This window comes from Halomonas sp. 11-S5 (assembly GCF_029889825.1).
Lineage (GTDB): Bacteria > Pseudomonadota > Gammaproteobacteria > Pseudomonadales > Halomonadaceae > Halomonas.
In genome coordinates this window covers 1-54,307 of the sequence record NZ_JARANW010000020.1, presented here as the reverse complement: position 1 = coordinate 54,307, position 54,307 = coordinate 1, and the positions used below count along the sequence as shown (strand labels likewise).

The 54,307-nt window shown below is 66.9% G+C and carries 57 protein-coding genes and 2 pseudogenes (1 of these 59 cut by a window edge); 27 read left to right on the top strand and 32 right to left on the bottom strand.

Annotated elements, in window-relative coordinates:
- Window positions 1–1,354, bottom strand: partial view of an MFS transporter gene (locus OP497_RS13350; RefSeq protein WP_280549174.1) — the 5' portion only. It extends 8 nt beyond the left edge of the window; 1,354 of the gene's 1,362 nt are visible here — the first part of the coding sequence; the start codon lies at window positions 1,352–1,354; the stop codon falls past the left edge of the window.
- A 374-nt stretch (window positions 1,355–1,728) separates the two neighbouring features.
- Here OP497_RS13350 and rfaH point away from each other — a divergent pair, with 374 nt between their 5' ends.
- From rfaH to ccoM, 3 genes are all read left to right on the top strand, one after another.
- Window positions 1,729–2,271 carry a transcription/translation regulatory transformer protein RfaH gene (gene rfaH, locus OP497_RS13345; protein WP_280549171.1) on the top strand — a complete coding sequence of 181 codons (543 nt, stop codon included), beginning with the start codon at window positions 1,729–1,731 and terminating at the stop codon, window positions 2,269–2,271.
- Between the two features lie 41 nt (window positions 2,272–2,312).
- The gene (locus tag OP497_RS13340) at window positions 2,313–2,819 is read left to right on the top strand and encodes a peptidylprolyl isomerase (RefSeq protein ID WP_280549170.1); all 507 of its coding nucleotides are present in this window, start codon (window positions 2,313–2,315) and stop codon (window positions 2,817–2,819) included.
- Window positions 2,820–2,947: 128 nt separating this feature from the next.
- Window positions 2,948–3,064: a cytochrome c oxidase subunit CcoM gene (ccoM, locus tag OP497_RS13335; protein WP_280549169.1), complete on the top strand. Its 117-nt coding sequence runs from the start codon at window positions 2,948–2,950 to the stop codon at window positions 3,062–3,064.
- 108 nt (window positions 3,065–3,172) lie between these two features.
- On the opposite strand, the gene OP497_RS13330 is transcribed toward ccoM, so the two are convergent.
- The 8 genes from OP497_RS13330 to OP497_RS13295 form a co-directional block, all read right to left on the bottom strand.
- Window positions 3,173–3,688, bottom strand: a complete 516-nt coding sequence (locus OP497_RS13330) for a lytic transglycosylase domain-containing protein (RefSeq protein WP_280549216.1) — start codon at window positions 3,686–3,688, stop codon at window positions 3,173–3,175.
- 154 nt (window positions 3,689–3,842) lie between these two features.
- A complete protein-coding gene (locus tag OP497_RS13325) occupies window positions 3,843–5,564 on the bottom strand; it encodes a proline--tRNA ligase (RefSeq protein ID WP_280549165.1) in 1,722 nt (573 codons plus the stop codon).
- Window positions 5,565–5,707: 143 nt separating this feature from the next.
- Window positions 5,708–6,463: a DUF3307 domain-containing protein gene (locus OP497_RS13320; RefSeq protein WP_280549164.1), complete on the bottom strand. Its 756-nt coding sequence runs from the start codon at window positions 6,461–6,463 to the stop codon at window positions 5,708–5,710.
- A complete protein-coding gene (locus tag OP497_RS13315) occupies window positions 6,460–7,095 on the bottom strand; it encodes a hypothetical protein (protein WP_280549163.1) in 636 nt (211 codons plus the stop codon). The genes OP497_RS13320 and OP497_RS13315 overlap by 4 nt, the downstream gene beginning before the upstream one ends.
- Window positions 7,096–7,207: 112 nt before the next feature.
- Window positions 7,208–8,386, bottom strand: a complete 1,179-nt coding sequence (locus OP497_RS13310) for a VWA domain-containing protein (RefSeq protein WP_280549161.1) — start codon at window positions 8,384–8,386, stop codon at window positions 7,208–7,210.
- A 3-nt stretch (window positions 8,387–8,389) separates the two neighbouring features.
- The gene (locus tag OP497_RS13305; RefSeq protein ID WP_280549159.1) at window positions 8,390–9,244 is read right to left on the bottom strand and encodes a MoxR family ATPase; all 855 of its coding nucleotides are present in this window, start codon (window positions 9,242–9,244) and stop codon (window positions 8,390–8,392) included.
- Between the two features lie 112 nt (window positions 9,245–9,356).
- Window positions 9,357–10,253, bottom strand: coding sequence for an NAD(P)-dependent oxidoreductase (locus OP497_RS13300; RefSeq protein ID WP_280549157.1), 897 nt, complete (start codon window positions 10,251–10,253; stop codon window positions 9,357–9,359).
- A 63-nt stretch (window positions 10,254–10,316) separates the two neighbouring features.
- Window positions 10,317–12,110: an ABC transporter transmembrane domain-containing protein gene (locus OP497_RS13295; RefSeq protein WP_280549155.1), complete on the bottom strand. Its 1,794-nt coding sequence runs from the start codon at window positions 12,108–12,110 to the stop codon at window positions 10,317–10,319.
- Window positions 12,111–12,268: 158 nt separating this feature from the next.
- On the opposite strand from OP497_RS13295, the gene trxC reads away from it, so the two are divergent.
- On the top strand, window positions 12,269–12,706 hold the full coding sequence (gene trxC, locus OP497_RS13290) for a thioredoxin TrxC (RefSeq protein WP_280549153.1): 438 nt from the start codon (window positions 12,269–12,271) through the stop codon (window positions 12,704–12,706).
- On the opposite strand, the gene OP497_RS13285 is transcribed toward trxC, so the two are convergent.
- The 3 genes from OP497_RS13285 to yejK all read right to left on the bottom strand — a co-directional run bounded on the left by OP497_RS13285 (window position 12,621) and on the right by yejK (window position 15,837).
- Window positions 12,621–13,934, bottom strand: coding sequence for a GGDEF domain-containing protein (locus OP497_RS13285; RefSeq protein ID WP_280549151.1), 1,314 nt, complete (start codon window positions 13,932–13,934; stop codon window positions 12,621–12,623). The genes trxC and OP497_RS13285 overlap by 86 nt on opposite strands.
- A 243-nt stretch (window positions 13,935–14,177) precedes the next feature.
- Window positions 14,178–14,762 carry an NAD(P)H-dependent oxidoreductase gene (locus tag OP497_RS13280; RefSeq protein WP_280549149.1) on the bottom strand — a complete coding sequence of 195 codons (585 nt, stop codon included), beginning with the start codon at window positions 14,760–14,762 and terminating at the stop codon, window positions 14,178–14,180.
- A gap of 67 nt (window positions 14,763–14,829) precedes the next feature.
- Entirely contained in the window at window positions 14,830–15,837 is a 1,008-nt protein-coding gene (gene yejK, locus OP497_RS13275; protein WP_280549147.1) for a nucleoid-associated protein YejK, read from the bottom strand.
- 207 nt (window positions 15,838–16,044) lie between these two features.
- Here yejK and OP497_RS13270 point away from each other — a divergent pair, with 207 nt between their 5' ends.
- Complete coding sequence (locus OP497_RS13270) at window positions 16,045–16,617, top strand: hypothetical protein (RefSeq protein WP_280549145.1); 573 nt, start codon at window positions 16,045–16,047, stop codon at window positions 16,615–16,617.
- Between the two features lie 11 nt (window positions 16,618–16,628).
- Here OP497_RS13270 and OP497_RS13265 read toward each other — a convergent pair whose 3' ends face one another.
- The 4 genes from OP497_RS13265 to OP497_RS13250 all read right to left on the bottom strand — a co-directional run bounded on the left by OP497_RS13265 (window position 16,629) and on the right by OP497_RS13250 (window position 18,946).
- Entirely contained in the window at window positions 16,629–17,390 is a 762-nt protein-coding gene (locus OP497_RS13265) for an ABC transporter permease (RefSeq protein ID WP_280549214.1), read from the bottom strand.
- An 11-nt stretch (window positions 17,391–17,401) separates the two neighbouring features.
- Window positions 17,402–18,325, bottom strand: a complete 924-nt coding sequence (locus tag OP497_RS13260; RefSeq protein WP_280549212.1) for an ABC transporter ATP-binding protein — start codon at window positions 18,323–18,325, stop codon at window positions 17,402–17,404.
- A 7-nt stretch (window positions 18,326–18,332) separates the two neighbouring features.
- On the bottom strand, window positions 18,333–18,539 hold the full coding sequence (locus tag OP497_RS13255; protein ID WP_280549143.1) for a DUF6494 family protein: 207 nt from the start codon (window positions 18,537–18,539) through the stop codon (window positions 18,333–18,335).
- A 128-nt stretch (window positions 18,540–18,667) separates the two neighbouring features.
- Window positions 18,668–18,946 carry a peptidylprolyl isomerase gene (locus OP497_RS13250; RefSeq protein ID WP_280549141.1) on the bottom strand — a complete coding sequence of 93 codons (279 nt, stop codon included), beginning with the start codon at window positions 18,944–18,946 and terminating at the stop codon, window positions 18,668–18,670.
- A 395-nt stretch (window positions 18,947–19,341) separates the two neighbouring features.
- Here OP497_RS13250 and OP497_RS13245 point away from each other — a divergent pair, with 395 nt between their 5' ends.
- The 5 genes from OP497_RS13245 (at window position 19,342) to OP497_RS13225 (ending at window position 25,709) form a co-directional block, all read left to right on the top strand.
- Window positions 19,342–20,814 (top strand): N-6 DNA methylase, encoded by a 1,473-nt coding sequence (locus OP497_RS13245; RefSeq protein ID WP_280549139.1) that lies wholly within the window; start codon window positions 19,342–19,344, stop codon window positions 20,812–20,814.
- Window positions 20,811–22,010 (top strand): restriction endonuclease subunit S, encoded by a 1,200-nt coding sequence (locus OP497_RS13240; protein ID WP_280549137.1) that lies wholly within the window; start codon window positions 20,811–20,813, stop codon window positions 22,008–22,010. Before OP497_RS13245 ends, OP497_RS13240 begins: the two co-directional genes overlap by 4 nt.
- A complete protein-coding gene (locus tag OP497_RS13235) occupies window positions 22,007–22,189 on the top strand; it encodes a hypothetical protein (protein WP_280549135.1) in 183 nt (60 codons plus the stop codon). Before OP497_RS13240 ends, OP497_RS13235 begins: the two co-directional genes overlap by 4 nt.
- The gene (rhuM, locus tag OP497_RS13230; RefSeq protein ID WP_280549133.1) at window positions 22,186–23,175 is read left to right on the top strand and encodes a RhuM family protein; all 990 of its coding nucleotides are present in this window, start codon (window positions 22,186–22,188) and stop codon (window positions 23,173–23,175) included. Before OP497_RS13235 ends, rhuM begins: the two co-directional genes overlap by 4 nt.
- 119 nt (window positions 23,176–23,294) lie before the next feature.
- Window positions 23,295–25,709, top strand: coding sequence for a DEAD/DEAH box helicase family protein (locus OP497_RS13225; protein WP_280549132.1), 2,415 nt, complete (start codon window positions 23,295–23,297; stop codon window positions 25,707–25,709).
- A 232-nt stretch (window positions 25,710–25,941) separates the two neighbouring features.
- Here OP497_RS13225 and OP497_RS13220 read toward each other — a convergent pair whose 3' ends face one another.
- The 3 genes from OP497_RS13220 to OP497_RS13210 form a co-directional block, all read right to left on the bottom strand.
- On the bottom strand, window positions 25,942–26,166 hold the full coding sequence (locus tag OP497_RS13220; RefSeq protein ID WP_280549210.1) for a Txe/YoeB family addiction module toxin: 225 nt from the start codon (window positions 26,164–26,166) through the stop codon (window positions 25,942–25,944).
- A gap of 28 nt (window positions 26,167–26,194) precedes the next feature.
- Window positions 26,195–26,467, bottom strand: coding sequence for a type II toxin-antitoxin system Phd/YefM family antitoxin (locus tag OP497_RS13215; protein WP_280549131.1), 273 nt, complete (start codon window positions 26,465–26,467; stop codon window positions 26,195–26,197).
- A gap of 139 nt (window positions 26,468–26,606) precedes the next feature.
- On the bottom strand, window positions 26,607–26,930 hold the full coding sequence (locus OP497_RS13210; protein ID WP_280549130.1) for a hypothetical protein: 324 nt from the start codon (window positions 26,928–26,930) through the stop codon (window positions 26,607–26,609).
- 39 nt (window positions 26,931–26,969) lie between these two features.
- Here OP497_RS13210 and OP497_RS13205 point away from each other — a divergent pair, with 39 nt between their 5' ends.
- The gene (locus OP497_RS13205; protein ID WP_280549128.1) at window positions 26,970–27,416 is read left to right on the top strand and encodes a pirin-like C-terminal cupin domain-containing protein; all 447 of its coding nucleotides are present in this window, start codon (window positions 26,970–26,972) and stop codon (window positions 27,414–27,416) included.
- A gap of 18 nt (window positions 27,417–27,434) precedes the next feature.
- On the opposite strand, the gene OP497_RS13200 is transcribed toward OP497_RS13205, so the two are convergent.
- On the bottom strand, window positions 27,435–28,100 hold the full coding sequence (locus OP497_RS13200; protein WP_280549126.1) for a glutathione S-transferase family protein: 666 nt from the start codon (window positions 28,098–28,100) through the stop codon (window positions 27,435–27,437).
- A gap of 137 nt (window positions 28,101–28,237) precedes the next feature.
- Here OP497_RS13200 and OP497_RS13195 point away from each other — a divergent pair, with 137 nt between their 5' ends.
- The gene (locus OP497_RS13195) at window positions 28,238–28,519 is read left to right on the top strand and encodes a DUF503 domain-containing protein (RefSeq protein ID WP_280549124.1); all 282 of its coding nucleotides are present in this window, start codon (window positions 28,238–28,240) and stop codon (window positions 28,517–28,519) included.
- Between the two features lie 26 nt (window positions 28,520–28,545).
- Here OP497_RS13195 and OP497_RS13190 read toward each other — a convergent pair whose 3' ends face one another.
- Complete coding sequence (locus OP497_RS13190; RefSeq protein ID WP_280549122.1) at window positions 28,546–28,893, bottom strand: putative quinol monooxygenase; 348 nt, start codon at window positions 28,891–28,893, stop codon at window positions 28,546–28,548.
- A 167-nt stretch (window positions 28,894–29,060) separates the two neighbouring features.
- On the opposite strand from OP497_RS13190, the gene OP497_RS13185 reads away from it, so the two are divergent.
- Window positions 29,061–29,531, top strand: a complete 471-nt coding sequence (locus OP497_RS13185; RefSeq protein WP_280549120.1) for a GFA family protein — start codon at window positions 29,061–29,063, stop codon at window positions 29,529–29,531.
- 115 nt (window positions 29,532–29,646) lie between these two features.
- Window positions 29,647–30,615 (top strand): DUF523 and DUF1722 domain-containing protein, encoded by a 969-nt coding sequence (locus OP497_RS13180; protein WP_280549118.1) that lies wholly within the window; start codon window positions 29,647–29,649, stop codon window positions 30,613–30,615.
- Window positions 30,616–30,854: 239 nt separating this feature from the next.
- Here OP497_RS13180 and OP497_RS13175 read toward each other — a convergent pair whose 3' ends face one another.
- Window positions 30,855–31,076: a hypothetical protein gene (locus tag OP497_RS13175; RefSeq protein WP_280549116.1), complete on the bottom strand. Its 222-nt coding sequence runs from the start codon at window positions 31,074–31,076 to the stop codon at window positions 30,855–30,857.
- 306 nt (window positions 31,077–31,382) lie between these two features.
- On the opposite strand from OP497_RS13175, the gene OP497_RS13170 reads away from it, so the two are divergent.
- Window positions 31,383–32,597 (top strand): methyltransferase, encoded by a 1,215-nt coding sequence (locus OP497_RS13170; protein WP_280549114.1) that lies wholly within the window; start codon window positions 31,383–31,385, stop codon window positions 32,595–32,597.
- A gap of 36 nt (window positions 32,598–32,633) precedes the next feature.
- Here the strand turns inward: OP497_RS13170 and OP497_RS13165 are convergent, their stop codons facing one another.
- The 4 genes from OP497_RS13165 to OP497_RS13150 form a co-directional block, all read right to left on the bottom strand.
- Window positions 32,634–33,758 (bottom strand): extracellular solute-binding protein, encoded by a 1,125-nt coding sequence (locus tag OP497_RS13165; protein WP_280549112.1) that lies wholly within the window; start codon window positions 33,756–33,758, stop codon window positions 32,634–32,636.
- Window positions 33,745–35,508, bottom strand: a complete 1,764-nt coding sequence (locus OP497_RS13160) for a chloride channel protein (protein ID WP_280549208.1) — start codon at window positions 35,506–35,508, stop codon at window positions 33,745–33,747. Before OP497_RS13160 ends, OP497_RS13165 begins: the two co-directional genes overlap by 14 nt.
- Window positions 35,509–35,589: 81 nt before the next feature.
- Window positions 35,590–35,997: a glutaredoxin gene (locus OP497_RS13155; RefSeq protein WP_280549111.1), complete on the bottom strand. Its 408-nt coding sequence runs from the start codon at window positions 35,995–35,997 to the stop codon at window positions 35,590–35,592.
- Window positions 35,998–36,124: 127 nt separating this feature from the next.
- Entirely contained in the window at window positions 36,125–37,276 is a 1,152-nt protein-coding gene (locus OP497_RS13150; protein ID WP_280549109.1) for a ChaN family lipoprotein, read from the bottom strand.
- Window positions 37,277–37,607: 331 nt separating this feature from the next.
- Between OP497_RS13150 and OP497_RS13145 the strand changes: the two genes are divergently transcribed.
- Complete coding sequence (locus OP497_RS13145) at window positions 37,608–38,663, top strand: L,D-transpeptidase family protein (RefSeq protein WP_280549107.1); 1,056 nt, start codon at window positions 37,608–37,610, stop codon at window positions 38,661–38,663.
- A gap of 6 nt (window positions 38,664–38,669) precedes the next feature.
- Here OP497_RS13145 and OP497_RS13140 read toward each other — a convergent pair whose 3' ends face one another.
- From OP497_RS13140 to OP497_RS13130, 3 genes and pseudogenes are all read right to left on the bottom strand, one after another.
- Window positions 38,670–39,086, bottom strand: a complete 417-nt coding sequence (locus OP497_RS13140; protein WP_280549105.1) for a RidA family protein — start codon at window positions 39,084–39,086, stop codon at window positions 38,670–38,672.
- A gap of 269 nt (window positions 39,087–39,355) precedes the next feature.
- The gene (locus OP497_RS13135) at window positions 39,356–40,261 is read right to left on the bottom strand and encodes a cation transporter (protein ID WP_280549206.1); all 906 of its coding nucleotides are present in this window, start codon (window positions 40,259–40,261) and stop codon (window positions 39,356–39,358) included.
- Window positions 40,262–40,324: 63 nt separating this feature from the next.
- Window positions 40,325–40,579, bottom strand: a pseudogene (locus OP497_RS13130) (BCCT family transporter); the annotation flags it as partial.
- 323 nt (window positions 40,580–40,902) lie between these two features.
- Between OP497_RS13130 and OP497_RS13125 the strand changes: the two are divergent.
- Window positions 40,903–41,580, top strand: coding sequence for a VTT domain-containing protein (locus OP497_RS13125; RefSeq protein ID WP_280549103.1), 678 nt, complete (start codon window positions 40,903–40,905; stop codon window positions 41,578–41,580).
- Between the two features lie 63 nt (window positions 41,581–41,643).
- Window positions 41,644–42,327 (top strand): class I SAM-dependent methyltransferase, encoded by a 684-nt coding sequence (locus OP497_RS13120; RefSeq protein ID WP_280549101.1) that lies wholly within the window; start codon window positions 41,644–41,646, stop codon window positions 42,325–42,327.
- Between the two features lie 224 nt (window positions 42,328–42,551).
- Here the strand turns inward: OP497_RS13120 and OP497_RS13115 are convergent, their stop codons facing one another.
- The gene (locus OP497_RS13115) at window positions 42,552–43,859 is read right to left on the bottom strand and encodes a peptidoglycan-binding protein (protein ID WP_280549099.1); all 1,308 of its coding nucleotides are present in this window, start codon (window positions 43,857–43,859) and stop codon (window positions 42,552–42,554) included.
- 389 nt (window positions 43,860–44,248) lie between these two features.
- Between OP497_RS13115 and OP497_RS13110 the strand changes: the two genes are divergently transcribed.
- The 8 genes from OP497_RS13110 (at window position 44,249) to OP497_RS13075 (ending at window position 52,118) form a co-directional block, all read left to right on the top strand.
- Complete coding sequence (locus tag OP497_RS13110) at window positions 44,249–44,422, top strand: hypothetical protein (RefSeq protein WP_280549098.1); 174 nt, start codon at window positions 44,249–44,251, stop codon at window positions 44,420–44,422.
- Window positions 44,419–44,616, top strand: coding sequence for a hypothetical protein (locus tag OP497_RS13105; RefSeq protein ID WP_280549097.1), 198 nt, complete (start codon window positions 44,419–44,421; stop codon window positions 44,614–44,616). Before OP497_RS13110 ends, OP497_RS13105 begins: the two co-directional genes overlap by 4 nt.
- Window positions 44,617–45,146: 530 nt before the next feature.
- Window positions 45,147–45,389 carry a tail fiber protein gene (locus tag OP497_RS13100; protein ID WP_280549096.1) on the top strand — a complete coding sequence of 81 codons (243 nt, stop codon included), beginning with the start codon at window positions 45,147–45,149 and terminating at the stop codon, window positions 45,387–45,389.
- Between the two features lie 296 nt (window positions 45,390–45,685).
- Complete coding sequence (locus OP497_RS13095) at window positions 45,686–47,923, top strand: OsmC domain/YcaO domain-containing protein (protein ID WP_280549095.1); 2,238 nt, start codon at window positions 45,686–45,688, stop codon at window positions 47,921–47,923.
- Between the two features lie 74 nt (window positions 47,924–47,997).
- Window positions 47,998–48,642, top strand: coding sequence for a GNAT family N-acetyltransferase (locus OP497_RS13090; RefSeq protein WP_348533119.1), 645 nt, complete (start codon window positions 47,998–48,000; stop codon window positions 48,640–48,642).
- Between the two features lie 54 nt (window positions 48,643–48,696).
- Complete coding sequence (locus tag OP497_RS13085; protein ID WP_280549093.1) at window positions 48,697–49,569, top strand: DMT family transporter; 873 nt, start codon at window positions 48,697–48,699, stop codon at window positions 49,567–49,569.
- Between the two features lie 192 nt (window positions 49,570–49,761).
- Window positions 49,762–49,998 (top strand): SHOCT domain-containing protein, encoded by a 237-nt coding sequence (locus OP497_RS13080; RefSeq protein ID WP_280549091.1) that lies wholly within the window; start codon window positions 49,762–49,764, stop codon window positions 49,996–49,998.
- Between the two features lie 206 nt (window positions 49,999–50,204).
- Window positions 50,205–52,118, top strand: coding sequence for an ABC transporter ATP-binding protein (locus tag OP497_RS13075; protein WP_280549088.1), 1,914 nt, complete (start codon window positions 50,205–50,207; stop codon window positions 52,116–52,118).
- 34 nt (window positions 52,119–52,152) lie between these two features.
- Here the strand turns inward: OP497_RS13075 and nfo are convergent, their stop codons facing one another.
- Together nfo and OP497_RS13065 are read right to left on the bottom strand one after the other, a co-directional pair.
- Window positions 52,153–53,001: a deoxyribonuclease IV gene (gene nfo, locus OP497_RS13070; protein ID WP_280549086.1), complete on the bottom strand. Its 849-nt coding sequence runs from the start codon at window positions 52,999–53,001 to the stop codon at window positions 52,153–52,155.
- Between the two features lie 245 nt (window positions 53,002–53,246).
- Entirely contained in the window at window positions 53,247–53,774 is a 528-nt protein-coding gene (locus tag OP497_RS13065; RefSeq protein WP_280549083.1) for a phage integrase N-terminal SAM-like domain-containing protein, read from the bottom strand.
- A gap of 384 nt (window positions 53,775–54,158) precedes the next feature.
- Between OP497_RS13065 and OP497_RS13060 the strand changes: the two are divergent.
- Window positions 54,159–54,307, top strand: a pseudogene (locus tag OP497_RS13060) (IS3 family transposase); the annotation flags it as partial.

Below are 54,307 nucleotides of genomic sequence, written 5' to 3'. Positions count from 1 at the left end.
CCCCGGGCGCCGGCACCAGCTCGCGGTCGCGGCTGATCCAGATCGCCAGCAGCACGGCCGGCAGCCCCAGCAGCGTGGAGATCAGGAAGAAGGTGGCATAGCCCTCGCCGCTGACCACCAGGCCGCCGAAGCCGCTGAGGAACTTGCCCGGCAGGGTCATCAGCGACGAGAAGAGCGCGTACTGGGTGGCCGTGTAGGCGCGCGAGGTGAGGCTCGAGAGGAAGGCGATGAAGACGGCGCTGGCCAGGCCGTTGGCCAGGTTGTCGCCGATGATCGCCATCACCAGCATCGGCAGGCTCTGGCCGGCCAGCGCCAGGGACACGAACAGCAGGTTGGTCAGCGCCGCGGCCGCCGCGCCCAGGACCAGGATCGGCCCGATGCCGTAGCGGGCCACCAGCAGCCCCCCGAGGATTCCACCGCCGATGCTCATGGCGATGCCGAAGACGTTGGTGACATTGGCGATGGTGGCCAGCGTGAAGCCGAGGTCGATATAGAGCGGGTTGGCCATGGAGGCCATGGCCAGATCGCTGATCCGGAATACCGCCACGAACGCCAGCAGCCACAGCGCCTTGCGCCGATGGCGGGTGAAGAAGTCGGTGAAGGGGCAGACGATCGCCCCGATCACCCAGGCCCCCAGCCGCCGCAGCGGCTTGGGCCGGCCGCGGGAGGCGCGCAGGAAGGCCCGTACCCGCGGCTCATGGATCAGCTGGGTGGTCAGCGAGAGTCGCTCGGGTTCCGGGCGCAGCAGCACCGTGATCACGCCGATGCCCACCAGCGCCGCCATGCTCAAGTAGGCCGCTTCCCAGGAGGCCAGCGAGGCCACGTAGAGGGCGCCGGCACCGGCCGCCAGCAGCCCGCCGCGATAGCCGATGATGTAGGTCGAGGCCATGGCGGCCTGGACATCGTCCGGGGCGGACTCGATGCGAAAGGCGTCGATGGCGATGTCCTGGGTCGCGCTGCCGAAGGCCACCAGCAGGGCGAAGGCGGCCACCAGCGGCAGGTGGCCCAGCGGGTCGACCCCGGCCAGCCCCACCAGGCCGGCGGCGATCATCGCCTGGGCCAGCAGCATCCAGCCGCGGCGCTGGCCGAAGGTGCGAGTCAGCAGCGGCAGGGCGAGCCGGTCCACCACCGGAGCCCAGAAGAACTTGATCGAGTAGAGCATGCCGATCCAGGCGAAGAAGCCGATGGCCGCCACCTCGACCCCGGTGCTGCGCAGCCAGGCCGAGAGGGTCGAGAACACCAGCAGGAACGGCAGCCCTGCGGAGAAGCCCAGGAACAGCATGGTGATGACCGGTGCACGCAGGTAGAGGGCCAGGGCGTCGCGCCAGCTGCGTCGGGCGGTGGGGGGCGGCATGTCGGGCAGGACTCCTTGCGCCGGGGCGTGCGTTGGGACTCGAGGGCGGTCACGCAGGTCCCCGCCATCGATGATAAAATTGTCACTCAGTCGCCGGGCCAGTGGCCGTTCGACCCATGTCGTCCGCGGGCCGTTTCTCGGGTCGACATGCGGTGGGATTGTTGCAGAGCCCCGGCAGTGATACTAGGAGCCTGTCGAACTTAACGCTGATCTACTGCGAGATCCGGTCTTTCGGCCAATTTCATTCGATCTGATTCGTTAAATAGCGCGCTATTCGCCTCACCAGATCGATAAACTTGTCTCGAAATCCGGCTCTCTCGCGACGATCGGTCAAATCCGACAGGCTCCTTGCAGGAACCCTTATCAGGAGCGACATGAGCGATTCAGAGATTCGTCACGACGAGGCCGATGATGCCGTCCCTCGCTGGTACGTGATCCAGTGCAAGGGCGGCGAGTCCTTCCGCGCCGCCGAGCACCTGGCCAACCAGGATTACGAGATCTTCCACCCCGTGCTGCAGGTGCAGAAGAAGCGCCGGGGCAAGCTCGAGTGGGTCAGCGAGCCGTTGTTCCCCTACTACCTGTTCATCCGGCTCGACCGCCTGGCCAGCAACTGGCGGCCCATCCGCTCCACCCGCGGCGTGCTGAAGATCGTCACCTTCGGCCTGGACATGCCGGTGCCGGTCAGCGATGCCCTGGTCGAGACGCTGCTCGCGCATGGCAGCGGGGAGGAGGACGCGACCTCGAACGTCTACTTCCGTGCCGGCGAGCCGGTGGAGATCACCGAGGGTCCCTTCAAGGACCTGCAGGCCGTGTTCGCCAGCCACAAGGGCGAGGAGCGCGCCATCGTGCTGCTCAACATGCTGCACAAGCAGCAGCGCCTGGAGATGCCCGTCGGCCAGCTGCGTCGCCGCGACTAGACACGCTTCCCCGCACTCATCCATTCGCCTGAGGAGACCCCATGACTATCGCCCCGCAACGGGTCGTGAGCCTGCACTATGTGCTCAGCGACCAGGACGGGAGTGTCCTCGACGACTCCCGTGCCCGCCGGCGGCCCCTCGAATACCTGCATGGCCACGGCAACATCATGGCCGGCCTGGAGCGCGCCCTGGCCGGCCAGGGCGCCGGCGCCCAGCTCTCCGTCACCCTGATGCCGGCCGAGGCCTATGGCCTGCGCGACGAGTCGCTGGTGCGCGAGGTCGGCCGCCATGCCTTCCCGGTGGAGGACATCGCGCCGGGCATGCGCTTCCAGACCCCGGGTGACGACGGTCCCGAGATCGTCACCGTGCTCGAGGTCCGCGATGACGCCGTGGTCATCGACACCAACCATCCGCTGGCCGGCCAGGTCCTGCGCTATCGCCTCGAGGTGCTGGAGGTGCGCGATGCCACGCGTGCCGAGCTCGCCAAGGGCCATCCGCTGCCCCCGGGCACCGATCCCGGCGAGGTCGAGGACAAGAAGATGCCGTGAAAACTGACCTGGATCAACGGATTTCCCGCGGCCCGGCGAGGTCGCGGGGAAACTTGATGCAAGTCAGCTTTCCTCTCCAACCGAGGGGCTACAGTGCTCCCAACACATCGGGACGGGAGGACATCACCATGTATCTGGATGACGCCGTAATTTTCGGACTTGTTACCGTCGCGATGATGATCGCTTTCATGGGGGGCTGGGTCGCGTTCATCGTCCGCGACCATCATCGCAAGAAGAAGCACTGAGCCAGCCGCGTCAAGAGTCGTCAGGGGAGGGGGGAGCTTTCCCCCCAGTAGCCGACCCGCTTGGGTCGGCTTTTTTTCGTCTGTCGGGATCGAACGGGCGCCCTGAGGTCAGCGCTCGGCGGTAGTGCGCACCGGGGCGGGGCTCGTCGGCGACCAGTGGCGGGTCAGGGCACGCATCACCCGTTCCGGGTACCAGGTCTTGCCCAGGCTGCCGTTGTAGCGTGCCAGTGCCCGGGTCAGGTCGCCGCCCTCCACGGCCAGGTAATGGGCCAGTATCGTGCAGCCATAGCGCAGGTTGCGGCGCGGGTCCTTGAGGTCGTCGGCCGGCAGGCCCAGCTCGCGGATCCAGAACGGCATGATCTGCATCAGGCCCACGGCGCCGGCCGAGGAGACGGCCTCGGCCTGGAAGGCGCTCTCCACCTGGATCACCGCCAGCACCAGCTCCGGTGCCAGGCCGGCCAGCCGTGCCTCATGGTGGATGCGGCCCAGCAGTTCACGACGCCTTGCCAGCTCCGGCAGGTAGCGGGCAAGGCGCGGCGCCATGTCATTGAGCCACTGGCGAGCGGCCCAGATCTCGGCGGGCGCCACGGGTGCTCCGCGGATGCTGTCGAGGGTACCGCGCAGGCTGGCGGGGGTCTCCGGCAGGGCCCGCACGAAAGGCGCGGGCTGGCCGGGTGACAGCGAGGCAGGCAGGGCGGCGATGAAGTCGTCGCCCTGGGCCAGCGCGTCGCTGGCCCAGAGGCAGCAGGCCGCCGCCAGGGCGGCGGCCCGGTAGCCCTCAGCGAGCGACCTTCTCGCCCAGGAAGTCGAGGATCTGCGCGGCCGGTACCATGGTAGCGTCACTGTCACGGCGTCCCTTGTACTCCAGTTCTCCCTTGTCCAGGCCGCGGTCGCCGACCACCAGGCGGTGGGGGATGCCCATCAGCTCGTGGTCGGCGAACCGCACGCCGGGGCGCAGGTCGCGGTCGTCCAGCAGCACCTCGAAGCCGGCGGCGATGAGGGCCTGATACAGCCGTTCGGACTCCTCGCGCACCCGCTGCGACTTGTGGGCGTTCATCGGCACCATCGCGATCTGGAAGGGGGCGATGGCATCGGGCCAGATGATCCCGGCGGCGTCGTGGTTCTGCTCGATGGCGGCGGCCACGACGCGGGTCACACCGATACCATAGCAGCCCATCCAGGGATGCACGGCACGACCTTCGTCGCCGAGCACGGTGGCGTTCATTGCCTCGCTGTACTTGCGCCCCAGCTGGAAGACGTGGCCGACCTCGATGCCGCGCTTGATGGAAAGCGTGCCCTTGCCGTCCGGCGAGGGGTCGCCCTCGACCACGTTGCGGATGTCATACACCGGGGGCAGCGCCACGTCGCGCTCCCAGTTGATCCCGAAGTAGTGCTTGCCATCGACGTTGGCGCCGGCGCCGAAGTCGCTCATCAGGGCGACCGAGCTGTCGATGATGATCGGCATGTCCAGGTTCACCGGGCCGAGCGAGCCGGGGCCGGCGCCCACCGCGGCGCGGATCTCCTCTTCGCTGGCCATGGTCAGCGGGGCGGCCACCGCGGGGAGGTTCTCGGCCTTCACCTCGTTGAGCTCGTGGTCGCCGCGCACCAGCAGAGCCACCAGGCCGCCTTCGGCGCCGTGGACCATCAGGGTCTTGAGGGTCTTCTCGATGGGCAGGTCGTGCTGCTCCACCAGGGCGGCGATGGTCCGGGCATGCGGGGTGTCGACCAGGCGCAGCTCCTCGGCGGGGGCCGGGCGCCGGGCGTCGCTGCCCAGTGGCGCGGGCAGCGCATCGGCCTTCTCCATGTTGGCGGCGTAGTCGGACTCGGTGGAGAAGACGATGTCGTCCTCGCCGGAGTCGGCCAGCACGTGGAACTCGTGGGAGCCGGTGCCGCCAATGGCGCCGTTGTCGGCGATCACCGGACGGAAGTCCAGTCCCAGGCGGGTGAAGATGCGCACATAGGCGTCATACATCACCTGGTAGGTCGCCATCAGCGAGGCCTCGTCCACGTGGAAGGAGTAGGCATCCTTCATGATGAACTCGCGGGAGCGCATCACCCCGAAGCGCGGCCGGATCTCGTCGCGGAACTTGGTCTGGATCTGGTAGAAGTTGGCCGGCAGCTGCTTGTAGCTGGCGATCTCCTTGCGCACCAGGTCGGTGATCACCTCCTCGTGGGTGGGGCCGACGCAGTAGTCGCGGTCGTGACGGTCCTTGAGGCGCAGCAGCTCCGGGCCATACTGCTCCCAGCGGCCGGACTCCTGCCACAGCTCGGCGGGTTGCACCGCCGGCATCAGGACCTCCTGGGCCCCGGCGCGATCCATCTCCTCGCGCACGATGCGCTCGACCTTGCGCAGGGTCTTGAGGCCCAGCGGCAGCCAGGTGTAGAGGCCGGAGGTGAGGCGGCGGATCATCCCCGAGCGCAGCATCAGCTGGTGACTGATGACCTCGGCGTCGGCGGGGGTTTCCTTGAGGGTGGCGATCAACAGTTGGCTAGCGCGCATGGGTCCGGCGGTTCCTCGAGCGTGTTCGTACAGGTGACGGAATCGGGGGCCGCGCAGGTCGGCGGCAATGACCGAGCATTGTACGGCTCGCCGTCCGAGGCGGCAAAAGCTTGTGCTCACACGGTGTTCCCGCCGAGCCCTGGTCAGCCCTCGAGCAGCAGCAGGCGCACCAGCATGCCCAGCACCAGGGTGGTGGAGACGCTGAGCAGGGTGCCGAGCAGCACGTATTCGGTGAGCTTGCGGTCGCGGGAGTCGCGCAGGTCGCCGAAGCGCAGCACCGACTTGGCGGCGAGCAGGAAACCGACCGCGGTGAGCTGGTCCAGCAGCACCAGGGTCAGCACCAGCAGCCGTTCCAGCACGCCGATGCGCGCTCCGGCGCTGGCCAGGGTGCCGGTCTCCTCGAGCTGCTCGCTCCAGCGCTGCATGACCAGGGCGATGGCGATCGACAGCGGGCGCGTCACCAGCAGGTAGGCGGCCGCCATTCCCAGCACCGTCGGTGAGGCGAGCCAGGCGGCGAGCTCGCGCAGCGGGGCCAGGCTGCCGAGCCAGGCCAGCCAGAGTCCCAGCAGCACCAGCAGGTGACTGGCTTGGTCGAGCAGGAACCAGCGCAGTTCGCCGGCCGGCAGTCGGGCCTTGGCCAGGTCGATCAGCCAGTGGCTGGCGGCCACCGTCAGGGCGCCGAGCAGCACCGCGGCCAGGCCCCGGGGCATGGCCGCACTCGCCACCAGCAGCACACCCCCGGCGAGCAGGCCATGCAGGCCGGCATGCTGGAGCAGGCGCGGGGAACGGTGGCGCAGCCGGTAGCGTTCCTCCACCCAGGTACGCGGTTGCAGCAGGAAGTCGCCGACCAGGTGGGCGAGGACCAGCCCCATGAGCAACGAGAGGGCATCGGCGCTCATGGCGTGCCCTCCTCGTCGGCGAGGCGCTGTCGCAGGTAGTCGAGGGTGTCGGAAAGCAGGGCCCAGCGGGCGGCGCGCAAACGCTTGTGTACGCTGGGCTGGCGGATGCCGAGTCGCTCGGCCAGGGCCTGCTGGGAGGCATCATGGCGCAGGCTCAGGCCGACGACCTCGGCGGAGTAGGGCGACCAGCCGTCGAGCAGGTCGTCGATGAAGCGGACCAGCAGGGCGAGGCCGGGGTCCTCGGGCGCGTCCAGCCGGGTCAGCGACAGGTGGGTGCTGGTGTCGGCCAGGGCATCCAGGGCGCGACCCGAGGCCACGAAGGTGGCGCCGTCGGCCGCCGCGATGCCGCGCTCCGCCGGCCCGACCGCCACGGCGATGCGGGCATCCCAGCGCTGGTCGGGCTCGGAGTGCTCGACCAGCGCCGCCCGCAGGGCCACGGCCGCCTCCATGGCCGGCGCCGCCCGGGGCAGGGCGAGCTGGAAGCCGTCGCCACGGAAGCGTTCGCCGTGGCCGCCATGCAGGGAGGCCAGTTCGGCCAGGCTCTCATCCAGCAGCCGGTAGAGGCGAGGTCGGTCGTCGATCTTGCGCGAGTCGATCACGTCGCCGGTCAGCACGGCGATTCGCTGTGGCATGGCAGGTCCTCCGGGGCTCTCGCCTCAAGGATAGCCTTGGAGGGCTATTTATCAATCTAATAGCCTTAAAAGGTTATAATGGCAATATATAGCCCATAAGGGCTATATGCGCCTACCGAGCCAGTTCCCGCATGGCGCTCTCCAGCCCCTCCAGGGTCATGGGGTACATGCGATCGTCGATCAGCTCGCGGATCAGCCGGGTGGAGTGGGTGACCTCCCAGGCGCGCCGCGGCATGGGGTTGAGCCACGCCAGGCGCGGGAACTTCTCCATCAGGCGCCTGAGCCACACGGCCCCGGCCTCGTCGTTGAAGTGCTCCACGCTGCCGCCGGGATGGGTGATCTCGTACGGCGACATGGCGGCGTCGCCGACGATCACCACCTGATAGTCGTCGCCATAGGTATGCAGCACGTCCAGGGTCGGGATGCGCTCATGATGGCGCCTTGCATTGTTCCGCCATAGCCCCTCGTAGAGGCAGTTGTGGAAATAGTAGGGCTCCAGGTGCTTGAATTCCGAACGCGCCGCGGAGAAGAGCTCCTCGCAAGTGCGAATGTGGTCGTCCATGGAGCCGCCCACGTCGAGCAGCAGCAGCACCTTCACCGTATTGTGGCGCTCCGGGCGCATCTGCACATTGAGCAGGCCGGCGTCGCGGGCCGTCTCGCGGATGGTGGCGTCGACGTCGAACTCCTCCGAGGCCCCCTGGCGAGCAAACTTGCGCAGCCGGCGCAGCGCCATCTTGATGTTGCGGGTGCCCAGCTCCAGGGAGTCGTCGTAGTCGCGGAAGCGCCGCTCGTCCCACACCTTCACCGCCCGGCGATGGCGCGAGCCCTCCTGGCCGATGCGGATCCCCTCGGGGTTGTAGCCGTAGGCGCCGAAGGGGCTGGTGCCGCCGGTGCCGATCCACTTGTTACCGCCGGCGTGGCGCTTCTTCTGCTCCTCCAGGCGCTGCTTGAAGGTCTCGATCAGTTTCTCGAGGCCACCCAGGGACTCGATCCGTGCCTTCTCCTCCGCGGAGAGCTGCTTCTCGAACTCTCGGCGCAGCCAGTCGTCGGGGATCAGCGCCTCGATGGCGGCGTCCAGGTTCTCCAGACCCTCGAACCAGGCGGCGAAGGCGCGATCGAAGCGGTCGAAGTGGCGCTCATCCTTGACCAGCACGGTGCGGGCGATCCGGTAGAAGGCCTCCATGTCGGCGAATACCACGCCACGTTCCACCACTGCATGGAGGTCGAGCAGCTCGCGCAGCGACACCGGCACCCCGGCACGCTTCAGGGTCTCGAACAGGCCGATAAACATGGGTCAGCGCCTCGGGTTGCCTTGGCGGCGCATCATGAAGGCCAGCCGTTCCAGTAACTGCGTATCCTGTTCATTCTTCACCAGGGCCCCGGCCAGCGGCGGGATCGCCTTGGTAGGATCGCGCTGGTAGAGCGCCTCCCGGGCCAGGTCGTCGGCCATCAGCAGCTTCAGCCAGTCCACCAGCTCCGAGGTCGAGGGCTTCTTCTTCAGACCCGGGGCCTGGCGCAGATCGAAGAACACTTCCAGCGCCTCGCCGACCAGCGTCGGGGCGATCTCGGGGAAGTGCACGTCGACGATCGTCTGCATGGTCTCGCGGTCGGGAAACTCGATATAGTGGAAGAAGCAGCGGCGCAGGAAGGCGTCGGGGAGCTCCTTCTCGTTGTTGGAGGTGATGACGATGATCGGGCGGTGGTGGGCGGTGATGGTCTCGCCGGTTTCAAAGACATGGAACTCCATGCGATCCAGCTCCTGGAGCAGGTCGTTGGGGAATTCGATGTCCGCCTTGTCGATCTCGTCGATCAGCAGCACCACCCGCTCATCCGCGGTGAAGGCCTCCCACAGCTTGCCGGGCTTGATGTAGTTGGCGACGTTTTCCACGCCCTCGACCCCCAGCTGGGAGTCGCGCAGGCGGCTCACCGCATCGTACTCGTAGAGCCCCTGGGCGGCCTTGGTGGAGGACTTGATGTGCCAGGTGTGCAGCTGTGTGCCCAGCGAGGCCGCCAGCTCCTCGGCGAGCAGGGTCTTGCCGGTGCCCGGCTCGCCCTTGATCAGCAGCGGGCGCTCCAGGGTCACGGCGGCGTTGACCGCCTGTTTGAGGGCCTCGGTGGCCACGTAGGTGGAAGTGGAATCAAACGCCATGGGTTATGCCTCGGCAGATCGCAGATGGGAAGAGTCAAACGAGTGTACGGAAGCGGGCAAGAGGCGACAAATCTGCCGGCGCCTCACGCCGCGTAGATCATCCTTGGCTCGCTCATGCCTCATCCCCCTCGTCGATGGAGCGATAGGCTTCCACCAGGATCGCCGGGTCGTGCTCGGCGTGGCCACGCCCGGCCTGGGCGCGCATCAGCTGGGCGGCCAGGCCGCTCATGGGCGTGGCGCTGCCGCTGCGCTGGCTCTGGGCCACCGCCATGTCCAGGTCCTTGAGCAAGGTGCGCAGGTGCCAGGACGGGTCGGCGAAGTCGTTCGCCGCCATGCGCGGGGTGAGGATCCGGAAGGGGGTCGAGTCGGCGAAGCCCCCGGCCAATGCCTCGGTCAGCCGGGTGGCGTCCACGCCACTCGCCTCGGCCAGTGCCACCATCTCGGCCAGCACCGCCGCCTGGCAGCCGACGACCATCTGGTTGCACACCTTGGTCACCTGGCCGCTGCCCACCGGGCCCATATGGGTCACTTGGGCGGACAGGGGGGCCAGCACTGGCCGGATCGCCTCGATATCCTCGGCGTCGCCGCCGCACATGATGGCCAGGCTGCCCGCCTCGGCGCCGGCGACGCCACCGGAGACCGGCGCATCCACCCAGTGCATGCCGCATTCGCTCTCGAGCCAGTCGGCGAAGTCACGCGTCGCGGCGGGATCGCTGCTGGAGAGGTCGACCAGCCGCTGGCCGGCACGGCCGTGCTGGGCCACGCCCCCCTCGCCGAACACCACGTCCTCTACCACGGCGGTATTGGCCAGGCACAGCAGTACCACGTCCACCGCTTCCATCAGCTCGGCGATGGAGCCGGCCACCCGGGCGCCGGCTTCGCGCAAAGGGGCGGCCTTGGCGGGGGTGCGGTTCCACACGGTCACGTCGAAACCCGCCGCCAGCAGTCGACGCGTCATGGGGTGGCCCATCAAGCCGATGCCGATGAAACCGAGGCGAGGCGGGGTCATGGAGGGTCTCCTGGTGAAGGGGGTTGGAGATGCAGCATGCGCGATGGAAGGCTTTTTCAGCAACTAAGAAGGGGAGTCGCTCCTGTCGGCTGCCGGATGGCGCCCGAACTGCAGCTCCGCCAGGTGGCGGTAGAGCGGGCTCGATTCGAGTAGCTCAGCGTGGCGGCCGCTGGCCACCAGCCGGCCCTGGTCCAGCACCAGCAGGCGGTCGGCGGCGACCACGGTGGCCAGGCGATGGGCGATCACCAGGCTGGTGCGGCCCACCATCAGCCGGTCCAGGGCCTGCTGCACCAGCCGCTCGCTCTCGGCGTCCAGGGCGCTGGTGGCCTCGTCGAGCAGCAGCACCCGGGGCTCCTTGAGTAGCGCCCGGGCGATGGCCAGGCGCTGGCGCTGGCCGCCGGAGAGCTGCACGCCGCCGGGGCCGAGCGAGGTATCGACCCCCCGGGGCAGGGCCTCGATGAAGTCCAGGGCATTGGCATCCCGGGCGGCCCGGCGCAGTTCCTCGAGGCTGGCCATGGGCCGGCCGAAGCGCAGGTTCTCGGCCACGCTGCCGGTGAAGAGCACCGGCTCCTGGGCCACCAGGCCCAGCGCCTCGCGCAGTTCACGTGGGTCCAGGTCGCGCAGGTCGATGCCGTCGAGGCGCAGGATGCCCCGGTCCGGGTCATGGAAGCGCAGCAGCAGCGCGAGCAGGGTGCTCTTGCCGGCCCCGGAGGGGCCGACCAGCGCCAGCCGCTCGCCCGGGCGGACTCGCAGATCGAGCGCCTCCAGCGCCGGTGATTCACGGCCGGGATAGGTGAAGCTCACGGCCTCCAGGTGGATCGCCCCGCTCAGGGGGACGGGCAGGGGCACGGGACGCACGGGGGCTCGAATGACCGGCCGTGCCTCCAGCAGTTCCAGCAGGCGCTCGGCGGCCCCGGCGGCGCGCTGCACGTCGCCGGCTACCTCGGCCAGCGTCGCCACGGCGCCCGCCGCCAGCACGGCATAGAAGACGAACGCCGAGAGCTCGCCGGCGGTCATGCTGCCGGCCAGCACCGCCTGGCCGCCCTGCCAGAGCATCACGCCGACCGCGGTGAAGACCGCCAGCATGGCAATGCCCGTCAGCCAGGCGCGCTGGCGGGTGCGGGCCACGGCGGTGGCGAAGGCCTCCTCGACCCGTGCCCCATAGGCCTGGCGATCCTGCGTCTCGTGGGTGAAGGCCTGGACGGTGCGGATGCCGGCCAGGGCCTCCCCGGCATAGCGGCCGAGCTCCGCCACCCGGTCCTGGCTGAAGCGCGAGAGGCGTCGCACCCGGCGCCCGAACCAGAGGATCGGCAGCAGCGTGGCGGGGATGCCCAGCAGCACGATGGCCGACAGCCCCGGCTGGGTCACCAGCATCAGCGCCACCGACCCGACCAGCATCAGCAGGTTGCGCAGCGCCAGCGAGATCGACGAGCCGAACAGGCTCTGCAGCACACTGGTATCCGCCGTCAGCCGTGAGGTGATCTCCCCGGCGCCGCCGCTCTCCCCGGCACTGCTCTCGAAGAAGCCGGGCTCGAGGTCGAGCAGGTGGTCGAAGACCCGGCGACGCAGGTCGGCCGCCAGCCGTTCGCCGATCCAGGTCACCAGGTAATAGCGCAGCGCCGAGGCCATCGCCAGCACCGCCACCACGGTGAGCATCAGGCCGAGGGCCTGGTTGAGCCGTGCGCGGTCCTGCGCCAAAAACCCTTGGTCGATGACCAGGCGCAGCCCCTGGCCGAGCAGCAGCACGCTGGCCGCGGCAGCGAGCAACGCCAGGGCGGCCAGCACCAGGCGCCAGCGGTAGGGATGCAGCAGGGTCAGCAGGCGCAGCAGCACGCGGGGGTCGGGTCGTGTTGCCATGGAGGTTTCGGCGGTGTGGTTGGGAGGTGTTGCCGCGACGATAGCAGCCCGGGCACGCCACTGCATGGCCGATGGAACACGCCTGCGACGCGATGCCGCTTGAAGCGCCCGCCGGGCGCCAGCATAGTGCGGAAACCCCTTCTCAGATGGAGAGCGAGATGGCCGATTCCTTGATCCTGGGCTGCCCCCACTGCGGGGCCATCAATCGCGTCGCCAGGGCCCGCTTCGGCCAAGGGCCGAAGTGCGGCAAGTGCAAGCAGGCGCTGTTCACCGGCGAGCCGGTGCCACTCACCAGTGCCAATTTCCATGCACTGGTCGAACGCAGCGACCTGCCGGTGGTGGTGGATTTCTGGGCCAGCTGGTGCGGGCCCTGCAAGATGATGGCGCCGATCTTCGCCGAGGCCGCCCGGGAACTCGAGCCGCGGCTGCGCTTCGCCAACCTGAACACCGAGCAGGAACAGGCGCTGGCGGCGCGTTTCGGCATCCGCAGCATCCCCACCCTGATCGTCTTCAGGAACGGCCGGGAAGTCGCCCGCCAACCGGGACTGCTGCAAGGGCCGCAGCTGAGGCAGTGGCTCGAACCGCTTCTGGTGTGACAGCCGTCGGCACGCTCTCCAGCAGGGTCAGCTCTAGGCCTTGAGGCGTCACCACCACGCAGTTGCGCCCGCTCCTCTTGCCGGTATACAGGGCACGGTCGGCGCGCAGCAGGCCCGGGTCGAGGTTGGTCTCGCCATCGTCGACCCGGCTGATGCCGACCGTGACTGTCAGGTCCAGTGTCACGCCCTTGACCTCCAGGGAACGGTTGCATACGGCCTCACGCAGTCGTTCGGCGATTTCCTGGGCGGTGATCAGGTTGGCCAGGGGCAGGGCGATGATGAACTCCTCGCCGCCGTAGCGGCCGATGATGTCGCTCTCGCGCAGTACCGACTGGCAGCGGGCAGCGACCACCGTCAGCGCCAGGTCGCCGATGGCATGGCCATGCACGTCGTTGATGGCCTTGAAGTAGTCGACATCCACCATGCACAGCGCGAGGGGGGTACCGTCACGGTGTGCCCGGCGGCGCTCCTGTTCGGCCAGCTCGAAGAACCGTCGGCGGTTGGTGATCCCCGTCAGTTCGTCGGTCCTGGCCATATGGCGCAGGCGCTGCTCCAGCTGGTTGCGCTCTTCGATCTCATCCTTCAGCCGGCCGTTGTTCGAGCGTTCCTCCAGCAGGCTGGCGAACTGGGCGCGCTGCAGGCGGTGGATCCGGGAGACTGACAGCCAGCACAGCAGGTTGACGAAGCCCAGCAGCAGCAGGGTGTTGACCAGGATCCCGCTGGGCAGTGGTGACCACACGATCGTCGAGGTGAGAAAGCCGCCGATCAGGTAGGCATTGCTGGCCAGCATCCAGGGTAGCCGGTTGGGGATGAAGAGGTAGAGGGCCATGCTGGCGGCCACGATCGAGGCGAGGTTGATCATGACGCCATCCGGCCGCAGGGGGATGGTGAGCAGCAGGCCACTGACGGCCATCAGGCAGGCCAGGTTGATCGGCGCTGGCGCCTGGGCCAGGGCGGGGCGCCGCCATACCGCCAGGGTCAACACCAGGAAGGTCGTGGCGACGGTGGCGCGCATGGCCAGCAGCACCAAGAAGGCATTGCTCGAGCCCAGCAGGCTGAAGTCCGTCAGGCTGAAGGCGAGAAAGAGCCCGGCGGCCACTACCAGGGCATGACGCAGCTGGCAGGCGTCGTAGGCCTGCATGGTCCGGCGGTACAGGGCCTCTCGGGCGGAGTCCCGAAACTCGCCACACCAATCGAGTGCGTTGTCATCCCCTGCGTTGGTGGCCATTCGCACTTCCTCGAGGGACGGCGCCCGTCTTCATGACAACGGCCGTCCGCTTCCCTTCAGTAGGTTTTCTTATGGAAGTCCTGCCGTCGGTGCCTGCTCACCCGGCAGCGTACCCGGGGAAGCATGGCGACAATTTGCGCATCCCGCCAGCCACCTCCTGCAAGTGTCACAGGAAGCTCACGATGTCTGTAAGCGATCGCTTACAGGGTAAGTGTGAGTCACGTATTAGAGGGAACTCAGCGGTTATTCTGCCTTGGCACCCAGCTTCTCCAGGCGGGTGAACCACTTGCGACAGTCGTCCGCGTCGAGTGTCTCCACCGAACCGATCAGCGTCTCACGCACCGGGGCGAAGCCCACGAACCCCAGGATGTTGCGTTCCAGCGACTTCACGCTGTGGGCGCGATAGAGGTGGCGGTAGATCGCCGCCGGCATGCCCATGCTCACCACCACGCGCGCCGAGCGTCCCTTCAGCCCCTTGCGACCCAGGGGATTGCCTTCCTGGTACTCGAAGGCGACGTTCGGACGCATCACCTGTTCGAGGAATCCCTTCACCAGCGCCGGCATGTCGCCGAGCCACAGCGGGAAGAACAGCACCAGGTGGTCGCACCAGCCGATGGCGTGCGCCGCCTCGTCGAGGGAGGCGGGCATGCGCTCCTCGGTCCAGGCCTGCTGGCTGCGCAGCAGCGGGAAGTCCAGGTCGGCGACCCTCACCGTGCGCACCTCGTGCCCCGCCGTTTCCGCGCCCAGGCGATAGTGCTCGGCCAGAACATGCAGCAGATGGGGGGCCGTGGCATCGGGGTGGCCCTGAAGGATCAGGATGCGGCGCATGGTGACTCTCTTCTCGCGGCGGTGTGGGTGCGTGCTTCAGCATAGCCCGCTCCGACATTACCCGGTATCAGCCCTGACGCTTGAGCTGCTCGCGCAGTTGCTTGGGCACCTGCTTGATGATCAGCCGGTCCTGGTCCTCGTCGTACTCCACGCCGGAACCGAGCAGGTGGGAGTCGAAGCTGATCGACACCCCGCCGGCGCGGCCGGTGAAGCGGCGAAACTGGCTGAGGGTGCGCCGGTCCGGCGGGATCTCCGGGGAGAGGCCGTAGTCGGCGTTGCGGATATGATCAAAGAAGGCCTTCGGCTGCTGCTCGTCGAGGACCTCAGAGAGCGCCTCCAGGGTCATCGGCTCGCCGCGGCGAGCCTGGTCGCTGGCGTAGTCGATCAGCGCATCGGTCTTCTCGCGGCTGGCCTCCTCGGGCAGGTCTTCCTGCTCGACGTAGTCGCTGAAGGCCTTGAGCAGGGTGCGGGTCTCGCTGCTGGCGTCCACGCCCTCCTCGGCGCCGAGCAGGGCGGCGAACCCCTCGGCGAGTTTCTTGCCGCCGCGGTCGCGGGTCCAGGAGAGGTACTGCTTCGAGTCGCCGGCCTGCCACTGGTTGAGGTTGAGGCGCGCTGCCAGGGTCATCTGCGCCAGGTTCAGCTGGCGTACCGGCACGACGGCGAGGTGGGCGTCGATGCCGAAGCCCTCCCGATGGTGCAGCAGCGCCAGACTCAGGTAACGGGTGTCGCCGAGCTGGTGGTCGAGCACCAGCAGGTCCCCGGAGAGCGAGAGGTGAGCGCCGACCAGCTCGGCGATGCGCTGCGCCAGGTCGCGGGAGAAGCTGGCGAAGTCGCGGCCCCCGTCGAGGGTGTCGGCCAGCTCGCTGGCGAAGGGCGAGCTCACCTCCCCCTCGGGCGTCGTCTCGGCGAAATGGCCCCAGGCCTTGGGCTTGGCATTGAAGGCATCGTTGAAGCCGGCCAGCAGGTCGTCCAGGGCCGGGGAGGGGGGCAGCTCCGCCGTGGCGGGCACCAGGCGCATCGGCGCCTCGCCGGCGGCCTGGTCGATGCGATGGACGATGCTGTGCAGGATCGGCATGGGAGCTCCGCGGTGAGGTGGCGAGGAGGGCGATGATACCCGCCCCGGGCGCGCCTCGATAGCCGGCCTCGGGGCTCGGAGCGTGCCAGGGTGCGTGGCAGCGCAGCACCGGACTATGCTGATGCAAGGGGACGTCGCCTGCGCCCCGGCCGGGCGCCTGACCCGGCATGAAGGTCCCACCCACACCCACGCCGGAGGCTGCTTCGCATGCGAATCGTGGTAGCCCTGGGCGGCAACGCCCTGTTGCGGCGTGGCGAGCCCATGACCATCGACAACCAGCGCCACAACGTGCGGCGCGCGGCACTCGCCCTGGCCGACCTCGCCGGTCCCCATCAGCTGGTGGTGACCCATGGCAATGGTCCCCAGGTGGGGTTGCTGGTCCTCCAGGCGCAGGCCTACAGCGAGGTGGACGCCTACCCGCTGGACGTGATGGACGCCGCGACCGAGGGCATCATCGGCTACCTGATCGAGGCCGAGCTGCTCAACGAGATGCCACCCGGCGCCAGCTGCGCCAGCCTACTGACCCGGGTCGAGGTAGATGCCGACGACCCCGCCTTCCTGACTCCGTCGAAGCCCATCGGCCCCGGCTACGACCGCGACACCATGCACCGGCTCAAGGCCGAGAAGGGCTGGGCCTTCGTCGAGGAGGCCTCCGGCCACTGGCGACGCGTGGTCGCCTCGCCCCTGCCGCGGCGCATCCTGCCCATCGACATCATCGGTCGCCTGGTCGACGCCGGCCGCATCCTCGAGGGCCAGGTCGGCACCCTGATCAGCGCATGAGGGCTCAGGACTCAGGGCTTGAGGCGGTAGCCGCTCTTGAATATCCAGCGCAGCACCGCCACAGCCGACCCCAGGAACAGCAGGATCACCAGCAGGCTGACGACCGGGCTGACATCGCTGATGCCGTAGAAACTCCAGCGGAAGCCGCTGACCAGGTAGACCACCGGGTTGGCCAGGGTCACCGTCTGCCAGAAGGGCGGCAGCATGTCGATGGAGTAGAAGGTGCCACCGAGGAAGGTCAGCGGGGTGATCACCAGCAGCGGTACCAGCTGCAGCTTCTCGAAGCCATCGGCCCAGATGCCGATGATGAACCCCAGCGTGCTGAAGGTGGTGGCCGTGAGCACCAGGAAGACCAGCATCATCAGGGGATGCTCGATGGAATAGGGCACGAAGAGCCGGGCCGTGGCCAGCACGATCACCCCCAGGATCATCGACTTGGTGGCTGCCGCGCCCACATAGCCCAGCACCACTTCGACATAGGACATCGGCGCCGAGAGGATCTCGTAGATCGAGCCTGAGAAGCGCGGGAAGAAGATGCCGAAGGAGGCGTTGGACACACTCTGGGTCAGCAGCATCAGCATGATCAGGCCCGGGACGATGAAGGCCCCGTAGCTGACGCCATCCACTTCGCTGATGCGCGTGCCGATGGCCGCACCGAACACCACGAAGTAGAGCGAGGTGGAGATCACCGGCGAGACGATGCTCTGCAGCACGGTACGCATACTGCGCGCCATCTCGGCGAGGTAGAGGGTTTTCACGGATTGCAGGTTCAAGCGCTTCATGCTCAGTGACGCTCCCGGACCAGGCTGACGAAGATATCCTCCAGGGAACTCTGGCGGGTGTGCAGATCCTTGACCCGCAGGCCCACCGCTTCCAGGTCGGCGAGCAGCCCGGAGATGCTCGAGCTCTCCTCCTGGCTGGCGGCGTCGTAGCTGTAGACCAGGGCATGGCCCTCGTCGGCGAGTTCCAGCCCATGGCCGGCCAGGGCCGCGGGCACCCCTTGCAGCGGTTCGTGGAGGTGCAGGGTCAGCTCCTTGTTGCCGAGCTTGCGCATCAAGGCGCGCTTGTCCTCCACCAGTACCAGCTCGCCGCGGCGGATCACGCCGATGCGGTCGGCCATCTCCTCGGCCTCCTCGATGTAGTGGGTGGTAAGGATGATGGTCACGCCCTGGTGGCGAAGCTCGCGCACCACCTCCCACATCTCGCGGCGCAGTTCCACGTCGACCCCGGCGGTGGGCTCGTCGAGGAACAGCACCTGGGGCTCGTGGGCCAGCGCCTTGGCGATCAGCACCCTGCGCTTCATGCCGCCGGAGAGCGACAGCAGGCGTTTATCGCGCTTCTCCCAGAGGGTCAGGGCGCGCAGCACCTTCTCGATATGGGCCGGGTCCTTCGGCTTGCCGAACAGGCCACGGCTGAAACTCACCGTGTCCCATACCGTGGTGAAGGCCTCGCTGGTCAGCTCCTGGGGTACCAGGCCGATCATCGCCCGGGCGCGGCGATACTGGCGCACGATATCGTGGCCATCCACGGTCACCACGCCCTCGGTGGGGTTGACCAGGCCGCAGATCACGCTGATCAGGGTGGTCTTGCCCGCCCCATTGGGGCCGAGCAGGGCGAAGATCTCGCCCCGCTCGATCTCGAGGTCGACATCGATGAGTGCCTTGAAGCCGTCGCGGAAGGTCTTCGAGAGGCCTTCCACGCGAATCATGGGCGCGTCACTCAAGGGTGATATCTCCGTCGAAGTCGAGCGCCAGGCTCAGGCCATCCACCTCCACGGTCACCCGTGCCGGCAGCGTCTCGTTGCCCTCGAGGTGCCCCTCGGCGAGCGAGCGCTGCACCGCCTTCTCGATCTCCTGCTGGGTGGTGACGCCCACCGTCTTCAGCAGCTTGCGGATACTCTGTTGAAAGGCCTTGTCGTTCATTCGCGGCTCCTCCTGTGGTGATCGCTGGTGTTCCCTATCCTAGCGCGACTGGCTGGATGATACAGGGGTTGTACAAGAAAAAGCCGTACATGGCGGCCATGCACGGCGTCGATCAAGGCGAGGCGGGGTCAGCTGCGCTCGGTGATCTCCAGCAGGTGGTAGCCGAACTGGGTCTTCACCGGGCCATGCACCTTGCCCACGTCACCCTCGAACACCACCTTGTCGAACTCCGGCACCATCTGGCCCGGGCCGAAGGTGCCGAGCTCGCCGCCCTGCTTCCCGGACGGGCAGGAGGAGTGCTCGCGTGCGACCTCGGCGAAGTCGCGACCGCCCTCGATCTCGGCCTTGAGTTCGTTACACTTCGCTTCGCTGTCCACCAGGATATGACGTGCGCTTGCCTGGGCCATCTTGTTCTCCTCGAAGGTCGGCAGGGATGCCGGTTGATGTGCCTCCGAGCATATCATGCCACTTTCCGGTTTTGGTGGGAGCCCCCACGCATGGCACCCAACCGGTCTTCGTGGGAGCGCTGCTTGCAGCGCGAATCTCCCCCGCCGCCGTGCTCAACTACGGCACCCGGCAGGTCTTCGTGGGAGCGAAGCTTGCTTCGCGAATCTCCCCCCGCCGCCGTGCTCAACTACGGCACCCGACCGGTCTTCGTGGGAGCGAAGCTTGCTTCGCGATTTGAGCCTTAGTGGTAGTTAAGCTTGCTTCGCGAATCTCTGCGCCACCGGCAATTGGCGCCTCCCGGTGCCGCGGCGTAGCATTGAGCCCAAGATTCTCATCGCAAGGACCCGCGACCCCCATGTTCGAGCAGACCTTCAAGAACATCGACGATGTGCTGTGGAAAGAGGCCGGTTGCGCCACCGAGCTGGACTACACCGAACAGACCTCCTGGCTGCTGTTCCTCAAGTACCTGGATGACTTGGAGCAGCGCCGTGCCGTCAACGCCACCCTGGCCGGCAAGACCTTCGACTTCATCATCGCCACGCCCTACCAATGGTCCACCTGGGCCGCACCCCGCGATCGCGACGGCAACCTCGACCGCAACCGCGCCCTGACCGGCGACGACCTGCTCGACTTCATCAATCGCGAGCTCTTCCCCTACCTGCAGGGCTTCCGCGAGCGCGCCAGCGGGCCGGACACCATCGAGTACAAGATCGGCGAGATCTTCGGCGAGGTGCGCAACAAGTTCCAGAGCGGCTACAGCCTGCGCGACGCCCTGGAGCTGGTGGACAGCCTGCAATTCCGCTCCCAGGCCGAGAAGCACGAGCTCTCGCACCTGTATGAAGCCAAGATCAAGAACATGGGCAACGCCGGGCGCAACGGCGGCGAGTACTACACGCCGCGCCCGCTGATCCGCGCCATGATCCGGGTGATCGATCCAAAGATCGGCGAGCGGATCTATGACGGCGCCGCCGGCTCGGCGGGCTTCCTCTGCGAGGCCCACGACTACCTGCGCTACGGCATCAATAGCGACGAGCCGCGCCGGCTCACCACCGAGCAGCTCGACACCCTGCAGAACCGCACCTTCGCCGGCAAGGAGAAGAAGAGCCTGCCGTACGTCATCGGCATCATGAACATGATCCTGCATGGCATCGAGGCGCCCAACCTGGTGCACACCAACACCCTGACCGAGAACCTCGCCGACCTGCAGGAGAAGGACCGCTTCGACGTGATCCTCGCCAACCCGCCCTTCGGCGGCAAGGAGCGCAAGGAGGTCCAGCAGAACTTCCCGATCAAGACCGGCGAGACCGCCTTCCTCTTCCTGCAGCACTTCATCAAGCGCCTGAAGGCCGGCGGCCGCGCCGCGGTGGTGATCAAGAACACCTTCCTGTCGAACGCCGACAACGCCTCCAGGGCGCTGCGCCAGGAACTGCTGGAGAGCTGCAACCTGCACACCGTGCTCGACTGCCCCGGCGGCACCTTCCTCGGCGCCGGCGTGAAGACGGTGGTGCTGTTCTTCGAGAAGGGCGCCCCCACCCGCGATATCTGGTACTACCAGCTCGACCCCGGCCGTAGCCTGGGCAAGACCAATCCGCTCAACGACGATGACCTGGCCGAGTTCGTCGCGCTCCAGGCCAGCTTTGCCGACTCCGACCATTCCTGGAAGGTCAGCGTCGATGACCTGGATCGCGAGACCTTCGACCTCTCGGTGAAGAACCCCAATCGGGCCGAGGAAGCCCCGCTGCGCGACCCCGAGGTGATCATCAACGAGATCGAGACGCTGGACCGCGAGGCCGAGGAGATCCTGGAAGGGATTCGGGGGATGTTATGAGTCACTGGAAGACATTAAAGCTGCCCGAGTGCCTTGATAAGGCGCCAAAAATCAATAAAATACCCAAGAAGAAGTTTCTTCAGGCTGGCAAGCATCCCATTGTCTCTCAAGAGAAAAGGCTGGTAAATGGGTATTGGGATGACCCGAGTGACGTTGTGCGTGTCGATAGGCCTCTTGTTGTTTTTGGTGACCATACGACAGTTTTAAAACTTGTTGATTTTGATTTTGTCGTGGGTGCCGATGGTGTAAAAGTTCTCAGGCCTAAGCCATTTATTGATGCTAGTTATCTATACTACTATTTGTTGGGTAAGCCGCTGAGCGGCTTAGGGTATGCTCGTCATTATCGGCTTTTAAAAGAGCTGGATATTGATTTTCCTTCTGTTGGGGAGCAAAAACGCATCGTTGCCATCCTTGACGAGGCTTTCGAGGGTATCGATACGGTCGTTGCCAATACCGAAAAGAACCTTGCCAATGCACGTGAGCTATTCGAAGCCTCGGTGGTGCACCGTATATTTTGTGACCCTGATACCAAGGGATGGGGAAGGTATACAGTTGAAGAGCTTGCTTTTCCTAAGAAGGGAGCTATTAGAACGGGGCCTTTCGGTAGTCAGTTGCTGCATAGCGAATTTGTGGATGAAGGCATCGCCGTGCTCGGTATCGACAATGCCGTCAATAATGAATTCGCATGGGGGAAAAGTCGTTTCATTACTGATGAAAAGTATGAGTCTCTGAAGCGCTACACTGTCAAGCCGGGCGATGTAATTATCACTATAATGGGGACATGTGGTCGCTGTGCGATCGTTCCGAATGACATCCCTACGGCAATCAATACGAAGCATCTTTGCTGCATTACACTCGACCAGGATCGCTGCCTTCCAGAGTTTCTGCATGGCTATTTCCTCTATCACCCGGTGGCGCGTGAATACCTTGAAAAGCATGCCAAGGGCTCGATCATGGCCGGCCTCAATATGGGCATCATCAAGTCCTTGCCTGTCAGGCTGCCTGACCTGAGTGAACAGTCCCGCATTGCGGAAGAGATAGACAACCTTCGAAATGAAGCGCTGCGCTTAGAAGCGATTTACCAGCAGAAACTCACCGCCCTCTCCGAGCTAAAGCAGTCCCTGCTTCACAAGGCTTTCTCCGGCGAGCTGACGGCCAGCAAGGCTGAGGCGGCGGTGGAGGAGGCGACGGCATGAGCGACAACAATCAGGTGCCTATCGTCATGTACCAGGAGGCCGACCAGGATGTAGGCCTGATAAGCCGAAGGCGCATCAGGCGTTGCGGTTCCGCCATCCCACGCCCGGTGCTCTGGCGCTTACCGGGCCTACTGACGGCGAGGCAAGCCGAGATGTCGGTGGAGGAGGCGACGGCATGAGTACCGAGAGCCAGGCAGAACTTGTCATCTACCAGCACGGTGATCATTCCGTCGAGGTGCGGCTGGATACCACACAGGAGACAGTTTGGCTGCGTCAGGAGCAGATGAGCGAGCTATTCGGCCGCGAGCGCTCGGTAATCACCAAGCACCTGCGCAACATCTTCCGTGAGGGTGAGCTGGACGAGAAAAGCAATGTGCAAAATTTGCACGTTGCTGGCTCTGACAAGCCTGTGAAATTCTACAACCTGGATGTCGTCATCTCCGTTGGCTATCGGGTCAACTCCCGGCGCGCCGTGCAGTTCCGCCAGTGGGCTACCCGGGTGCTGCGCGGGCACCTGACGCAGGGCTGGACGCTGAATCGCCAGCGCTTCGAGGAGAACGCCCGCGAGCTGGAGGCCGCCATGGCCCTGGTGCGCAAGACCGCCGGCAGCCCGGCGCTGGATGCGTCGAGCGGACGGGGCCTGGTGGATATCGTCACCCGCTATGCCCAGACCTTTCTGCTGCTGCAGCGCTACGACGAGGGCCTGCTCACCGAGCCCCGCGCCGAGGCCGGCGGGCGGCTGCCGACGCTGAAGGAAGCCCGCACGGCGCTGGCTTCTCTGAAGGCCGAGTTGATCGCCAAGGGGGAGGCCACCGAGCTGTTCGCCCGGGAGCGCGGCGACGGCCTCGATGCGCTGCTCGGCAACCTCGACCAGACGGTCTTCGGCGAGCCGGCCTATCCCTCGGTGGAGGCCAAGGCCGCGCACCTGCTCTATTTCGTGGTCAAGAACCACCCCTTCGCCGATGGCAACAAGCGCAGCGCGGCCTATCTGTTCGTCGATTTTCTCTACCGAAACGACCGCCTGATCGACGACAAGGGAGAGGCGATCATCAACGATGTGGGCCTCGCCGCCCTGACGCTGCTGATCGCCGAGTCGGACCCGGCCAACAAGGAGACCATGGTCCGGCTGATCATGAACATGCTGGCGAGCCCGGGAGACGCCTGACGGACCGGCGCGCTCTGGAAAACCGAAACTGGCTTTGCCCGGTAGAAACCCATATGTTGTGAAGTGTTGCCGAGCCTGAAGGCTCCTGATCGTGCACCGTCCGGACAAGGATTGACCCGATGAACGAAGCCGATACCCGCGCCGAGTTGATCGACCCCGCCCTCAAGCAAGCCGGCTGGGGTTTGGTCGCGGGCAGCCGGGTTCGTCGCGAGGTCATCACCCTGGGGCGGCTGCAGGGCGCCGGGCAGCGCACCCGCGGCGACATCGCCGACTACGTGCTCTTCTACCAGGGCCAGAAGCTGGCGGTGATCGAGGCCAAGAAGCGCGACCTGCCCGTCACCGAGGGCCTGGCCCAGGCCAAGCGCTACGCCGAGCGGCTGCAGGCGCGTTTCGCTTATGCCACCAACGGCCTCGGGCTCTACCGGGTCGATATGCACACCGGCGAGGAAGGCCCGGTGTCCGGCTATCCCACGCCAGAGGCGCTGTGGGCCGAGACCTTCCCCGAGCCCAACGCCTGGCGCGAGCGCTTCGGCGAGGTGGCCTTCCACGACAACGGCGGCCAGTGGCAGGCGCGCTACTACCAGCACAACGCCATCAACCAGGCGCTGGAGGCCATCGCCGCCGGTCGCCAGCGCGTGCTGCTGACACTCGCCACCGGCACCGGCAAGACCGCCATCGCCTTCCAGCTCGCCTGGAAGCTGTTCCACAGCCGCTGGAACCTGGCCGCCTGGCAGGGTGACGAGGCGACCCGGCGCCGGCCGCGCATCCTTTTCCTGGCCGACCGCAATATCCTCGCCGACCAGGCCTACAACAGTTTCTCCGCCTTCCCCGAGGATGCCCTGGTGCGCATCGCCCCCGATGCGATCCGCAAGCAGGGGCGGGTACCCAAGAACGGTAATCTCTTCTTCACCATCTTCCAGACCTTCATGAGCGGCCGCGACGCGCAGGGCAATCCGGCCCCCAGCTTCGGCGACTACCCGCCGGACTTCTTCGACCTGATCATCATCGACGAATGCCACCGCGGCGGTGCCAATGACGAGAGCAGCTGGCGCGCTATCCTCGAATACTTCGCCCCGGCGGTGCAGCTGGGCCTGACCGCCACCCCCAAGCGCACCACCAACACCGACACCTACGCCTACTTCGGCGAGCCGGCCTACGTCTACTCGCTGAAGGAGGGCATCAACGACGGCTTCCTGACGCCCTTCAAGGTCCGCCAGATCGCCACCACCCTGGACGACTACGTCTACACCCCGGATGACGAGGTGATCCAGGGCGAGGTAGAGCAGGGCAGGCGCTACGAAGAGCCCGACTTCAACCAGATCATCACGATCAAGGAGCGTGAACAGTACCGGGTGCAGGTGTTCATGGAGATGATCGACCCACAGGAAAAGACCCTGGTGTTCTGCGCCAACCAGGCCCACGCCCTGGCGGTACGCGACCTGATCAACCAGGCCAAGAGACACCCCGACCCCAACTACTGCGTGCGGGTGACGGCCGATGACGGAGCGGAGGGCGAGCGCTTCCTGCGTCGCTTCCAGGACAACGAGAAGACCCTTCCTACCATCCTGACCACCTCGCAGAAGCTCTCCACCGGCGTGGACGCGCGCAACATCCGCAATATCGTGCTGATGCGCCCGGTGAACTCCATGATCGAGTTCAAGCAGATCATCGGCCGCGGCACGCGCCTGTTCGACGGCAAGGATCACTTCACCATCCTCGACTTCGTCCGCGCCTACGAGCACTTCAACGACCCCGAGTGGGACGGCGAGCCCATGGCGCCCGAACCCTGTGGCCGCTGCGGCGAGACGCCCTGCACCTGCCTGGTCAGCCCGCCCGAGCCCTGCGAGCATTGCGGCAACCGCCCCTGCACCTGTGAGAAGGCACCGCCGGAGCCCTGCCCGGCGTGCGGCGAGGCACCCTGCCAGTGCGGTGGCGAGGGCGGCAGGCCCGTGGTGGAGATCGAACTGGCCCCGGGCAAGTACCGCCAACTGCAATATATGAGCGCGACCAGCTTCTGGAGCCCGGATGGCACGCCGATCAGTGCAGCCGACTTCATCCGTCGGCTGTACGGCGACCTGCCGGCCCTCTTCCAGGACGAGGAGACGCTGCGCGAGCTCTGGAGCCGGCCGGATACCCGCCAGGGGCTTCTGGATAGCCTGGACGAGAAGGGCTACGGCCCCGAGCAGCTGAAGGAGATCGGCCGCCTGGTCGACGCCGAGAACAGCGACCTCTTCGATGTGCTGGCCTACATCGCCTTCGCGCTGCCGCCGCTCAGCCGCGAGGAGCGGGTGGCCTCCCACCGCGAACGGCTGTTCTCCGACTATGACTACCGCCAGCGCGAGTTCCTCGGCTTCGTGCTGGGCCACTACATCCAGGACGGCGTCGGCGAACTCGCCCAGGACAAGCTGCCCCGGCTGATCGAACTCAAGTACCAGACCCCGACGGACGCCATCGCCGAGCTCGGCAGCGTCGAGAATATCCGCGAGGTCTTTATCGGCTTTCAGGCGAGGCTGTATGAGCCATCACAGGCTTGAGCGAGCGTTCAAACCACTCCACTCACCCTGGTTCACAATTCCCCGCCGAGACATACCATCGGGTTCATGATGTCACGCTTCCTACACCCGACGGCACCACCCAGGTGAATCATCAGGGACGCTACATCTAAATATTGAGTGGCAATGAGCTGTTAACAAGCGGCTTCTGGCGGACAGGCAAAAGCCCCGGCCAAAAAGCGGCCTCCACGTTTGCCTGCCGCAGAGCCGGGCATTAGGGCTGATCGTAGTGCCCACCGATAGCGAAGATGTAGATGGAATTCTCGTCGAAACGATATATCAAGCGGTCTTTCTGTGAAATTCGTCTGGACCACAGGCCAGAGAGGTTGTGTTTGAGCGGCTCGGGCTTTCCCAAGCCTGACGAAGGATCTGCAGACCGGAGCATTTCCTTGAGCAATCTGCATAATGCTTTGTGCAGTCGCTCGTCCTTCTCGCGCATTGTTTCATACGCTTCCCAGGTATTACCCTCAAATACCAGTGATCTCATTCAACTGCTCATCGGTCGGTTTATAGCCTTGGCCGCGGGTGTGGGTCTCAAGAGAGTTGGCAATTTGTTGCATGAGATTCTTGCTTTGGAGCACGTGAAGGGTTTCTTGCTCCCGCTCCCAGTCATCGGCGCTCATCACAACAAACGCTTCACCTGCCCGCCGGGTCACCTTGAGCGGTTCGTGCCTGCTAACCACTTGTTCTATGACACTTTTCAGATTATCCCTAAACTTGTTTACGCTGATTGAGTCCATACGGCCACCTTTGTGTACGGAAATACCGTACGACTATACACCGAAAGCCCTAACTAGGCCACGCAGCGCGACCCATATTTCGTTGCGCCGTCGGCTCCACTAAAATCATCACCGCATCGCCCAGTAGCGTGCCCCTGGGTCAGCCTCCGGCGCCAAGGGTCAGCCGCAGGGCCTGCAGGCTGTCGAGCTCGAGGCGGTACTCCTCGGAGAAGGCCGGATGGCCGATCACGCGGATATCGAGGCTCGCCTCGGCGCCGCCGTAGGTGACCTCGGCGGTGACGTGGGTATCGGTGACCAGCGGCGCCATGGGATCGAAATCGACCCGCTTCACCTCCACCGCGGTGAGGCCAAGGCCGTCGAGGTGATCCTTCACGGCGCGCTTGATGCTGACGTCGTAGTATAAGTAGACCCCGCCATAGGCCAGGCCGGCCAGCAGGGTGAGATAGAGAATGAAGCGGACCATGGCTGTCTCCAGGGTGACATTGCCGGTAGGGGTTCTTTGGTGTCCGCGTTTATACCACAGCCGTGGGGTTATCGGGGCCGCCAGGCCCCCACGCTGACCTTCTCGCCGCTGGTGGGCCTGGACCTCGCCGCCGAGGCGGCGGCCTCACTGCGATTGGAGCTGCGCCACGCGTTCGAGTACGCCGTGCTGCCGCTGGAAGGGGAGGTGACGCTGGACGGCGAGGCGTTTGCCGTCGATGAACTGGCCTATCTGGGCCGTGGACGCGAGACGCTGGAGCTGACGCTGCCGGCGGGCGCCAGGGCGCTGCTGCTGGGGGGCGAACCCCTTGGCGAGGAGGTGGTGATCTGGTGGAACTTCGTCGGTCACAGCAAGGCCGAGATCGCCGAGGCCCAGCGTGAGTGGGAGGCCGGCGGCGAGCGCTTCGGCAGCGTTCCCGAATATGAGGGCGAACGGCTGATGCCACCGCCGATTCCCTGGAAGGTCTAGCCTGCCGGCTGCCAGAGGTCAGCGGAGTACCATGGCCTCCGCCGGCGAGACGCCCTGGGCCACGGCGGCGGCATGCTGGGCCTCCAGGGCGCGCTGGAAGCCCTCGCGGGCCTGCAGGCGTGCCCAGTAGTCGCGCACGTTCGGCTTGAAGCGTTCGTCCAGCCCCAGGTGGCTGGCCAGCAGCAGCGCGTAGCCCACCGAGACGTCGGCCGCGGTAAAGCGCTCGGCGCAGAGCCAACGCCGGGTCTCCAGCCGTGGCTCCAGGGTCCGCAGCCGGGAGAGGAACCAGCGGCTGTAGTCCTCCACCACCTGGGGCTGGCGGCGCTCCGGGGGTTCGAACTGGCCGTAGCGCAGCACCAGGGTTTGCGGGAAGGTCAGGGTCGCCTCACCGAAGTGCAGGAAGTTGAGGTAGTCGCCATAGGCGGCATCCTGGCTGGCCACGTCCAGGCCGGCCTCGGGATGGCGAGCGGCGAGGTGCTGGCAGATGGCCGCTGACTCGGTCATGCCCACCTCGCCGTCGAAAAAGGCGGGCACTGTGCCCAGCGGGTTGATCGCCAGGAAGGCCTCGTCGTGCACCCGCGGCGGGAAGTCGTGCAGGATCAGCTGATAGGGCAAGCCCAGTTCCTCGAGCATCCAGAGGGGGCGGAAGGAGCGGGCGCTGACGCAATGGTGGAGCTGAATCATGGGGTCTCCTGAGCTGATCTTGATCTCCGTCGGGGCAGACGATGGGCAAAGGCTACTATGCTGCCTTCCACCTGGGTAGGCGCCCGGCGCGCCAGGCGCCACTCCGGGAGATGCCCTGCAGGCCAGAGGAGTCCGCCATGCATATCGCCGTCCTCACCCTCATGATCGCCCTGCCGGGCTGTCGCTCGCTGAAGGAGAAGCGCCAGCGCATGGGCGGCCTGCACGAGCGCTTCGGGCGACACCCGTCGATCGCGGTCTGCGAGAGCGGCGACCTTGACCGCCACGATGCCAGCGAGTGGACCTTCGTGGTGGTGGGCACCTCCTCGCGGGACGTGACGTCGCTGTGCAGCGAGATCGAGGACAAGCTGCAGCGCACGGTCGACGGCCGGGTGCTGGAGGCCACCCGCGAGTTCCTGTGAGCCCGACCGCATGGGCCTCAAGGCGGTCAGAGCCTCGGGGCGTCGAAGTCGGCCGGCTCGTCGGTATAAACGCAGACGTTGGCGTCCTCGATGTCGCCGTCCGGGTCCTCGAGGTGGGTCGCGAAGAACGCCTGGATCTCCCGGCGCTGGCAGTGCGCCTCGAAGGCCTCGCGGTTGGCCCAGACCTCGTGGAAGACGATGGGATAGCTCTCGCCCCGGGCGAAGGGGTTGTCGATCTGGCGGGTGACGGTGTAGCGCAGGCAGGCGTCCTCGCGATGGGCATTCGGCTCCAGGGCCTGGAGCGCCTGGAAGACGGCCGCTTCCTTACCGGGCTTGGGCTTGAAGCTCGCGATGCAGTAGATCTTCTGTGACATGGTGACTCCAGGGGGATGAATGCCGCGCCGACGATAGCAACTTGCCTGCCTCCCCACCAGCGAGAGGTCGCGCTCTTGCCAGCGGGTCCCTGGTGTCGGACATTTCTCCCTGGCGTCCCGTGAAGAACGGGGCGAGACCCTCACCAACGACCCGGAGGAGTGATCCCATGCTGCTCGAAGGTTCCTGTCACTGCGGCGCGGTGCGCTTCCGCGTTGAATCTCCCCACCCCTATCCCTACCAGCGCTGTTACTGCTCGATCTGCCGCAAGACTGCCGGTGGTGGCGGCTATGCCATCAACCTGGGCGCCCGTGCCGGCACCCTCGAGGTCGAGGGTGCCGAGCACACCCGGGTCTACCATGCGGTGATCGACGGCGAGGAGAGCGCGGGCGAGCGGCACTTCTGCGGCCGCTGTGGCAGCGCGCTGTGGGTCTTCGACCCGAACTGGCCCGAGCTGGTCCATCCCTTCGCCTCGGCGATCGACAGCGAGCTGCCGGTCCCGCCCGAGCGGGTCCACCTGCTGCTCGACAGCAAGGCCTCCTGGGTGGAGGTCGAGGCCCGCGACAACGACCGCTGCTTCGCCGGCTACCCCGAGGAGAGCCTCGCCGAGTGGCATCGGCGCCTGGGCCTGGAACGCTAGCGACTGGCAGCGCGGTATGGCTATGCCACAATGGCGCTGCCCGATGGCCGGGCCGGGGTGGTGCCCGGCAAGCGAGGCACGATGAGCGATGCACGGCGAGAGGAGGTGCGCGGCGATGGCGGAACCGGCGGCAAGCAGGGACGGGATCCCGGTGGGCATCAGCGCCTGCCTGATGGGCGAGCAGGTGCGCTACAACGGCGGACACAAGCGTTCCCGCTACTGCCTGGAGGTCCTGCAGGATCGCTTCGTCTTCGAGCCCTTCTGCCCCGAGCTCGAGGCCGGCCTCGGCGTGCCCCGTGACCCCATCCGCCTGGTCGGGCTGCAGGGCGAGGCGCCCCGCGTGCAGGGGACCAAGGATCCGAGCCTCGACGTCACCGAGCGGCTGGCCGAGGTCAGCGAGGACTTTGCCGCCCGCCACCGTCACCTGCGGGGCTTCATCCTGATGAAGGGCTCGCCGAGCTGCGGGCTTTCGCGGGTCAAGGTCTACCACCCCAACGGCATGCCCAGCCACGCCGACTCGGGCGCCTTCGTGCGCGCCCTGCGTCGCCACTTCCCGGAGCTGCCGCTGGAGGAGGAGGCGCGCATGAACGATCCGGTGCTGCGCGAGAACTTCATCACCCGGGTCTACGCCTTCGACGACTGGAAGCGCCGGGTGGAGGCCGCCCCCAGCTATCATGCCCTGCTGCAGTTCCACAGCCGCCAGAAGTACCTGCTGATGGCCCATCACGTGGAGGCCTATCGCGAACTGGGGCGTTACCTGGCCGAGTCGAGCAAGCTGCCGCTGGAGGAGGCCCTGGCCCACTACCTGCAGCGCTTCATGGCCGCACTGGGCCGTCCGGCGACCCGCAAGACCCACGCCAATGCGCTGATGCACGTGCTGGGCTACCTCCGTGAGGCGGTGGACGGCGAGACCCGCCAGGACCTGCTGGTGGCCATCGAGGACTATCGCCTGGGGCACGTGCACCTGGTGGTGCCGATCCGTCTGCTCAACCACTACGTGAAGCGCCACGGCTCGGACTATATCCGCGAGCAGACCTACCTGAACCCCCACCCCTACGAGCTGGGGCTGCGCAATGCCATCTAACGAGGCGAAGCTTGCTCCGGCAATGGGCACACAGCCTACCTGTGGGAGCGACACTCGTGTCGCGATGGGAGGCCGCAGGCCTCCCCGGCCATAGGCACCAAGCGCCGGGGCGCCTGTCGGCGCCATCGCGCAGCAAGCCGGAACGCCGGACCCTGCGCTCCTACAGGGGCGTTGTCACCACTGTGGCTGGCTACCGGGTGCGTTCAGTTCGACGAGCCCTCAAGGCTGCTTCTTATCGCTCAGGGCTGTCGCTCGTCGCGGGTCGAGCGCAGCAGTACGCGGTCCAGCACCCGGGTGCCGAGCAGGCGCCTGAGGGTGCCGAACAGGTGGGTCGGCACGGTCACGTAGTAGCGCGCCCTGGGGCGCGGGCTCTCCAGGGCATGCATCAGCTTGTCGACCACCGCCTCGGGCCCGAGGGTAAAGCGCCCGCCGCCGTCGTCGCCGGCCAGCCGTGCCTCCACGGCGCGATAGGTGTCGGCATGGGCGCTGTGGGCGGTATCGATATGTGCCTTGAAGGCGCGATAGGCATTCTCGCGGAAGCGGCTGCTGATGGGGCCCGGCTCGATCAGGCTGACGTGGATGCTCCAGGCGCAGGGTGTCGGTCAGCCCTCCAGGGCGAACTTGGAGCAGACGTAGGCGCCGCGGTAGGGCAGGGCGGCCAGGTCCGCCTCGCGCCGGGCAGTGGCGAAGACCCGCCAACCGCGCCCGGTCATGCAAGCCGGCCGCGGAGCCCCTACAATGCGGCCCTGTTCCGAGATTGACACGCCATGTCCGAGACTTCTTCCCATGCCTCCCATGCCGACCGCTTCGCACGGCTGACCGCGCTGCTGGCCGAGTGGCAGCCGCTGTGGCGGCCCCTGCCGTTCCAGCATCGCCGGCTCCCTTGGGCCGAGGCGCATCCCGAGCTTGCCGACGGGCTGCGCTCACTCGATGACGCCGAGTGCGCGCAGCTGCAGGCCGACCCTTTCACCGATTCCCCTCTGGCCGAGCGTCTGCCGGTGGCGGAACTCGCGGCCCTGGTCGAGCTCCCCGAGCTGCCTGCCGAGGGGCCGGGCCTGCCGGCGCAGTGGGCCGAGCACATGGGCGGGCGCAAGTGGCAGCAGGTCGCGGCCTTCGTGCCCCGCATGGCCGCGCTGCCGGGGGCCGTGCTGCTGGAGTGGTGCGCGGGCAAGGGCCACCTGGCCCGGACGTTGGCCCGCCGCCTCGATCGTGAGGTCACCGGCCTTGAGTGGCAGGCCGCGCTGTGCCGGGACGGCCAGGCGCTGGCCGAGCGGCAGGGGGCCCGGGTGCAGCTGGCGCAGCAGGACGTGCTGGCCCCCGATGCCGCCCGTTGGCTCACGGCGGACACCCAGGTGGCGGCCCTGCATGCCTGCGGCGACCTGCACGGCCGGCTGATCGAGCTGGCCGCCGAGCAGGGCAGCGCCGTGACCCTGGCGCCTTGCTGCTATCACCGCACCGCCCGGGTGCACTATCGCCCCTTCTCACGGCGGGGGCGCGAGCTGGCCGCCGCCCACGGCCTGTCGCTCACTCGGGAGGACCTGGCCATGGCGGTGCAGGAGACCGTGACCGCCCCGCGCCACGTGCGCCGCCATCGCCAGCGGGCCAATGCCTGGCGGCTGGGCTTCGATGCCCTGCAGCGCCAGGTGCGGGGCCGGGATGCCTACCTGCCGGTACCGAGCCTCGCCTATGGCCGGATGCCCGAGAGCTTCGCCGGGTTCTGCCGCTGGGCGGCCGAGTGCAAGGGGCTGGTTCTGCCGGCGGGCATCGACTGGCACGCCTTCGAGCAGCAAGGTCAGCGACGCCAGGCCGAGGTCACTCGCCTGGAGCTGGTCCGCCACCTCTTCCGCCGCCCGCTGGAGGTGTGGCTGGTGCTGGACCGCCAGCGGCGGCTCGAGGAGGCAGGCTTCCGGGTGGAGCTCGGCACCTTCTGTGCCCGCGAGCTGACCCCGCGCAACCTGCTGCTTCGAGCCTCTCGGGGCTAACTCAGGGGGTGGAGTCACTGGGGCAGGCAGTGCGCGTTACTCCGCCTTCCGCGCCTCAAGCCAGGCCTGGAAGTAGTCGCGCATGCGCCCCAGGGTGCGGGCGTACCAGGCCTCGTCCTTGGCCAGGGCGTTATCGGCGTTCAGCGGATGGGTGGGAGTGTGCAGGCGCATGTCCACGCCGCTGTCGGGATGGGTGGTGACGCGTACCGCCGCCGAGCGACGGGCCGGGCCGTAGGGGATGTGCCGCGACAGGTCGGCGAGGCGCTCGGTGGTGGTGGCGAAGCGCAGGAAGTCGCGGGCCGTCTCTGGGTGCGAGGCGCCGCGGGGGATCGCCCAGGTCTCGTGCTCCTGGACCTGGCCGTCCCAGAGGATCTCGATGGGCACCCCGCGGTTGACCATGGCATCGAAGAAGCGGCCGTTGTAGCCCGAGGCCATCACCACCTCGCCCTCGGCCAGCAGCCGCGGCGGGGTGTCGCCGGCCTCCCACCAGCGGATTTCCTCCAGCTCGTCGAGGCGCGCCAGCGCCAGGTCCAGGCCGCGCCGGGTGCTCAGCAGGCCGTAGAGCTCCTCGTGGGGCACGCGATAGGAGAGCAGCGCCCATTCCAGATTGACCGCCGGGGTGCGTTGCAGCGCCCGGGGCCCGGGGAAACGCCGCTGGTCGAAGAGGTCCGCGATGCTGTCGGGGCGCTTGCCGGGGAAGGCATCGCGGCGGTAGGCGACCACGGTGGCGAAGATGCTGTGGGTGATGGCGCAGCGCCCGAAAGAGTCCGGCAGGAAGTCCTCTTCCGGCGGCGTGCCGTCCGGGGCCGGTGCCAGCAGCGCGGGGGAGAGCGGTTCCAGCAGCCCCTCCGCGCAGGCGGCCATGGCCTCGCTGCGGGTCATGTCGATCAGGTCCCACGGGACCTCGCCCTCGGCCACGGCGCGGCGCAGGCCATCGAGCCCCCCATCGTACTGCGCAACCTCGATGGGCGTGCCGGTGGCGGCGGTATAGGGGGAGAAGAGGGCGGCCTGCTGGGCGCGCTCGTAGGCCCCGCCCCAGCTCAGCACGCTGAGGGCGTCATCGTCCGCCTGCCCGGCCCCGGCGGCGAACAGCGCCAGCCCCAGTAGCGCCAACCTCGGTGCGCTCGCCGGCCAACGGCTGCTGTCGTCACCCCGTGCCATGTTCCTCCCGTCTCAGTTCGTCGCTGTGCGCCAGGTAGGCGCGGGTGATGCTCGACTCGAAGACCACGCCCCGGAAGGCGTCGTCCGCGGCGGGATCGACCACCGGCAGGGCCTCACCGGTGACGTCCTGCAGCTCGGCCATGGCATCCCACAGCGAGGTGTCCGGCTGCAGTACCGGTCGCGCCAGGGTTGCCACCTCGCCGACCCGCACCGGCCCCGTCGCGGCCTCCCGCGCGGCCTCCAGATCGGCCAGGCCCACGCAGCCCCGGTAGCGTCCCCGGCCATCGACCAGGTAGCCTTCGCCGTGCCGGGCTCGGCACAGGGCGGTCACCGCCTCGGCCACTGGGGTCTGCGGGTGCAAGGTCACGCAGTCGTCGGTCAGGTGCTCGGCCACCGGGGTGGAGCGCAGCACGGCACGCCCGCGCCCGGCGGAGAGGTCCAGGCCGCGGCGCTCGAGCTGGATGTCGAACAGCGAGCGGCCGAACAGCTGGGCGGCGATGGGGCTGGCCAGGGTCACGCTAGCCAGGGCAGCGGTGGTCAGCGCATAGCTGCCGGTCAGCTCGAAGACGATCAGCAGGCTGGTCAGGGGGGCGCCGATCACCGGCGAGGTCACCGCCACCATGCCGCACACGGCATAGAAGACGAAGGTCTCCTGGGGGGCACCGCTGAGCTGGCCGACCAGGCTCCCGCAGAGGGCGCCGAACAGCATGCCGATGACCAGCGCCGGGCTGAACACCCCGCCGCTGAAGCCCATGCCCAGGCAGAGCCCCGTGGCGGCGATCTTGAGCACCAGCACCAGCAGCAGCTCGGCGCTGCCGAAGGCGCCGGCGATGGTGGCGAAGCGCAGCGTCTCCTGGCCCATGCCGAGGATGTCGGGGACCCAGAGGGCGGTGAGGCCCAGCAGGGCGCCGGCCAGGGCCGGGCGCAGCGGCGCGGCCAGTGGCAGCCGCTCGGCGCCCCGGGTGACGGCCAGGATGACGTGCATGTAGGCCCCGGCGACCAGGGCCCCCAGCCCGCCGATGGCCAGGAAGGCCACGAACTCCCACGGGCGGGGCACGGCGGTGTCGGCAACGTGGAAGAGGGCGCCCTGTTCGAGCACATTGGTGGCGATCACGTAGCCGACCAGGGCGGCCGCGGCCACCGGGGCGAAGGCGCGCAGGGCGTAGTGGCGCAGCACCACCTCGTGGGCGAAGACGATGCCCGCCAGGGGGGCGTTGAAGGCGGTGGCGATGGCCGCGGCCACCCCGCAGGCGATGGTGATGTTGTCGTCCGAGCGCCCCAGGCGCAGCAGCCGGGCGCCCAGTGAGCCCAGGGTGGCGCCCAGGTGCACCAGGGGGCCGTACTGGCCCACCGATGCCCCGGTGCCCAGCGAGACCAGGGCACTCAGCGCCGAGATGCCCCCCGCCCGGGCCGGCAGCCGGCCGCGACGGGTCTGCACCGCGGCGATCACGTCGGCCGGGGCATGGGGGCGCCGTTCGGGGATCGCGCGATGCAACAGGCCGACCACCAGGCCGCCCAACGCCGGCACCGCGACCGTGGCGGCCAGCAGCAGGCCGGGGTGGTCGAATATCATGCGGCTGCGCGGCGAGATCAGCAGCAGGTCATTGAGGGCCAGCACAGCGCTGACGAAGGCCGCGGCGAGGAGGGCGGAAACGGCGCCGACGATGGCGCCCAGCAGCACCAGGCCCAGGAAGCGGATAACGGCCAGCGGACCACGGCGAGAAACAGGGCGTACCGGAAGGGTGTCCATCCCCAAGGTGTAGGCGGCCCCTCGGCACAGGGCAAGTGCCGCCCGCCGCCCGCCGCCCGTCGCCGCCTCGGGCGTGGCGCGTCAGGCGGCCTGGGCGTCGGCCTTGCCGAAGTGGCGGTGCAGCCAGGCGTTGATGTCGTCGGATTCGTAGAGCCACTCGTTGGTGCCGTCGTCGTGGGCGATCTTCAGGCAGGGCACCTTGACCCGCCCGCCGCCCGCGGAGAGCGCGCGGCGGTGGTCGGGGTCGAGCTGGGCGTCGCGCAGCTCGATCTCCAGGCCCAGGCGGGCGATCTCCTTGCGCACCTTGATGCAGAACGGGCAGGTGCGGAACTGGTAGAGCGCCAGGTCGCGGCACGCCTCGTCGACCCGGGCCTGCGCCTCGGGGCTGCGCTCGACGGCCTGGGGGGTGGAGAGCTTCTCGGAGATCAGCATGACCGGCGCCAGCACCAGGCGCAGGCCGCGGAAGAAGGTACGAATCAGGATTCTCATCGGCGGTGATCTACCTCGCGGACGATGGATGGGTCAGGGGCGCCCATGATGCCTGTCGTGGCCTCGGGTTGCGAGAACGTACGGACGCCGACCCTCTGTGCCACGGCCCACCTCGCCTCCATGGAACTCAATTCGCGGGGGGCGGGAAGCGCGCCAGCACCTCCTGACGCTCGCCGCCGCGACGGATCTCCAGTGGCAGCAGGGTGCCGGGGACCTGGCGGCCGATCACGGCGATGAGGTCGGCGGGCTGCGTCATGGGCCGGCCGGCGGCGGTGACGATGACATCCCCCTCGGCGAGACCGGCCGCCTCGGCCACGCTGCCGGGCGCGATGCCCTGCACGAGCACGCCCTCCGCGTGCTCGCCGATCAGCACGCCCAGGCGCGGCGGCTCGGGGGGCTGGAAGGCCGACTCGTCGCCCAGCACGTAGAGGGCATCGGCGCGCGCCGCGGGTGGCTGGCAGTCGGGGCCCGGGGTCCAGGGCTGCAGGCTGCGGTGTTCGCCAAGGCCCAGGTCGTCGAGCTGGTAGGGCACGCCGTCGCCGTCGGCCAGGTGGCCCTCGCCCATCAGCCCCGCCACCAGGGTGCCGTCCGCGGCGGCATCGGCCAGGGCGGTGGCCATGGCGCGGTCCCAGATCAGCTGGGCCGCGATGAAGCGCTCGAGGTCCGCGGGATCGCCGTCGCGCGCGGCATGCTCGGCGTAGATCGCCGCCAGCGACGCCCGGTAGGCGGGCCGAGCCGGGGCCGGCGGCGTGATGCCGAAGCGCTGCTGCTCGGGGACCGCCTCCCAGCCCTCGCTGGCCAGGCGGCCGCGTAGCGCGGGGGTGACATTGAGTGCCAGCAACGGAATGCGCTGCATGCGTGCAAAATGCAGGATCGGCAGGTAGAGGTCGGGGTCGAAGCCCCAGGCCCGACGCCAGTCGCTCTGCTCGAGGAAGGCCGCCTCGTCGAGCTCGCCGGCCACCCAGGCGTCCAGTGCCGGCTGGGCCTCGCGGGGCAGCATCTCCAGGCCGATCATCATCTGCGGGCGATGGGCATGCAGGGCGGCCAGGGTGTGCAGCTGCCAGCGGTGGTGGTCGAGGCGGTCGTGCCGCTCGCCGAGCAGCACCACCTCGGCCCCGGCGAGCTTGGCCATCAAGTCGGCGGTGGTCAGCGTTTTGCCGCCGGCGACCTGCCACTGGCCGGGAGTGGGGCAGCCATCGGCCTGGGCGAGCGGGGCCAACCAGGCCAGGGCGGCCCCGAAGCAGAGGGAGCGGACGGGGAAAAAGCGGGATCGCGACATCGGCGATTCTCGGTGGATGCACACCCGCTCAGCCTACCCCGAGGCTCCGTGGGCGCAAAGTGCCGCAGCGATGACGAAGCCGCGACTGTTCGGCGATACTGGCGCCGGTGTCGCCCATGGCGGTCGATCCAGGGCCCGCTGCCAGCTGCTGGCCGAACACACACTGCGCGACATCGCCAGATCCTGTGCGAGGGCTGATGAGCAGGCGCTCCTCTCGCGGCGTACGGGTGGCGGGCCCGCCTCGCTCTCGGTTGCCGTGACGCGGGCGCCATGAAACACTGTTCGCAAAACAGCCCCTTTCCCTGACGACGTCTTCGAGACCATGACCCTCATGAACGCTTCCGCGATTTTCCCTCTGGCCAGGCGCTGTCGGCCCCTGGCCCTAACCCTCGCGCTGCTGCTCCTGCCGGCGACGGCCCTGGCCGAGGCGTCGTGGCCCCGCGGCCACTACCCGCTGCCCGAGACGGGCAACATGGTCGGCGAGGTCTATACCATCGAGACGCGTGAGGGCCAGACCCTGCTCGACATCGCCCGCGAGCACAACGTCGGCTACGAGGAGATCCGCAATGCTAACCCGGAGGTCAGCCTCTGGGCCCCCGACCCCGGCACCGAGGTGGTGATCCCGGCGCGCTACATCCTGCCGCCGGCAAAGCGCGAGGGGGTGGTGATCAACGTGGCCGAGCTGCGCCTCTACTATTACCCGGATACCGCAGAGGGCGAGACGCCCCGAGTGGAGACCTATCCCATTGGCATCGGCCGGGAGGGCTTCAACACCCCGCTGGGCGTGACCAAGACCACCATGAAGCTCAAGGACCCGGCCTGGTACCCGCCCGAGTCGGTCCGCCAGGAGGCCAGGGAGAACGGCGAGCCGCCGCCCGAAGTGGTGCCGCCCGGCCCGGACAACCCGCTGGGCCAGCACGCCATCTTGCTCGACATCTCGGGCTACCTGATCCACGGCACCAACCGGCCGGACGGCATCGGCATGCGGGCCAGTCGCGGCTGTATCCGCATGATGCCGGAGACCATCGAGGCGCTCTTCTCGCGCATCGCGGTCGGTGAGCGGGTCAACATCATCGACATGCCGGTGAAGGTGGGCCAGGCGGGCCAGCGCCTCTACGTGCAGTCGTTCAAGCCCCTCGAGGAGCAGGAGAACGGCATGGGTGACCTGCTGGAGGCCCTCGGCCAGCTGCAGGCGAACGAGGCGGCGGCCGGCATTCCGGTGGACTATGCCCGACTGCGCGTATCGCTGGAGGCCAGTAGCTGGCAGCCGGTCGCGCTGGCGCCCCTGCCGGAAGCGGCTATCGAGCCCGAGCCGCTGCAGTGGTTCGACGAGATCCTGGCCATGCGGCCCTGGCACGGCCAGCTGGAGACCCGCCAGGAAGGGTGACAACATTCAGGCGTCCGAGGCCGGGGTTTCCTTGCGCCCGGCGGGGCGGCGCGCCATCACGGTGATCTCCACATGGGCGCCACCGTAGAGGCGGGGCGACTGGGTGCAGGTGCGCGCCGGGTAGCGACGGGCGTCGAAGAATTCGGCGTAGGCGGCGTCCATGTCGCGGATCATGTTGAGGTCGGTGATGTGCACGTCGACCCGCACCACGTCCGCCATGTCGCAGCCGGCGGAGGCCAGCATGCGCTGGAGGCCGCGCATCACCAGACGGGTCTCCTCGGCCATGTCGCCGATCACGGTCTCTCCACCCTGGATATCCTCGGCGGTGAGCCCCGAGAGGAAGACGTAGTCGTCGTCGATCACCATATGGCTGCCGGGGAAGAGCGGCAGGGGCAGGGTGGCATCGTTGTGGTATTGCGGCATGGTGGCGTTCTCGGGGCGGCGAGGGCGGGGTCTCGTGAAGCGTCGTTCAGGTACCCCGGGATGTCCAGTCGGTCCCTCTACGCCCCTTGCCATCGACCAATGGGCCGGGCGCCTCGAGCATGGTATTGCTGGTGGCCCTGGACGGCCAGGGGCACCTGCCGCCGGGGGATCACCCGGTGCTGACCGAGGGGCGCGCGGAGCAGCAGGCGGGGCCGTGGGTCTCGCGCGAAGGGTGAGGGGCGTTTGCGTCCAGATGGCGTGAGCCTGGCCTAAGCCCAGCGCTCGTCGGCGGTAAAGGCCACGGTGAACCAGCGCCGCTCCGGCGGCGGGCTCAGCTCGGCGCTGATCTGCTCGCGGATCTCGTCGAGCACGGCGATGCCCTGGCCCTGCCCGTACTCGGGCGTGGTGACGATATGGATCTCGATGTAATGGCCGCGGCCGGCCTTGGCCACGTGGCTGTAGTAGCGCAGCAGCCCCTCGCGCGCCATCACCGGCGCCATGGCCGCATGCACCTCGCGGTCGATCTCGCTCGGCGCGATCAGCAGCACCTCCTTCATGGCGCGACGCACGATGCCGATGGGCACCGGCATGAAGCTGGCCGTCAGCAGCATCAGCAGCACCGAGTCCACGTAGGGGGTGACATGCGCCCAGGGGGTGCCCTGCAGGAAGCGGGCGATGATGAAGGCCACCAGCAGCGAGGTGGTGATCAGCGCCGCCATCAGCCAGCCCTGTATGTCGATGCGCACGAACTCGGAGTCCGCCGTGCGATTGATGCGCCGCTGGTAGGCGGTCATGGCGAAGCAGACGATGGCCACCACCACCGCATAGCCGATCGCCAGGTCGAAGGCGAGCTCGCGGCCGCCCTCGCGCAGGTCGAGCAGGGCAGTGAGAAAAGCATAGAAGCAGAACAGCATCAGGATGCTGCCGTTGAGCGCCGCGACCAGTGGCTCCAGGTGCCAGTAGCCGTGCTGGAAGCGATCGCTGGCCTCGCGCACGGCGAGCCGTGCCACGAAGAGCGCCAGCCCCGACATTGCGGCGTCGATGGTGGAGAAGACGCCATCGAAGAGGATCGACTGCGAGCCGGCCAGCAGGCCGAAGGTGACCCCGAGGCTCGAGACCCCCAGGGTCACGAGGATGGAGAGCTTGAGGGCGCGCTGCTCGAGGGTGGCTTGCATGACGGGTCTCTGGGGCGGAAAGCCTTCCAGTCTAGCCGAGCGGGATAGGGCGGGCGAGGGGGCGACGATGCCCTGTTCCCGCGCCATGGCATAGGCTGCCCGGGGGCCGGCCCACAGTGAGGGCAGCAGCACCAGCGAGACGGGAATCGCGGTGATCACGATGAACTGCTGCAGCGCGCCGATCTGCCCCGCGCCCATGTAGAGCAGGATGCCCGCCATCAGCGCCATGGCCAGGATCATCTCGCGGATGGTGCGCCCGCGGGAGATGCGTGCCACGAAGATCGCCATCAGCGGCGGGTAGCCGATGAACCAGGCGAAGCCAGCGCTGATGCTGTCGGCCACCAGATCGATGTCGTAAAGCGACAGGCCGACGAAGGCGACGATGAAGCCGACCGTGAGCAGCAGCACGATGGGATCGCCCAGGCGCGACAGCGCCGAGGCTCTGGCGGGTGCGGGGGTAGGGTTCGGAGGCATGGGGACGCTCTAGTTGCGGAGGATGTGTGCGTCACTAGAGCGATGGCATTCTAATAATCTTCTACTTAGGTCTAAAAAGATGACCCGGCTTCTACTTAAGTCTAAAGGGATGACCCGGCTCGGCGGGCATGCCACCATGGTCCCCGATGCATGACCGAGAGGCCTTGATGCTCAACGACAGTCCGCCAAGCCGCCCCTGGCGATGGGTGGCGCTCGGCGCCATGCTGCTGATGGCCGGCTACCTGTGGATCTGGCACTCGCCCGAACTGGCCGACCTCCAGCGCTGGGCCGACCAGGCCTCCCACCACCCCGCGGTGATCGTCTCGGTGATCGCGATCATGGCGGTGACCCTGGCCATCGGGCTGCCCGGCAGCATCGGGCTGTGGCTGATCGCGCCCTTCTATACGCCCCTGGCGGCCACCCTGATGCTGACGGTCGGCAGCGTGGTGGGCGCCCTGGGCGCCTACTACCTCGCTTCCCGCTTCAGCGACCGCTGGAAGCCCCGGGGCCTCACTCGCAATGTCATGGGCAAGTTGGAGAAGCGCAGTGACTTGCTGACCCAGTGCGCCCTGCGCGTGCTGCCGGGTTTCCCCCACTCCGTGGTCAACTTCGCCGCCGGCCTGCTGCGCCTGCCGTTGGCGACCTTCGTGATGGCAGCCATCATCGGCCTGAGCGCGAAGTGGGGGGTCTACTCCAGCGCTATCTACGGCGCCCTGGAGGCGGTGGAGACCGAGCAGGCCGTGAGCCCCAGCGTGATCCTGCCGCTGGTCGCCCTGACCCTGCTACTGCTGATCGGTGCCTGGCTCAGGCGTCGAGTCGCAGCCCACGGCCACCCGTTGGGGTAGGATCATACTGCCTCCGCGCTGTGAGGCGTAGCGGCGCTCGGACACCGGCGTCGACCTGGCGGGATGATCGCCTGTCGCGCCGCACGACAGTGCTTTTTCCAGGTGAGCATCGACACAGGGTGGCATGAAATGAGTCAAAAGGATCACTGGGAGCAAGTCTACACGAGCAAGGCGACCGAGGAGCTGGGGTGGTATGAGCCCCATTTACAGACCTCCTTGAACCTTATCCAGGGGCTGGGTCTGGCCATGGACGCTTCCATCATCGATGTCGGTGGGGGGTCGTCTACACTCGTCGATGACCTGGTGGACGCAGGCTATCGATCCATCACTGTGCTCGATATCTCTGAGAGAGCCCTGTCCCTGGCAAAAAAACGGCTGGGGAGCAAGGCAGAACTCGTGACATGGTGGGTGGGCGATATGGAAGATATTGACTTGCCCGAAGGTCACTATGATGTGTGGCATGATCGCGCCGTGTTTCACTTCCTTACTGGCGCGGATCAGCAACATGACTATCGCGACAAGCTTCTGAGATCGCTAGCGCCGGGTGGGCACTTCGTGGTCGGCACCTTTGCGCCAGAAGCGCCCCCAACATGCAGTGGTCTGCCGGTGCAGCGGTACAGTCCGGAACAGTTGGAAGCGACACTGGGCGAGAGTTTCGAACTGATACACCATCGCAAAGCCCTGCACATGACGCCGGGTGGGGTGAGGCAAATGTACTTGTATTGCCATTTCCGTAAAACATCCTGACGAGTTCCGGCAACCTCTTCACCAACCGCTCTCATTGGATGGCAGCATCACATGGCAGGGCCAGTCGTCGGGTCCAATGATACGGAGCGCTCCCCTGTCTTGCCGGACGATTGTCGGGCGCGTGCCACTCCCCTCCCTTTGCTTTCGAAGGAAGTCGCCGATGAAGCGCTCGGCGAGGCCGCTCCCCTCGAGCCACGCCGCCTGGAGCGGGTCGGCACAGGCGCCTATTCTTCCAGGCTGATCCGGCGCAGGGTGTAGTCGCCCCCCTGGTTGGCCAGCACGACGCCCTGGAAGGGATCGCGCAGGCCATTGTCCTGCACCCGCAGCAGCCGCTGGTCATCCACGCGAACCTGCATCTGTCCGTCCTCGTCACGGGTCCAGACGATGCGGTGGAACCGGCCGTCCTCGAGGTCGAGGCTGCCCTCGTGGCGGGCGACCACCTCGGCGCTGCCGGAAATCAGCCTGACCAGGCTGAGCCCCGGGCGCGAGCCGGGCGTGTAGACCAGGCGATAGCCGGTGCCGCTGGGTCGGTTGCCCTGGAACACCCCAAGCTCCAGGCTGCCAGGCCGCTGCCGGGAGGCGACGTCCAGTTCCATCCTGAAGGCGTTGTCGACGGGGGCATTGACGAAGATGTGCGCCGGTTCCACCGGGACACTCACCTCGTCCTGCCCGGCATTGCCTGTCTGCTCGAGGATCAGCGCCAGCATCGCCAGGCCGATCTCCTCCGGCCGCTCGGCGCTGAGACGCCGTGATTCGCGATCGGTCGTTCGCCGCGTCTCCACGATGCTGCGCAATCCGTTCTCATCCACCTCGAAGTCGCCGCTGAGCACCGTCCAGGGCGGATCGCGACGGTAATCGCCGTCGCTGAAGTCGTCCTGCAGGGCGACCCGCGGCTCGGCGGCGGGGGGTGGCTCGGAGGGTGCCGCCACCTCGCGTCTCTCCGTCTGGCGCAGGCGTTTCAGCAGCTCGGCCGTTGCGCGGCCGTCCTGGGCCATGTCCCTGTCGGCCTGATATTGGCGTATCGCGTTGCGGGTGCGGCGTCCCATGGCACCATCCACCGGGCCGGCGTCATAGCCGAGCCGATTGAGCTCGCGCTGTATCTCGGCAATGCCCTGTCGATCCGACAGGGTCTCGATGTCGGGCCGCGCTCGCTCGGTCGCCTGTGAAGATGCTTGCTCTTCCGGTTGCCAGCCGCGTGTCGCTCGCTGCGCCTCGGCCACCTGGCCGGCCGTCATGCGTTGGGCCAGTGAATCGCGTGCCTCGGCGGCATGGCGGTGACCGCGGGCCGCGGCCAGGTTGTACCACTTGTGGGCCTGCACGAAATCCTGGGCCGTCCCGTTGCCGGCCTCGTGCAGGCGGCCCAGCATGTACTGGGCATCGGCATCGCCGCCTCTGGCCGCGTCGCCGAATTCCTGCAGTGCCTGGCGGTACTCCTGCCGCTCGTAGTAGCGCATGCCGTCGGCATAATCGGCGCTGGCCAGTCCGACGGAACCGAAGAGGATAAGACTGAGTACGAGTCTCTTGATGATCACGGTCGTGCCTCCAGTGAACGGGCTTGTCATCCGTAACATCAGGATAGGCAAGATGCGAGATGACGCAGGCCGAATGGTGCCGACGGGTCGAGCCAGGTGAAAGGTTTAGCTGTTCAACGTCCCCAACCACGCCACCTCCAGCCGGAAGGGGCCCGGCCGCCAGTCGGCGATGAGAAGCCCCACCTGCCGGATCGCCGCGGGGTCGAGCGGCGGGGCATCCTCCAGCCGCCGGCCGCGGAATACCGCCTCGAAGTCGTGCCAGGGCAGAGTGACATGCTGCCACTCGCCGGCCTCGGCCTGGAAGATTGCGCGGTAAGCCGCGCCCTGTGGCAGCTGGTCGGTATAGAGGCGCAGCTGGTAGCGGCGGCCCTCGCCTGCTGGCGCGGCTCTTGCTGTGGCGCGCCTCCCTGGGCTGGTACGCCTTCCTGTTGCTGGGAGTGCCGCTGGTCTTCTATGCGGCGGCCCTGTGGCAGGGTTGGCGTTTCGGTGACCCGCCCCACTTCGCGTCGCTGTCCGGCTGGCTGGTGGCCGTGCTGCTGATGGCCATCAAGGGGCCCTCGTGACGGCCCGGCGGCGCACGCTGGCCGAGTGCTCGCTGCTCTCCAGCGAGGCGCTGGAACAGGCTGCGCAGGCACAGAGGCTGGCGCGCAAGGCCGATCTCGCCGCCTCGATCCTGGAGAGCGGCAGCGAGCGTAGGAGCGACGGCCCGCTGTTCGACGAAGAGGACCTGGCGCTGCTTTTCGCGCCGGTGGCATAGCCAAGTTCAACAACGGCAAGGCCGCCCAGAAGAGCCAGGCAGGATCTGCCGGCCAGGGCCGCGAAGCCTTGGAAGGCGATGCCGGGCATGTGACTGTGGTGCTGCGGTTTCCTTCGAAGGAAGCGGCGAAGAGATGGTATGACTCACCCGAGTACCAGGAGATCATCGGGTTGCGCGTGGATAACTGCGAAGGCCTGGCCGTCCTGGCAAACGGGGTGGGAGGCTGATACGCGAGCGTAGCGCGGGATGACATGCCGATGCGGACTGCTTGTCGTCCTGTCTCCGACCTTTGCTGATATAAAAATTGTTACTTAGGCTTGATAGGCGATCCAACTGAGCAGGCTTGTACTGCTTAAAGCGGCACCATGAGACTTGGTGGCCGGTGTCGCAGGTGTCGGGGCGTTACGAGACCGCTGATGACCTTCCAAAGAGCGAGGTGATGCCTATCCACAGACTCCCGTACGGCCCTTGATTCGACTCATGGAAGCCGGTTGCCACCAGGCATCGGCATTGCTCGAGAGGAAGGCATCATGGAACCCTTTATCGGTCAGATTCAGCTGTTTCCCTATAACTTTGCTCCGCGAGGCTGGGTGTTCTGCGAGGGGCAGGAGCTGCAGATAGAGCAGAACACGGCCCTGTTTTCGCTGATTGGCACTACCTACGGGGGAGATGGCAGGACCACCTTCGCCTTGCCTGACCTGAAGACGAACAGCCTGGACCGCAACTTGCACTACTGCATCGCCTTGCAGGGGATCTACCCCACCCGAGATTAGCAGGGCTGTCACCGGGGCGAGGCGTTCCGGGCAGTGATCCTTCGAGGCGAGTGACGGCAGGCGGTGCGCATCCTTGCGGCGTCTCGCAGGCCCCGGGCCAGCTACCTGGCCCGGGGCCTCTATCGCCAGGTGCGCCGTTGCGCTGCGTTCCCAGGCGTTTGATCCCCAGCACGGTGGGCGAGGCACTACCACGGGGCCGGTGCCTTTTTGTAACCCCTCCATGACGCCTGGCGGGAAAAGCTGGATAATGGCGGGTTTTCCGCCCCCCGCTTCGCCCAACGCTCCGGTGCCCGTCCATGGAAATCAAGGTCAACTATCTCGACAACCTCCGGCTGGAGGCCAAGTTCGACGACTTCACGGTCATCTCCGACCAGCCCATCCGCTACAAGGGGGATGGCTCGGCGCCGGGGCCGTTCGACTATTTCCTGGCGTCCTCGGCGATGTGCGCGGCCTACTTCGTCAAGGTCTACTGCAACGCGCGCGACATCCCCACCGAGAACATCCGGCTGTCGCAGAACAACATCGTCGACCCGGAGAACCGCTACAACCAGATCTTCAAGATCCAGGTGGAGCTGCCGGCGGACCTCTCCGACAAGGATCGCCAGGGCATCCTGCGCTCCATCGACCGCTGCACGGTGAAGAAGGTGGTGCAGACCGGGCCCGAGTTCCAGGTCGAGGCGGTCGACAACATCGACGAGGACGCCCAGGCGCTGTTGCAAGGGAACGTGCTGGGCTCACCGCAGGGCGACGCGAATGACGAGAAAGACACCTGGATCGAGGGCAAGGACCTGCCGCTGGAGCAGACCATCGCCAACATGACCGCGATCCTGGCCGACCTGGGCATGAAGATCGAGATCGCCTCCTGGCGCAATATCGTGCCCCACGTCTGGTCGCTGCACATCCGCGACGCCGCCTCGCCGATGTGCTTCACCAACGGCAAGGGCGCCACCAAGGAGAGCGCGCTCTGCTCGGCGCTGGGCGAGTTCATCGAGCGGCTGAGCTGCAACTTCTTCTACAACGACCAGTTCTTCGGCGAGCGGATCGCGGGCAGCCAGTTCGTCCACTACCCCGACGAGGAGTGGTTCCAGCCCGGCCCCGACGACGCGCTGCCGGCGGGCCTCCTCGATGAGTACTGCCGGGCGATCTACGACCCGGAGGGGGAGCTTCGCGGCTCGAACCTGGTCGACACCAACTCCGGCCAGGAGGCGCGCGGCATCGTCTCGCTGCCCTTCGTGCGCCACTCGGACGGCGAGGTGGTCTACTTCCCCTCCAACCTGATCGAGAACCTCTACCTCAGCAACGGCATGAGCGCCGGCAACACCCTGCACGAGGCGCAGGTGCAGTGCCTCTCGGAGATCTTCGAGCGGGCGGTGAAGAAGCAGATCATCGAGGAGGAGCTGGCGCTGCCGGACGTGCCCCAGGAGGTGCTGGCACGCTATCCCGCCATCGTCGAGGGCATCGAGGCGCTGGAGGCCCAGGGCTTCCCGGTGCTGGTCAAGGATGCCTCGCTGGGCGGGCAGTTCCCGGTGATGTGCGTCACCCTGATGAACCCCAAGACCGGCGGCGTCTTCGCCTCCTTCGGCGCCCACCCGAGCTTCGAGGTGGCGCTGGAGCGCAGCCTCACCGAGCTGCTCCAGGGCCGCAGCTTCGAGGGCCTCAACGACTTCCCGCCGCCCACCTTCAATACGCTGGCCGTCACCGAGCCCAACAACTTCGTCGAGCATTTCATCGACTCCTCGGGGCTGGTCTCCTGGCGCTTCTTCAGCGCCCGTTCGGACGTCGAATTCGTCGACTGGGATTTCTCCGGCAGCGGTTCCAACAGTACTGCCCAGGAAGCCGCGACCCTGTTCGGCATCCTCGAGGAGCTGGGCCTCGAGTCCTACATGGCCATCCATGAGGACCTGGGCACGCCGGTGTGCCGCATCCTGGTGCCCGGCTTCTCCGAGGTCTACCCGGTGGAGGACCTCATCTGGGACAACACCAACAAGGCGCTGCTGTTCCGCGAGGACATCCTGCATCTGCACGAGCTCAGCGACGCGCAGCTGGCCGATCTGCTCGAGCGCCTGGAAGAGAGCCAGATCGACGACCACCAGGACATCATCACCCTGATCGGCATCGAGTTCGACGAGAACACCGAGTGGGGCCAGCTCACCATCCTCGAGCTCAAGCTGCTGATCAACCTGGCGCTGGGCCAGCACGAGGAGGCGCTGGAGCGGGTCGACATCTTCCTGCAGTACAACGACAACACCGTGGCGCGTAACCTCTTCTATCGTGCGGTGAGTGCGGTACTGGAGGTGCTCTTCGATGATGAGCTGGAACTGGACGACTTCCTGCACAACTTCCGGCGCATGTTCGGCGAGGCGACCATGGAGGCCGTGGTGGGCTCGGTGAACGGCAGCGTGCGCTTCCATGGCCTGACCCCGACCAGCATGGCGCTGGAGGGGCTGGAGAAGCACCAGCGGTTGATCGAGAGCTACCAGAAGCTCCATGCCCACCGCGCGGCCCGGGCCGGGGTGGCCGTGGCGCAGGCGTAACGCGCCGTCGGGAGCCGACGACGCCCTGCATCACAACGCCCCCGCGCCAGCTGCCTGGCGTGGGGCGTTGCGTTATGGCGTTATACGCGGGCAGGCCGATGCGCGAGATGGTGCGCGAGGCCGAGGCGATCCGCGATCGGCTGCAGCGGGTCGAGGGCGTCAACAAGGCGCAGGTGCTGGGCGAGCGCCAGGAGCGGATGCATCTCGACTTCGATCTGGCGAGGCTGCAGAGCTTGGGGATTTCTCCCCAGGCCGTCTTCGCCGCCATCGAGGCGCACAACCGCGTCGCCATCCTGGCTCAGTGGATCCACGATACCTGGGGGCATCTGCACCCGGGCAGACGCCTGGACACCGCCACCGCCCTGCTGCGCGAGGAGTGTGCGGCGGGCGGCGTGCCGTCGGTGTTTGCCGCCCTGCATGGCGATACGCCGGTGGGCACCGCCAGCCTGGTGGCCGACGACATGAGCGACCGCCGCGACCTGACGCCCTGGCTGGCGTCGGTCTTCGTGCGGCCCGGGTGGCGCGGCCGGGGCATCGCCTCGCGGCTGGTCCAGCGCGTGGAAGACGAGGCGCAGGCCCATGGGGTTGAGCATTTCTACCTCTACACGCCGGATCAGCAGCCGCTCTATCGACGTCTGGGATGGCGCGACATCGAGGCGCGAGACTACCGCGGCGAGACTGTGACCATCATGCGCCGCCTCTTCAGCCCCCTTTCCTGAACCGCTGGCCGCTGAGCGCGCCGCAGGTTTCCCGACACCACCGAAGGAGCGCACATGGCGAAATTGAGTACGCTGTTCGTGATGCTGGCTGCACTGTTCTGGGGGCTGTCCGGCGGCATCGGCGGCGTGCTCATGGCCGACGGCTGGGACCCGCTGGTCGTCTCCTTCTACCGTGGCGCGATTGGCCTTCTGTTCGTGCTCGTCTGGCTGGCGCTGCGCCCGGGCGGCAGCGGCCTGGCTGATCGCCGGTTATGGTTCTGGTCGGCGATGGCGGGCCTGGGCGTGGCCGGCAACTTTACCTTCTACTTCGTGAGTATCTCCGAGGGCAGCGTGGCGGTGGCGGCGACGCTGATGTACTGCGCGCCGGTGTTCGTGTTTCTTGTTTCCTTCGCCCTCAAGCTCGAACGCCCCACGCCGCTCAAGTGGGCCGCCATTGCCATGGTCATGCTGGGGATCGTGCTGCTGACGCGCCTCTACGACGTCCAGCCGGGCGGGGTGACCCCCGTCGGCGTCATCGCAGGGCTGCTCTCCGGGCTCTCCTATGCGGTCTTCATCTTCGGCTTCAAGTACGCCGCACCCCACGGCAGCCCCCAGGCCATTCTCGTCATCGCCTTCGCGGTACTCTCGCTCATCCTGTTCGCGCTGGGCGATACCCAGCAGACCCTGTCCGCGTTGAGCACATCGAGCTGGCCGCTCTTCGTCACGCTGGGCGTGCTCGGCGCCGGCGTGTCGTTCATTCTCTATATCGTCGGGTTGAACTATACCGCCCCGGCCGTGGCCTCCATCGTGGCGATGGTCGAGCCGGTCACGGCGTCGCTGTTCGGCGTCGTGGCGCTCGATGAGAGCCTGGTCGCGATCCAACTGGCTGGCATGGGTCTGATCTTGCTCACGGTGACGGCATTGAGCGTCTCCACGAGCACTCGGTAGGCTTCCTGTCATCTGGACAGGTATCCGGTACTGTGGGTATCGGTAACATCCGCAAGCGCGCGGAATTTGCATCGCCTGGCGGGCTTTACCTAGGCACGGTCAGGCCGGCCAGCTGGATACCAGGGCCGCTCGGCTGACGGCAAGATCCACGCGGCGGATAGTACGGTTGACCAATGATTTCAGGAGATCAGAATGATGGGTTGGGGCAATGGGCATGGATGGATGGGCTTTGGCGGGATTTTCATGATCTTGTTCTGGGGGCTGGTCATCCTGGGAGCCGTCGCGCTTTTACGGTGGCTGTGGGTGAGTGGCAAGGACAGTGGCAACGCGTCTCGGAAAACACCGCTCGACATCCTGCAAGAGCGCTATGCACGGGGAGAGATCGAGCGGGAAGAATATGAGCGCAAGCGCCGGGACCTCGAGGGTTAGCCAGCGAGGCTGGCGGGAGAGAGCGCAACTCACCGCTGCCTAAGACGGAGAGGGCTGATCAGGGCAGGAGCTGAGAGTCGCCCCAGAGCTACTGCCGGCTGATCCCTCAGCAGGTGAGGGCGGAGCGGGGTAGGCTGCCCTCGGCTCGGCTCTCCTCCACGCGCCTCGAGAACGTCGAGCTAACCCCATGCAACCGGATTGCTGCCATGTTTCGCGCCCTCTTGCGCTATTTCGAGACCCTGGTGAACCCCTATCCCGAGGACAACTGGGGCACACCCCCCAGGGGGTTGTTCGCCTTTATCCTGCACTTCTCGCGGCCGGTGCTGCCGCTGCTGGTCGTGATGTCGCTGCTCACGGCGCTGGTCTCGGCGGCGGAGGTGCTCTTCTTCAGCTACATGGGCGACCTGGTGGACTGGCTGGCCGGCGCCGAGCGCGAAGGCTTCTTCGCCGAACATGGCTGGCGCCTGGCCGGCATGGCGGCGCTGGTGGTAATCGGCCTACCGCTGTTGACCCTGCTGCAGGCGCTGGTGACCCAGCAGAGCATCTTCGGCAACTACCCGATGATTGGCCGCTGGCTGGCGCATCGCCATATGCTCGGCCAGAGCCTGGCCTTCTATCAGGACGAGTTCGCCGGGCGGGTTTCCCAGAAGGTGATGCAGACGGCCCTGGCGATGCGCGAGACGGTGATGAAACTGATGGACCTGATGGTCTATGTGCTCGTCTACTTCACCGGGGCCATGCTGCTGATGGGCCGCGCCGAGCCCTGGCTGATGCTGCCGCTGGTGCTCTGGCTGGCCGGCTATATCGCCATCATGTGGGGCTTCGTGCCGCGCCTGCGGGCGGTCTCCATGGCCCAGGCCGACGCCCGGGCGGTGATGACCGGGCGCATCGTCGACAGCTACAGCAACATCCAGACCATCAAGCTCTTTGCCGATACCCGCCGCGAGCAGGAATACGCCCGCGATGCCATGGAGGGCTTCATGGGCACCGTGTATCGGCAGATGCGCCTGGCCACCGGCCTTACCGTCAGCCTGACGGTGCTCAACTCCCTGCTGCTGACCGGAGTGGCGGCCATGGCCATCGGCGCCTGGTACCTGGAGACGGTCTCGCTGGGCATCATCGCCGTGGCCATCGCCCTGGTGATGCGTATCCGCTTCATGTCCGACTGGATTCTCTGGGAGGTGGCCGGGCTGTTCGAGAATATCGGCACGGTACAGGATGGCCTCAACACCATCGCTCAGGAGCCGGCGGTCCAGGACGCGCCCGATGCCAGGACGCTGACGGTGCCGGAGGGCGAGATACGCTTCGATGCCGTGCGCTTCGGCTATGCGCGTCCCGACGGTGAGGGCCGGCGGGTCTTCGATGGCCTCGACCTGACCATCGCCCCCGGCGAGAAGGTGGGGCTGATCGGCCGCTCCGGGGCCGGCAAGTCGACGCTGGCCAGCCTGCTGCTGCGCTTCTTCGATCTGGAGGGCGGGCGTATCCTGATCGACGGTCAGGACATCGCCGAGGTGACCCAGGAATCGCTGCGCCGCCACATCGGCATGGTCACTCAGGACACCTCGCTGCTGCACCGCTCGGTGCGCGACAACATCCGCTACGGCAGCCCCCAGGCCAGCGAAGCGCAGATCCAGGAAGCGGTGCGTCGCGCCCATGCCGACACCTTCATCGACGATCTGGTGGATCTCCAGGGCCGCCGCGGCCTGGATGCCCATGTGGGTGAGCGCGGCGTGAAGCTCTCCGGGGGCCAGCGCCAGCGCATCGCCATCGCCCGGGTGCTGCTCAAGAACGCGCCCATCCTGGTGCTGGACGAGGCCACCTCGGCGCTGGACTCAGAAGTGGAGGCGGCGATCCAGGAGCAGCTCTACACGCTGATGGAGGGCAAGACGGTGATCGCCATCGCCCATCGGCTTTCGACCATTGCCATGCTCGACCGTCTGGTGGTGATCGATAAGGGGCAGATCGTCGAGAGCGGCAGCCACCGGGAGCTACTGGCCAAGGACGGCCTCTATGCCGCCCTGTGGCGGCGCCAGTCTGGCGGCTTTATCGGCGAGGATATCGATGATGAGGCCGAGTCAATGCAGCCCGAGCCGGTGTCAGGGCGCGATGGGCACGACTGAGGGCTCGTGTCAGGGCAGGGCGGCGCCGGCGCGCTCAAGTGGCCACGACCTGAGCGCGTAGCCAGGCGATCTCCTCGGCCCAGATCGCCGGCTCGACGGTTTCCAGCACCATCGGGATCTCGTCGATGCGCGGGTCGCGCATGAGGGTGGTGAAGGCGTCCAGCCCGATGTTGCCCTGGCCCAGGCTGTGATGGCGGTCGACGCGGCTGGCAAACTCGCTCTTGGCGTCGTTCAGGTGCATGCCGCGTAGATACGCGAAGCCCACGACCTTGTCGAATTCATCCAGCGTGGCGGTGCAGGCCTCCGGAGTGCGCAGGTCGTAGCCCGCGGCGAAGGCGTGGCAGGTATCGAGGCAGACCCCGACCCGCGACTTGTCGTCGACCTGGGCGATGATCTCGGCCAGGTGCTCGAAGCGCCAGCCCAGGTTGGTGCCCTGGCCGGCGGTGTTCTCGATCACCGCCGTCACGCCGCGGGTCTCGGCGAGCACCTGGTTGATGGAGTCGGCGATGCGGGTGAGACACTCGCCTTCGCTGATCTTCTTCAGGTGGCTACCGGGATGAAAGTTGATCAGGGTGAGGCCGAGCTGCTCGCAGCGCTGGAATTCGTCGAGAAAGGCCGCGCGGGACTTCTCGAGCCCGGCGCTCTCCGGGTGGCCGAGGTTGATCAGGTAGCTGTCGTGGGGAAGGATCTGCCCCGGGCCGAAACCGTGCGCCTCGCAGGCCGTGCGGAAAGCCTCGATGGCCTCGTCGGTCAGCGGCCTGGCATGCCACTGGCGCTGGTTCTTGGTGAACAGGGCAAAGGCATCGGCGCCGATTTCCACGGCGCGCAACACCGCCTGGTCGGGGCCGCCGGCGGCACTGACATGGGCTCCGAGGTATTTCACGCGGGATTCCTTCCATCATCGCTTCGGTAAAGCCCTACCATAGCACCGCAACACACCGCGAGCGGCGCTTACAACCAAACCCGACTTTGCAACCCGGCACCGGCTCACATAGGCTCTGCTAATGAATATCCCGCAGGGAGCCAGGAAGGCACAGCGCGACACGCAAGGACTACCGCATGGATGGCTGCAGGTCGTGAACATGCCCAGGTAGGGGCGGTAGCGTGGCTGAAGCCTGCGTATTAACGCTAGCCGAGCGGGCTTCGGACACCGGCAAAATCCTTGCCGGCTCTCACCGTAATAATCAGTCGTTCTACGTCCATATCCCGGACGCGCAGTCGGCAAGTTTCGATCAGTCGCAATCCCGAGCCGTACATCAATGTAGCCATCAGGTTCACGGGGCCAGATAGCTGGCTCAGTACACGCATGACGTCCTCATGAGAAAGCACCACTGGAAGCCGGCGAGGGCGCTTGGCACGCGAGAATTCCCCGACATCTCCCAAGGGCTGTTCGAGGACGTGACGATAGAGGAACACGAGGGCATTCAGCGCCTGATTCTGCGTGGCCGCCGCCACCTGGCGCTCCACCGCCAAGTGCTCCAGGAAGGCGCGGACCTCGGGGCCTCCCATGCTGGCGGGATGTCGCACACCATTGAAGCGAATGAAGTAGCGTATCCAGTAGCAGTAGGTCTTCACGGTACGCGGGCTGTAGCGTTTCACGCGCATGGTAGCCCTGACCCGGTCCATCAGCTTCGGCGAGCTGCGATGCGTATCCATAAGGCCTTCCTCCCGACGCATGGATATACGTACAGTTTTATCGGTGATGGTAGAATTCGCAAGCACGCGAATTCTGCATGGGTAGCTGAGCTATGCTTCGGGCCTAGAAAAATCAATGATTTAGTCACAAAGTTGCGCGCTTGATAAGATTGTTGAACGCGCGTGCTCGTTCAAGTCAATGAACGAGCACGCTGTCCAATACCTGTTAGGTGCGCCTCACCCACGCCACTAACAGATCTACTACGGGTGCAGCGAAATGAATGGAGAGCAGAAATGAGTGAAGTTTCTACAGAAAATAGCAGCACACCAAGCGTGAGTATAGTGGACCCTGAAATCCAGACACTGGTTTAAGCTATCGCCTGGCCGATTTCGAAGGGATCGATGATGTCGAATCAGAAACGCAACACCCACTCCCCCGAGCTCAAGGCCAAGGTGGCCCTGGAAGCGATTCGCGGGCTGAAGACGGCCAACGAGATCGGGCAGGACTACGGCGTTCATCCGGTACAGGTCAGCCAATGGAAGAAGGCCCTGCT

Coding starts and splice junctions, on each gene's coding strand:
- OP497_RS13065 (WP_280549083.1), bottom strand. CDS start 53,774: ATGGATACGCATCGCAGCTCGCCGAAGCTGATGGACCGGGTCAGGGCT.
- OP497_RS13200 (WP_280549126.1), bottom strand. CDS start 28,100: ATGATTCAGCTCCACCATTGCGTCAGCGCCCGCTCCTTCCGCCCCCTC.
- yejK (WP_280549147.1), bottom strand. CDS start 15,837: ATGCCGATCCTGCACAGCATCGTCCATCGCATCGACCAGGCCGCCGGC.
- OP497_RS13160 (WP_280549208.1), bottom strand. CDS start 35,508: ATGGACACCCTTCCGGTACGCCCTGTTTCTCGCCGTGGTCCGCTGGCC.
- OP497_RS13255 (WP_280549143.1), bottom strand. CDS start 18,539: ATGAACGACAAGGCCTTTCAACAGAGTATCCGCAAGCTGCTGAAGACG.
- OP497_RS13325 (WP_280549165.1), bottom strand. CDS start 5,564: ATGCGCGCTAGCCAACTGTTGATCGCCACCCTCAAGGAAACCCCCGCC.
- OP497_RS13165 (WP_280549112.1), bottom strand. CDS start 33,758: ATGGCACGGGGTGACGACAGCAGCCGTTGGCCGGCGAGCGCACCGAGG.
- rhuM (WP_280549133.1), top strand. CDS start 22,186: ATGAGTACCGAGAGCCAGGCAGAACTTGTCATCTACCAGCACGGTGAT.
- rfaH (WP_280549171.1), top strand. CDS start 1,729: ATGAGCGATTCAGAGATTCGTCACGACGAGGCCGATGATGCCGTCCCT.
- OP497_RS13180 (WP_280549118.1), top strand. CDS start 29,647: ATGGCGGAACCGGCGGCAAGCAGGGACGGGATCCCGGTGGGCATCAGC.
- OP497_RS13260 (WP_280549212.1), bottom strand. CDS start 18,325: ATGATTCGCGTGGAAGGCCTCTCGAAGACCTTCCGCGACGGCTTCAAG.
- trxC (WP_280549153.1), top strand. CDS start 12,269: ATGGCCGATTCCTTGATCCTGGGCTGCCCCCACTGCGGGGCCATCAAT.
- OP497_RS13145 (WP_280549107.1), top strand. CDS start 37,608: ATGAACGCTTCCGCGATTTTCCCTCTGGCCAGGCGCTGTCGGCCCCTG.
- OP497_RS13285 (WP_280549151.1), bottom strand. CDS start 13,934: ATGGCCACCAACGCAGGGGATGACAACGCACTCGATTGGTGTGGCGAG.
- OP497_RS13155 (WP_280549111.1), bottom strand. CDS start 35,997: ATGAGAATCCTGATTCGTACCTTCTTCCGCGGCCTGCGCCTGGTGCTG.
- OP497_RS13210 (WP_280549130.1), bottom strand. CDS start 26,930: ATGGTCCGCTTCATTCTCTATCTCACCCTGCTGGCCGGCCTGGCCTAT.
- OP497_RS13220 (WP_280549210.1), bottom strand. CDS start 26,166: ATGCGCGAGAAGGACGAGCGACTGCACAAAGCATTATGCAGATTGCTC.
- OP497_RS13305 (WP_280549159.1), bottom strand. CDS start 9,244: ATGGCGTTTGATTCCACTTCCACCTACGTGGCCACCGAGGCCCTCAAA.
- OP497_RS13170 (WP_280549114.1), top strand. CDS start 31,383: ATGTCCGAGACTTCTTCCCATGCCTCCCATGCCGACCGCTTCGCACGG.
- OP497_RS13240 (WP_280549137.1), top strand. CDS start 20,811: ATGAGTCACTGGAAGACATTAAAGCTGCCCGAGTGCCTTGATAAGGCG.
- OP497_RS13135 (WP_280549206.1), bottom strand. CDS start 40,261: ATGCAAGCCACCCTCGAGCAGCGCGCCCTCAAGCTCTCCATCCTCGTG.
- OP497_RS13215 (WP_280549131.1), bottom strand. CDS start 26,467: ATGGACTCAATCAGCGTAAACAAGTTTAGGGATAATCTGAAAAGTGTC.
- OP497_RS13140 (WP_280549105.1), bottom strand. CDS start 39,086: ATGCCGCAATACCACAACGATGCCACCCTGCCCCTGCCGCTCTTCCCC.
- OP497_RS13095 (WP_280549095.1), top strand. CDS start 45,686: ATGGAAATCAAGGTCAACTATCTCGACAACCTCCGGCTGGAGGCCAAG.
- OP497_RS13125 (WP_280549103.1), top strand. CDS start 40,903: ATGCTCAACGACAGTCCGCCAAGCCGCCCCTGGCGATGGGTGGCGCTC.
- OP497_RS13150 (WP_280549109.1), bottom strand. CDS start 37,276: ATGTCGCGATCCCGCTTTTTCCCCGTCCGCTCCCTCTGCTTCGGGGCC.
- OP497_RS13235 (WP_280549135.1), top strand. CDS start 22,007: ATGAGCGACAACAATCAGGTGCCTATCGTCATGTACCAGGAGGCCGAC.
- OP497_RS13320 (WP_280549164.1), bottom strand. CDS start 6,463: ATGAGCGCCGATGCCCTCTCGTTGCTCATGGGGCTGGTCCTCGCCCAC.
- OP497_RS13075 (WP_280549088.1), top strand. CDS start 50,205: ATGTTTCGCGCCCTCTTGCGCTATTTCGAGACCCTGGTGAACCCCTAT.
- OP497_RS13300 (WP_280549157.1), bottom strand. CDS start 10,253: ATGACCCCGCCTCGCCTCGGTTTCATCGGCATCGGCTTGATGGGCCAC.
- OP497_RS13225 (WP_280549132.1), top strand. CDS start 23,295: ATGAACGAAGCCGATACCCGCGCCGAGTTGATCGACCCCGCCCTCAAG.
- OP497_RS13090 (WP_348533119.1), top strand. CDS start 47,998: ATGGCGTTATACGCGGGCAGGCCGATGCGCGAGATGGTGCGCGAGGCC.
- OP497_RS13270 (WP_280549145.1), top strand. CDS start 16,045: ATGCGAATCGTGGTAGCCCTGGGCGGCAACGCCCTGTTGCGGCGTGGC.
- OP497_RS13310 (WP_280549161.1), bottom strand. CDS start 8,386: ATGTTTATCGGCCTGTTCGAGACCCTGAAGCGTGCCGGGGTGCCGGTG.
- OP497_RS13295 (WP_280549155.1), bottom strand. CDS start 12,110: ATGGCAACACGACCCGACCCCCGCGTGCTGCTGCGCCTGCTGACCCTG.
- OP497_RS13085 (WP_280549093.1), top strand. CDS start 48,697: ATGGCGAAATTGAGTACGCTGTTCGTGATGCTGGCTGCACTGTTCTGG.
- OP497_RS13080 (WP_280549091.1), top strand. CDS start 49,762: ATGATGGGTTGGGGCAATGGGCATGGATGGATGGGCTTTGGCGGGATT.
- OP497_RS13245 (WP_280549139.1), top strand. CDS start 19,342: ATGTTCGAGCAGACCTTCAAGAACATCGACGATGTGCTGTGGAAAGAG.
- OP497_RS13100 (WP_280549096.1), top strand. CDS start 45,147: ATGGAACCCTTTATCGGTCAGATTCAGCTGTTTCCCTATAACTTTGCT.
- OP497_RS13315 (WP_280549163.1), bottom strand. CDS start 7,095: ATGCCACAGCGAATCGCCGTGCTGACCGGCGACGTGATCGACTCGCGC.
- OP497_RS13250 (WP_280549141.1), bottom strand. CDS start 18,946: ATGGCCCAGGCAAGCGCACGTCATATCCTGGTGGACAGCGAAGCGAAG.
- OP497_RS13185 (WP_280549120.1), top strand. CDS start 29,061: ATGCTGCTCGAAGGTTCCTGTCACTGCGGCGCGGTGCGCTTCCGCGTT.
- OP497_RS13120 (WP_280549101.1), top strand. CDS start 41,644: ATGATCGCCTGTCGCGCCGCACGACAGTGCTTTTTCCAGGTGAGCATC.
- ccoM (WP_280549169.1), top strand. CDS start 2,948: ATGTATCTGGATGACGCCGTAATTTTCGGACTTGTTACCGTCGCGATG.
- OP497_RS13190 (WP_280549122.1), bottom strand. CDS start 28,893: ATGTCACAGAAGATCTACTGCATCGCGAGCTTCAAGCCCAAGCCCGGT.
- OP497_RS13340 (WP_280549170.1), top strand. CDS start 2,313: ATGACTATCGCCCCGCAACGGGTCGTGAGCCTGCACTATGTGCTCAGC.
- OP497_RS13280 (WP_280549149.1), bottom strand. CDS start 14,762: ATGCGCCGCATCCTGATCCTTCAGGGCCACCCCGATGCCACGGCCCCC.
- OP497_RS13195 (WP_280549124.1), top strand. CDS start 28,238: ATGCATATCGCCGTCCTCACCCTCATGATCGCCCTGCCGGGCTGTCGC.